Source organism: Phytohabitans kaempferiae, from assembly GCF_042433955.1.
Classification (GTDB): domain Bacteria; phylum Actinomycetota; class Actinomycetes; order Mycobacteriales; family Micromonosporaceae; genus Phytohabitans; species Phytohabitans kaempferiae.
Map to the genome: position 1 here is coordinate 1 of NZ_JBHLUH010000089.1, position 55,128 is coordinate 55,128.

Genomic DNA, 55,128 nt, shown 5'->3' on the forward strand with positions numbered 1-55,128 from the left:
ATTTTCAGCCCGGAACGGGCCGCCCGCCAGAGGCGACAGGGACTAGATCCGGCAGCTTGGTCGCAAGAATCCGTGATCGCCGTGGCGTGGGGCGCTGGCTCGCCCGCATCCGGGGCGCCGCCACACGTGGGGCGCCGGAGTATCCGCGATCGCGAACCCTGACCGCGAAAGCTCTGTAGATGATCTGTGCCAAGCGGACCCGGGGATCTGCCTCGCGGCTTTCGCCGGAAATGTCGCAAGACAGGTCGTGGCCACCGGAGGCTCTTTCAAGGAAACAGCCCTTTCGCACTGCCCGCAAGGGGCTGTTTCCCCGAAAGAGCCCTCTCTGTGCCGCGGGGTGAGGGCGGGGTTTGGTTTGTGGGACCGCGCAGGGCGCGGCCGCGGGAGCGGCGGTCTGGAGCGCGGCGGACATCGCGGTAGCCCGGGTCATCCAGGGTCTGTTCGTGAGGGCATGGGGCGGGCCGGCACCGGCGGGGGCCATCGCCGCCGGTACCGGCCCGGGTCTTTCAGCGCGCGGTCAGACCGCGCGCCAGAGGGCGGGGACGTTCGGGGGCTCCCAGCCGGCGATCGCGGTGTGCGCCTGGAGGCACTGGTACGTGCGGCCGCCGTACGTCACCCGCGCGCCGACCGCGTACGCCGTGCCGGCCGCCCACGTGCCGCCCTGCGGGGGAGGCGTGGTCGGGTTCGGCGGGGGCGTGGTGGGGTTGGGCGGCGGGGTGGTCGGGTTGGGGTTGGGGTTGCCGCCCCCACCGACCTGGAGGTCGACGCAGGCGTAGAAGGCCATCGGCGTGTCGGCGATGTTCCAGATCGCGAGCACGGTCTGGCGGCCGCTGGGGACGCCGCTGACCGTGTGCGAGAGCGTCATCGGGGGTTGCTGGTTGTTCTGGCTGAACGAGGCCAGCAGCCGGCTCCCGACCCAGTACTCCCAGGTGCTGGTGCGGTGCGCCACGGTCAGCCGCCAGTTGAAGGTGACCGTGCTCCCCGAGTTCGTGGCGGGGAAGCGGGAGCCGTCGTTGAGCACCGCGAACTGGGCCAGCCCGGCGTTGCAGTTGCGCTGCCCCTTCGGGCCTTCCACGCTCTGCGGCTCGTACTGGATCGGGCCGCAGTTGGCGACCCGTCCGGTGGCGCACATGTCCTGCCGGCTGGGCGGGGACGTGATCCAGCCGTGCGCGCTGGCCGGGCTTGACGGCAGTGCGACGAGCATCAGTGGCACGGCCGCGATGCCACCGGCGAGCGCCGCCACCTTTCGTCGTAGGTTCATCCAGCTCTCTCCTTGTGGGGGAAACAGGGGGATTCCGGCCGTGGGTAGCTGGAGGTTACATCGGTGCGACACTATCTGTAAATATTGTTAAGAGAAGATGTGCGTTCTACTCTTAATCTTCTTTACGGTTTGGAGTGTCGATGTCGCGTTGGGTTCTCCTCGGCATGGCGGCGCTGCTTCTGGCCGGCTGCTCCGGCGGCTCCGGGGGCGGGCCGGCCGCCACGCCGTCCACAGATCAGCCCGCGGCGACCGCCGCCGGCGGGCTCAACAACACCGACGTCATGTTCCTCCAGATGATCTTGCCGCACCACCGGCAGGGCGTGGAGCTGGCCGGACTCGGGCACGCCAAGGGCGGCCGCACCGAGCTGGTGCAGCTCGCCGCCGCCATCGAGGCGACCCAGGAGGACGAGGTGGAGCTGATGGCGGGCATCCTCGCCGGCTCGGGCGCCCCGGAGACCGCGCCGACGCGCGGTGGCGAAGACCCCCACGCCGCGCACGGCGGCCTCCCGGGCACGAGCGAGGAGCAGGTCGCGGCGCTGCGCGCGGCATCGGGTACGGAGTTCGAGCGCCGCTTCCTGAACACGATGATGGCCCACCAGGGTGACGCCATCCAGCTCGCCAAGATGGAGCTGGCGAGCGGTGCCGACCAGCGTCTCGTCGACCTGGCGCGGCGGATCGAGCAGTCCCGTACCGCCCAGATCGGGCAGATGCAGGCGCTGCTGGACGCCACGCCGCGGTGACCGGGCCTCCCCGTGGGCGCGCTCCCGCCCGGCCGGCTAGATTGGACCCCTTATTTCAGCGCTTGACGGAAGTGCGGGGTCGGTGGACGCGAAGCGAGCGACGGTACGGGACATGCGCCGCCGAAACCGGGCGGTGCTGCTGACCCGGCTCTACCACGACGGGCCGCTGAGCCGGCAGGAGCTGACCGGCGCGACCGGGCTGAGCGCGGCGAGCGTCAGCAACCTTGTCGGCGAGATGCTCGAACAGGGGCTGGTCGAGGAGGCGGGCGCGGTCGACTCCGACGGCGGGCGGCCGCGCACGCTGCTGCGCGTCCGCCCCGGCTACGGCTACCTGGTCGGCGTCGACGTCGGCGAGACCCGCGTGCGGGTGGAGCTCTTCGACCTGGCGATGAGCGGGCTCGCCAAGGCGGACTACCCGATCGAGTCGGCCCGGCCCGCGCCCGACACGGTCGTGCGGCACGTCCTGGCCGGCCTCGACGCGGTGACCGCCTCGGCCGGCGTACCGCACGACGCGCTGCTCGGCGTCGGCATCGGCGTCCCCGGCGTGGTCGAGCAGGGCGAGTCGGCGGTGGTGCACGCGCAGACGCTCGGCTGGGAGGCGGTGCCCCTGGAGGCGATGCTGCGCGCCGGCACCGGCGCCCGCCTGTACTTCGACAACGGCGCCAAGACGCTCGGCCGCGCGGAGATGTGGTTCGGCGCCGGACGGGGCGCCCGGCACGTGGTGATCGCGCTGGTCGGCTCGGGCGTCGGGGCCGCGGTCCTCACCGACGGCGTCAGCTACCGGGGCGTGAGCAGCAGCGCCAGCGAGTGGGGGCACACCACGATCGTGTACGGCGGCCGCCGGTGCCGCTGCGGCGCGGAGGGATGCCTGGAGGCGTACGTCGGCGCCGAGGCGGTGCTCGACCGCTGGCGGGTCGCCCGGCGCGGCCGCGCGGTCCCCGGGCCGGACGAGGAGAGCGGGATCGCCGCGCTGGTCGCCGGCGCCGAGCGCTCCGAGTCGGCCGCGCGCGTGCTGGAGGAGACCGCCGGCTACCTGGGCGCCGGCATCGCCAACCTGATCAACCTCTTCAACCCCGAGCGGATCGTGCTCGGCGGCTGGGCCGGGCTCGCGCTCGGCCACCAGCTGCTGCCCCGGATCCGCGAGGTGGCGGCGGCCCACGCGCTGCGCCATCCGTACGGCCAGGCGTCGATCGAGCTGTGCCGCCTCGGGCCGGACGCGGTCTCGGTGGGCGCGGCGACGCTGCCGGTGGCCCAGCTCCTGAGCGAGGGCGGCACGCGCTGAGCGGAGCGGCCCCGGCGGAGGCGAGGGCGGCAGCCGCCGGGTGCGGGCGCTCCTCGGCGGCCCGCGCACTTATTTCAATGCTTGTATTGACTGTTAATAGGTAAACCTTCCTAGCCTTCGTGGCATCCGCGCAGGCCGCTGTCGGCGGGCGACCCGCGACCCGGACGACTACCGAAAGGAACGTCGATGTCACGACGTGGCGGCGGCCAGTACCGCCAACGGCACGGCCATCCAGCTCTACACCTGCAACGGCACCAACGCCCAGCGGTGGACGGTGGCCGGCGACGGCACGCTCCGCGCACTCGGCAAGTGCATGGACGTCACCGCCGCGGGCACGGCCAACGGCACGCTGGTCCAGCTCTACGACTGCAACGGCACCGGCGCGCAGGTGTGGCAGGCGCAGGGGCTGACGCTGCGCAACCCGCAGTCGAACAGGTGCCTCGACGCGACGGGAAACAGCTCCGCGCGTAACAGCAAAATCAGGGACTTTGCTGCCTCATCCGCGCGGGAGGCAGCAAAGTCAGGGAAATTGTCGGGATCTTGGTACAGGCCCGGGAGGCGTGTCGGTGCGCATCCGAGAGGGAGGTGGCGGCGTGGGCGCGTTGACGCGCCCAGCTCGATAGCTTCTCCAACACCAACCTCGACGCGGCACGTGGGCGCGGGCGTGCCGGCGCGGAGCGCACGCCAGCGCGACGGTGGCGCGGCATGCGACACGGGCCGTGGCCACGGGCCGCCTGTCGCGCGGGCGGTCCGTGGCCACGGCCTTTTCGTGGGGGGAACTGCGGTCTCGGGATGGGGCGCCGGCTACGGGTAGTTGTTGAGCGTGCGGCGCTGGTTGGCCGTGTTGGCGGGCTCGCCGGCGTTGTTGACGATGCGGTTGATCGTGCCCACGCCGCCGAGCGAGACGGTCACCAGGTTGTGGAAGCGTACGCCTGGCGTGTCCGGCACCTCGAAGGAGCGCTCGTTGACCACCGCGGGATTGACGTTGAAGTAGCAGTAGCTGCCCAGGCCCCACGCCTCGTGGCTGGTGACGTTGTTCGCCACCTTGTACGCGGCGTACCCCCGCGTGCTGCCGTTCATCCAGGCAGCCTGGTTGGGCGGGTCGTACGGCTTCTCGTTCTGGAAGAAGTAGGTGCGGCCACCGTTGCCGTTCCAGATGACCTCGTACTTCTGGTAGTGCTCGACGAAGAGGCCGTACATCGTCACGTCGTTGCCGTTGACGATGAGCCCGGTGTCGGCGGTGTTGACGTTCCAGCCGATGCCGTCGCCGTGGTCGCCGCGCCACAGCCACATGTGGTCGCCGATCACGTTGTGGCTGTTGACGATCAGCGTGTTGGTGGCCTTGCCGGCGAGCGCGCCGCCGATGCGGAAGAACACGTCGTGCAGCGAGGTCGGGTTGGCGGTGTGGTTGGCGGAGGAGCCGGCGGGGCCGACCTCCATGAGGACGTTGGAGTTGGTGGTGCCCGCCTCGAACATGATGCCGGCGACCTTCACGCCGTCGACGTCCGCGATCGTCATGCCGTTGACACCGTTGTTGATCTGGAGCGTGGCGAGGCCGAGGCCGAGCACCACCGTGTCGGGGCGGGTGATCCGGATGGTCTGGTCGATCTGGTACACGCCCGGCGTGAAGAGCAGGTGCCGGCCGGCGGCGAGCGCGTTGTTGATGGTGGCCGCGGTGGTGCCGGGGCGGACCACGTAGAACTGGCTCAGCGAGATGGACGAGCCGGCCGGCGTCCGGTTGAACCACGTCGTGCCGCTGGAGTTGGCGCGCAGCGCGGGGACGAAGACGCGGTACTCGCCGGTGCCGTCGACGTACAGGAACGGCTTCTCGCGTACCACCGGGGTCTGCGCGATCACCGTGTGCGGCGGGTTGGGGTAGTTGGCCGCCGGCGCGCCCTGTACGCCCTGGAAGACCATGTTCCACACGCCGCCGTTCCAGCTGCCGAACTCGCTGCTGCGCGAGTACCACTGCTGCTGCGAGCCGGAGACCACCATGCCGTCGATCTTGGTGTCGGCCATGAAGCCGCCGCTGGACCAGCCGTCACCGCCGTTCCAGAGCTGGATCTGGTTGCCGGTGCCGCGCAGGTGCATGCGGCGGTACGGCGCGGCCTGCGACACCGCCCAACGCTCCACGATGGTGCCGGCGGGGAGCGTGACGGATAGGTTCTCCGACGCGCGCCAGAAGTTCTGCGTGGCGTTGCCGCCGAACCAGAACGCCTCGGCGCGTACGTGCCCGTTGAGGTTGGTGTCGTCCGGCGACATGCCGAGGCCGGCCACCTGCGTGAAGAAGCCGAGGTTGACGTCGGCGGTGTAGTTGCCGGGCTTGAAGAGCACCGCGTACCGGTTGGGCCCGAACTGGGCGGTCTCCTGCTGCGTGAAGATGGTGTTCAGTCGACTTTGGATGGTCGAGGTGGGCGTGGAGGGGTCGAAGACGAACGTGTTCGGCCCGAAGTTGGGGTTGTGCGGGTCGGTCGGCTCGACCGGGTCGACCGGGCCGGTGGTCGGCGGCGTGGTGGGCGGTGTGGTGGAGGAGCCGGTGCGCACCTGGAACTCCCAGAGCGAGTAGCCGTAACCGGTCGCCCGGGCGGTGCCGTTCATCCGCACGTACCGGCCGGAGCCGGTGACGTTGAGCGTCTGCGTGCCGCCGGTGGACGTGGTCGTGGAGTGGACGGTGGTCCAGGTGCTGCCGTTGGCCGAGGTCTGGATCTGGTACGCCGTCGCGTACGCGGCCTCCCACTGGAGCACCACCTGGCAGATCGACTGGCTGCTGCCGAGGTCCACCTGTATCCACTGTGGATCGCTGAACGCGGATGCCCAGCGCGTGCCGGCGTTTCCGTCGAAGGCGGCGGAGGCGGGGTAGGCGCCCGACTCGGTGGAGGAGGCGGTCGCCGGGCGGCCGGCGGCGGCGTTGGCGGTGCCGCAGACGCCTGGCTGCGTGCCGAACTCACCGATCACCTCGAACTCCCACAGGGAGTAGCCCCACGCGGTCGCGCGGGCGGTGCCGTTCATCCGCACGTACCGGCCGGAGCCGGTGACGTTGAGCGTCTGCGTGCCGCCGGTGGACGTGGTCGTGGCGTAGATGTTGGTCCAGGTGCTGCCGTTGGTCGAGGTCTGGATCTGGTACGCCGACGCGTAGGCCGCCTCCCACCGGAGCGTGACCTGGCTGATCGTGGCGGTGGTGCCGAGGTCCACCTGTATCCACTGTGGATCGCTGAACGCGGATGCCCAGCGCGTACCGGCGTTTCCGTCGACGGCCGCGGACGCGGGGTACGCGGCGGACTCGGACGAGGAGGCGGTGACCGGCTTGCCCTGTGAGATCAGCGTCGGCGCCGCGCTCGCGAAAGGGATCGAGCCGAGCGGGATCAGCGCCAGGACGGTCGCCGCCACGACGGCGACGACCAGGGGGCGACGTCTGATCCGGCGTTGGGGGGTACGGGACGGGAAACCACGAAAAATCATGACCCTGCCTGTCCGTGGGGTGGGGCCCGGACGCCGAAACCGGGACATTGCCATGGGGGATGGGCGAGAGCGCTCTCCGCCGCGCCGAGTGTTACGCCCGCGTCACATCCGCGTCAAGGTGTCAATTTATTACGACGTTATATATCCCGAATGCCGGAATGTGCGCGCCCCGGGTTCTAGATCGCGGGGGAGAGGGCCGGCGTGGCGGTGACGGGCACGCCGCCGGCCGACAGCAGCCGCGCCACCGGCAGCGTCGCGGCGCCGAGTGCGACCGCGTCGACTCCGAGCTGTCCGAGCTCGATCCGGGCCTGCTCGAACGGCTTGTGGAGCGCCTGCGCGGCGGCCGCCGCCCGGATCGCGGGGAGCAGCCGGGCGCCGAGTGCGAGCCCAGCCCAGCCGCCGAGCACGACCCGCTCGGGGTTGAAGAGGTTGATCAGGTTGGCCACGCCGGCGCCCAGGTACGCGGCCGTCTCGTCGAGCACGCGGCGGGCCGTGTCGGAGCGGTCGGCGGCCGCGATCAGCGCGTTGATCTGCGACTCCTCGTCGGCACCGGGAACCGCCCGGCCCCGCCGCGCCTCCCGGTAGCGCTCGATGATGCCCTCCGCGCCGACGTACGCCTCCAGGCAGCCGCGGGCGCCGCAGCGGCACTCCCGCCCGCCGTACACGAGCGTGGTGTGGCCCCACTCGCCGGCACTGCTCGCCACGCCCCGGTAGGTCGCGCCGTCGCTCACCACCGTGGCGCCGACACCGGAGCCGACCAGCGCGAACACCGCGTGGCGGGCACCTCTGCCGGCGCCGAACCACATCTCCGCCTGGCCCTGCGTCTTGGCGCCGTTGTCGATGTGGAGCGGGACGTCGACCTCGGCCCGGATCAGGCGTTCCAGCGGTACGCCGTCCCAGCCGAGCGTCTGCGCGTACACCACGGCCTCGGGGTCCTGGACGACGACGCCGGAGACCCCCACGCCGACGCCGAGCAGGTCGGACCGGGGCACGCCGGCCCGCTCGGTGACCGCCGCGAGCCCGGCGACCACGTGGCGCACGACGGTGGCCGGGTCCGGCCGGGCCGCGTCGATCGGGTAGTCAGCGCTGGCCAGCAGCGCCATCGAGAGGTCGAAGAGCTCGACCCGGACCCGGGTCTCGCCGACGTCGACGCCGGCCACGAGCGCGAAGCGGGGGGCGACCCGCAGGCTCATGCTCGGCCGCCCGCCGTCGGACTCCAGCGCGCCGGCGTCCACCACCAGTCCGGCCGCGACCAGGTCGGCGACCACGTTGCTCACCGCCGGCTGGCTCAGCCCGGTGTCGCGGGCGAGGTCCTGGCGGGTCAGCGGACCTTCCAGGAAGAGCTTCGACAGCAGCACCGCGCGGTTGCGCAGCCGCACCGTGCGGTTCGTCGTCCGTTCCAGAGCCATGCCTACCCCGCTCCGCCGTTCGGCGCTCGTCCGCCGTCGTGGTCGAGGCTCGTAGCCTCACGGCTCCCGCTCATGCCCACCCCGCTCCGCCGTTCGGCGCTCGTCCGCCGTCGTGGTCGAGGCTCGTAGCCTCACGGCTCTCGCTCATGCACCACCTCGATCAGCCCGCCTGCCGGCAGATAACTGTAAGGCTCGCGCGCCCGCCGGCATCGTCGTGAGAGCGATCCCTTGACGGCGAACCGCAAAGTCACTTTAATGACGTCGTAATTTAAGCCCTGATGTAACTCCCACGCCAGAAGGGCAGATCGTGTCTCGACGACTGTTAGCTATGACTGCCGCGGCTGTGATGCTGGCCGCTTCGATTACCGCGTGTGGCGACGACTCGGACGGTGGTTCCGGCGGCGGCGCCAAGACGCTGACGTACTGGGCCAGCAACCAGGGCTCCAGCCTCGAGTTCGACAAGCAGACGCTCCAGCCGGAGCTGGACAAGTTCGAGCAGCAGACCGGCATCAAGGTGAACGTCGAGGTCGTGCCCTGGTCGGACCTGCTCAACCGGCTGCTGGCGGCGGCCACCTCGGGTCAGGGCCCGGACGTGGTCAACATCGGCAACACCTGGTCGGCGTCGCTCCAGGCGACCGGCGCGTTCCTGCCCTTCGACGACGCCACGCTCGACGCGGTGGGCGGCAAGGACCGCTTCGTGCCGGCCGCGCTGGCCGCCGCGGGCGCGCCCGGCCAGCCGCCGACCGCGGTGCCGCTCTACAGCCTGGCGTACGCCCTCTACTACAACAAGAAGATGTTCGCCGACGCGGGCATCGCCGCCCCACCGACGACGTGGGAGGAGCTGGTGACCGTCGGCAAGAAGCTGACCACCGGCCAGCAGTGGGGCCTCGCGGTCGAGGGGGCCAACATCGCGGAAAATTCGCACCACGCGTTCGCCTTCGGCCAGCAGTGGGGCGGCGAGTGGTTCGACGCCTCGGGCAAGCCCACCTTCGACACGCCGCAGAACGTGGCGGCCGTCAAGCGGTACATCGACTTCATGGCGGTCGACAAGATCGTCAACCCCAGCAACGCCGAGTACGCGCAGAACCAGTCGGTCTCCGACTTCGCCAACGGCAAGGCGGCCATGCTGCTGTGGCAGGCGGCCGGCTCCGCGTTCAAGGCCCAGGGCATGGCCCCTGACACGTACGGTGTCGCGCCGGTGCCCTTCCCGGCCACGACCCCGGCCGGCGGCAAGAAGGTCAACAGCATGGTGGCCGGCATCAACATCGCGATCTTCAAGCACACCAAGGACAAGGACGCCGCGCTGGAGTTCGTGAAGTTCATGACCAGCGACGCTGAGCAGGTCCAGCTCAACAAGACGTACGGCTCGCTGCCCTCGGTCACCACCGTCGCCTCGGACGCGGCGTTCCAGGCCGAGGAGCAGAAGGTGCTTGCCAGCGTGCTCGCCACCAGCGCGGCGCCGCTGCCCCAGGTCGCCGAGGAGAGCAAGTTCGAGACGCTTGTCGGTACGGCGATGAAGGATCTGTTCGCCGACGCGGCGAGCGGCAAGCCGGTCACGGAGGCGGCGGTCAAGGAGAAGCTCAGCGACGCCCAGCAGCAGATGGGGAGCTGAGCGGCCCGACAGGTTTCTTGAGGCTGCTCGCCGCATCGCGGCCACGCGACGCGGCGGACAGGCGGGGGACACAGCGTGGCCGTGGAGGGGAACGCCGACCCCTCCACGGCCCATCCTTGAGAGGACCGCGATGGTGACCACCACGACGGCTCCGGCGGAGGCCCGGCCGTCCACCGCTCCGGCCGGACGGAAGAAGCCGACCCGGCTGCCCCGCTCGAAGCTGCCGTACCTGCTGCTGCTCCCGGCCATCCTGCTGGAGCTGCTCGTCCACGTCGTACCGATGGTGGTGGGCGTCTGGATGAGCCTGCTGGAGCTGACCCAGTTTCAGATCCGGGACTGGTCGGCAGCGCCCTTCGTCGGCCTCGACAACTACAAGGCCACATTGGACGTCAACGGGCCGGTCGGCAAGGAGCTGCTGCACTCCTTCTGGGTCACCGTGATGTACACGACGCTCTCGGTCGGCATCGCCTGGCTCTTCGGCCTCTTCGCGGGCGTCTTCCTCCAGCGGCCCTTCCCGGGGCGGTCGCTGCTGCGCACGCTCTTCCTCACCCCGTACGCGCTGCCGGTGTACGCGGCCGTCATCACCTGGACGTTCATCTTCCAGCGGGACACCGGCCTGCTCAACGAACTGCTCACCACGACCGGGCTCGCCGACGAGCGGCCGTTCTGGCTGATCGGCGGCAACAGCTTCTGGGCGCTGCTGGTCGTCTCGATCTGGCGGTCGTGGCCGTTCGCGTTCCTCTGCGTCATGGCCGGGCTGCAGAACGTCCCCTCCGAGATGTACGAGGCGGCGGCGATCGACGGGGCCGGCTTCTGGCGCCGGCTCAAGGACGTGACGCTGCCGATGCTGCGCCCGGTCAACCAGGTGCTGATCCTGGTGCTGTTCCTGTGGACGTTCAACGACTTCAACACGCCGTTCGTCCTCTTCGGAGGGTCCGCGCCCGAGCAGGCCGACCTGATCTCCATCCACATCTACCGCAGCTCCTTCATCACCTGGAACTTCGGCCAGGGCTCGGCCATGTCGGTGGCGCTGCTGCTCTTCCTGCTGGTCGTGACGGCCGCGTACCTGCTGGTCACGAACCGGAGGAGGGAACATGCGTGAGACGGCCGCCGAGCGCTGGTCGCGGCGGGTCGTGCTGACCCTGCTCACGATCTTCACGGTGACCCCGCTGTACGTGATGCTCAGCTCGGCCGTGAAGCCGCTCCGCGACGTGCAGGGCGCGTTCACCTGGCTGCCGACCCGGCCCAGCGCGCAGGCGTTCGTCGACATGTGGAGCACGGTGCCGCTCGGCCGGTACCTGCTCAACAGCCTGCTGGTCGCCAGCGTGGCCGCGCTCGTCTCGGTGGCGATCGCCGTCTTCGCCGCGTTCGCGGTCAGCCGGTACCGGTTTCGCGGCCGGCAGGTCTTCTCGGTGACGGTGCTGTCGACGCAGATGTTCCCCGGGATCCTCTTCCTGCTCCCGCTCTTCCTCATCTACGTCAACCTCGGCAACGCCACCGGGATCGCGCTCTACGCCAGCCGCACCGGCCTGATCATCACGTACCTGACGTTCTCGCTGCCCTTCTCCATCTGGATGCTGGTCGGCTACTTCGACTCGATCCCGCGCGGACTCGACGAGGCCGCGCAGGTCGACGGCGCCGGTCCGATGAGGACGCTCTTCCAGGTGATCCTGCCGACGGCGATCCCCGGCGTGGTGGCCGTCACCGTGTACGCCTTCATGACGGCCTGGGGCGAGGTGCTCTTCGCCTCGGTGATGACCGACGAGAGCAGCCGCACGCTCGCCGTCGGCCTCCAGGGGTACGCGACCCAGTACAACGTCTACTGGAACCAGGTCATGGCCGCGTCGCTGGTCGTGAGCATCCCCGTGGTCGCCGGATTCCTGATGTTGCAGCGCTACTTCGTCGCCGGCCTGACCGCCGGCGCAGTCAAATGACCCGATCAGAGGGGGAGACCACACCGTGCCGGACCTGTCGAAGCTGCCGCCCGACTTCACCTGGGGCGTCGCCACCGCGGCGTACCAGATCGAAGGTGCCGTGGGCGAAGATGGCCGGAAACCGTCCATCTGGGACACCTTCAGCCGGGTCCCCGGTGCCATCGACAACGCGGACAACGGCGACGTCGCCTGCGACCACTACCACCGGTGGCCGGAGGACATCGCGCTGATGAACAAGCTCGGCGTGCGGGCGTACCGCTTCTCCGTCGCCTGGCCGCGCGTCGTGCCGGACGGCACTGGCCAGGTCAACGCGGCCGGCCTCGCGTTCTACGACCGCCTCGTCGACGCGCTGCTCGACGCGGGCATCCAGCCGCTCGTCACGCTGTACCACTGGGACCTGCCGCAGGCGTTGCAGGACCGGGGCGGCTGGCCGGAGCGGGCCACCGCCGAGGCGTTCGCCGACTACGCGACGGTGGTCGCCGGCGCGCTCGGCGACCGGGTCACCGACTGGGTCACGGTCAACGAGCCGCTCTGCGTCTCGTGGATCGGCCACCTGGAAGGGCGGATGGCGCCGGGCGTGCGCGACCTCGGTCTCGCCGTGCGGGCCAGCCACCACACGCTGCTCGGCCACGGCCTGGCCGCGCGGGCGATCCGCGCCGCCGCGGCCCGCCCGGCCTCGGTCGGCATCGTGCTCAACCCCAGCCCGTGCGAGCCAGGCAGCGAGCGCCCCGAGGACGTCGCGGCCGCGCGGCGCGCCGACGGGCACACCAACCGCTGGTGGCTCGACCCGCTGTACGGACGCGGCTACCCCGCCGACATGGTCGAGACGTACGGCCACGAGCCGCCCGTCCACGCCGGCGACCTGGAGCTGATCGCCACGCCGACCGAGTTCCTCGGCCTCAACTACTACTTCCGCCAGCTCGTGGTCGACGACCCCGACGGTCCCGCGCCGTACGCCCGGCAGATCCCGGTGCCCGGCTCGATGGAGACCGCGATGGGGTGGGAGATGTACCCGTCGGGGCTGGAGCACCTGCTGGTGAGCGTGTCGGAGACATACGGTCCGGCGCGGATCATCGTGACCGAGAGCGGGTCGGCCTGGCGGGACGAGCTCACCCCGGATGGTGAGATCCAGGACAAGGAGCGCACCGACTACCTGGAGCAGCACATCGACGCCTGCGCCTCGGCGGCGGCGCGGGGCGTGCCGATCGACGGCTACTACGTGTGGTCGCTGCTGGACAACTTCGAGTGGTCGTACGGGTACGACAAGCGGTTCGGCCTCGTGCACGTCGACTACGACAGCCAGCGCCGGACGATCAAGGCGAGCGGCCACCGGTACGCGAACCTGATCGCCCAGCACCGCCAGGTGACGGCGGTCGGCTGATCGAGATGTCCCTCACCGGGGGATGAGGAGCGGGGCCGGGGACCGTCGCCTGCCGTGGCACCTGGGCGGCGGCCTCCCGGCCCCGTGGTTCAGGCGGCGCGGTGGAAGCGGCGCACCGCCGCGGGCACGGCGACCGCCAGGATGCCGGCCGTCCAGGCCAGCGCGGCGGCGACCGCGCCCGCGGCGGGCCGGCCCTGCATCAGGGCCCGCACGGCGTCGATCACGGCGGTCAGCGGCTGGTGGGCGGCGACGGGCCGCAGCCACGCCGGCATCGTCTCCACCGGCACCAGCGCGCTTGACGCGAACATCAACGGAAAGACCACCAGGATGCCCGCGGCCAGCGCGGCCTCCCCGCCCCTCGCACGCAGTCCGAGGTACGCGAAGAGCCAGGTCAACGCGTATCCGAACGTGACCGCGACCACGACCGCTCCGGCCGCGGCGACCGGGCCGCCGGGCACGCGGAGCCCCACCACCACGCCGGCGGCGAGCATCGCGAGGACGACGAAGAGGTTGCGCCCGGCATCGGCGAGCGTGCGCCCGGCCAGCACGGCCACCGCCGACATGGGCAGTGTGCGGAACCGCTCGATCGTGCTGCTGGCCAGGTCTTCGGCGACGCCGACCGCGGTCTTGGCGCTGTCCCAGGCGACCACCTGCACGAGTACGCCGGGCACGAGCCAGTCGACGTAGCGCATCCCGGGCGTGGCCACCGCGCCGCCGAACACCTGCGTGAACAGCAGCACCAGCACCACCGGTTGGGCGGTGGAGAGCAGCAGCAGCTCGGGCTGGCGGCGCCAGTGGCGCAGGCTCCGCCCGGCCAGTACGAGCGTGTCGACGGCGCTCCACCTTAGAGTGTCCACTGTGGTCATGAGGTCGCCCCCGAAGCGGTCAGCGCGAGGAACGCGCCGTCCAGCGACGTGCTCCCGGTGCGCCGCTTGAGCTGGTCGGCCGTGCCCTCGGCGACCACGCGCCCGCCGTCGACGACCACGACCCGGTCGGCCAGGCGGTCGGCCTCCTCCAGGTACTGCGTGGTGAGCAGCACGCTCGTGCCCGCCGCCACGAACTCGTCGACCACCGCCCACAGCTGGTCGCGCCGCAGCGGGTCGAGGCCGGTGGTGGGCTCGTCCAGGAAGAGCACCGGGGCGTGCGCGACCAGGCTGGCGGCCAGGTCGAGGCGGCGGCGCATGCCCCCCGAGTACGTGCGGGCCAGCCGGTCGGCCACGCCCGCGAGACCGAAACGCTCCAGCAGCTCGCCGGCCCGCCGGGTCGCCGCGCGGTGCGGCATCCGGTGCAACCGTCCGAAGAGGACGAGGTTTTCCCGCCCGGTGAGCCGGCCGTCGACCGCGGCGTACTGGCCGGCGACGCCGATCGCCGCCCGTACCCGCTGGGGATGCCGGACCACGTCGAAGCCCGCCACCTCCGCGCGGCCGCCGTCCGGCGCGACCAGCGTGGTCAGGATCTTGACCGTGGTGCTCTTGCCGGCCCCGTTGGGGCCGAGGAGCGCGAGCACGCTGCCCGCCGGCACCTCCAGGTCGACGCCACGCAGCGCCGGGACGCCGGAGTACCGCTTCGTGAGCCCTTCGGCGCGGATGGCCGGCCTCACGCGGCGGCCCCCTGGTGGGCGCGTCCCGGCGGGGCCAGCTCGTGCAGCAGCTCCAGCCGCTCGGGGGTGAGCGGCTCGCGGAAGAGGGCGAGGTGCTCCCGGATGACCGCCGGCGGCCAGTCCCACCAGCGCAGCTCGAGCAAGCTCCGCACCATGGGCGCGGGGAAGCGCGGGCGCAGGTGGCGGGCGGGCACCCCGACCACCACCTCGTAGTCGGCCACGTCGCGGGTCACCACCGCGCCCGCGCCGACCACCGCGCCCACGCCGATCCGCACGCCGGCCCGGATCGTGGCGCCCGCGCCGATCCACGCGTCCGCGCCGATGGTGGTGCGCCCCACCGCCGGCCACGGGTCGTCGCAGAAGCCGAACTCGTGGTTGACCGGGAACACGTGCGTCGTCGGCAACTGCGGCCAGTGCGGGCTGGCGCCGATGGTCACCTTCTCGGCGATGCCCACGTACGGCCCCACGTCGGTGTTGAAGAGCGAGGTGAACCGCCCCACGATCGAGTACGGCTGGACGCTGCTCGCCCACAGCAGCGCGTACTCCATGATCAAGGCATTGCGCTCGACGACGGTGTCCTTGAGCTTCACCTGGTTGAGGCTGACCGTCGCGCCGTTGCGCCGGGCCCGCAGCACGGTGAGGAGGTTTCCCAACGAATAGGTGCGCGGCCACGCATTGACCGTCTTCGGCATGATCTCGCCGACCGGAGCCGGCGCGGTCGACACCAGCGGACCGGTGAGCGTGGCAGGGCTGCTCGTCATTCCCGTACCCCTCGTGATTCGGAATTCACCCGTTCGCCAAGCAACGATAGGGGCGGGCGCGGCAATGCGTCGTCCGTCGCGGGACCGAATTCGCCATTCCGCCGGTCGGTGGAAAATGTGAATGGCGAATGTCGAATCGGCGCGTACTGTGGCGCTTTCCGTTCACGCGCCGCGCCCGCGGGCACGCGCGCGGCGCGTGTGGGGTCAGGGGCGGGGGAGCAGCGGGCCCAGCGGGCCGAGGTCGAGGTTGAGGTCTTCCGGGTCGAGGCCGAAGTGCTCGCGCAGCTCGGCCATCTGTTCCTCCAGCGCCATCAGGGTCACGCCGATCCGCTCGACCTGTTCGTCGGTGAGGTCGCCCTGGTCGACCCGGCGCAGCGCCTGCCGCTCCATGAGCTGGCGGAGCAGCTCGATGATCGTGAGGACCAGGCTGGCCAGGCCGCGCTCGACCCCTCCCTGGTCCACCTCGACGCGGCCGGTCCGCGCCGGCCTGATCTCGCCCTCGTTCATTCCCACGCGCCTTCCTCTGACCGCTGCGCGGGCTGGGCCCGGACCGAGGAGAGCAGCGCCCGCAGCGAGATGTACACCAGGTCGACGTCGGCGATGGACAGGGCCAGCTCGCCGCTGACCACGACGCCCCGGGCCAGTACCCGGTCGAGCAGGTCGACCAGGGCGACCGGACGGGAGGTGCCCGCGCCCGGCACAGCCGGCTCGCTCATCGCCCACCACCTCTCGACGTCGCGCCCGCGTCGCTCTCCTCGAAGGCGGTCGCGCTCGCGTCGCTTTCTTCGAGGGCCGTCGCTCCGGCGTCGCTTTCCTCGAATGCGGTGAAGGAGTAGGGCGGCCAGGGACCGGTCAACTCCAGCCGGAGCGCCGGGTACCGGTCGCGGAGCGAGTCGACCAGGCCGGCGAACTCGGCCGCCCGCTCGGCGCGGACCAGGTACGCGCCGTTGAGCGCCATCCAGGCCGGTACACCGCTCAGGTTGGAGTCCTGCGGGCGGTGGCGCCGGGCGGCGTCGCAGTGCCGGGCCAGCTCCTCGTGCACCGCCTCGGCCGCCCGCGCCGCCGCCTCCTCGGCCGCCTCGCTCGCCTCTAGCTGGGCCCGCCGCCGGCGCAGGTAGGCGGCGCCGGCGCCACCGGTGCCGGTCCCGCCGGTGCCCGCCCCGGCCCTGCCCGGCGTGCTGGACCGGCCCGGCGTGCTGGACCTGCCCGCCGCGCCCGGGTCGGCCCGCGCATCCGGCGGCCCGGCGGCGTAGCCCTTGACCCCCCACTCGGTCCGACCCGCGATTCGGTCGAGGACGGCGCCGAAGTCGTCCCGGTGCCGGGTCAGCATCGCGCGTACCGCGTCGTCACCGTGGTACACCGTGGCGAGCCGCGTGGGCACCATCGGGCCGAGGCCGGCGACGGCGTCCGCGACCCGGTGGTGCGCCCGTGCCGTCGCCTCCAGCCAGGTCAGATCGTTCAGGTTGCGCCGGAGGGCCGCCTCGCCGTACTCGTCGGGATCGATGTCGGCGACCACCGCCACGAGCCCGTCGACCTCGACCACGCGCAGCGGCGCGCCGCCCGTACCGGTGAGCCCGGCCACCTGGTCGGGCCGCAGGTCCCGGGCGACCGCGTGTAGCCACACGTCCCGACTCCCGGCCATCTCTCCCACCTCGCTCCGCTCGGTCATCGGGAATCCCGCTCCCTGCCGCCGGACCGACGCGCTGGGCTGTTTTCGCCCCGCTCCGCGTCGTCACCTCGCTCGACGGCTCGGGGTGGCTCGTCGTCCCGCTCGACTGGCCGGCGCGGCCGTGCGGTGAGGAACGGGTCGTGCTCCCACCAGTCGATGCCCATCTCCCGGGCGGTGTCGACCGAGGCGACCACCAGCCGGAGCTTGATCGTCAGCAGCTCGATGTCGAGCAGGCTGACCCGGATGTCGCCGGCGATCACGACGCCCCGGTCGAGTACCCGTTCCAGGACGTCGGCGAGGTTGCCGGCGTCGCCGCCGGCGGGCGGACGGGAACCGGCCGGGACGGCCGCGGGGACGCCGCCGGTCGGTGCGAGGCCGGACCCGGAATCGAACGCGGGCTGGGGCATGGACACGTCACACCTCCGCGTCGCCGCTGTCGCCCCGACCGCGCGGATACCGCCGGGTGCGCCGGTAGCCGACGAGCTGGCCGGCGGCGTCCAGTTCGGTGCGGTACACCGCGAGGACGTCGGCGGAGGAGGGGATCCGCCGGTCCTCGACGACCTCGACGCCGATCACCCAGCCGGTGTCCGAGCGGTCCAGCGAGGTGATGCCGATGACCGGCTTGCCGGTCAGCTCGGCGATCTGGCGCAGGCCCGCCTGGGCGACCCGCGCCGGCGACGGGCGTGGCTCCTCGTCGGCGTCCGGCTCCTCGTCGGTTACCTCGTCCGGGTCCGGCTCGTAGCCGTCGGCGTCGTATTCCTCGTCGTCGTACCGCTCGTCGTCGTACCGCTCGTCGTCGCCGTACTCTTCGTCCTCGTACCTCTCGTCGTCACCATCGCCGCGACCGGACCGTGCCGCCCGCTGACGCCGTCCGCCCCGGCTGGTGCCGGTGTCGCCGTTGGACATGTGTCAGCTCCTTTCCTGTGCTTCCCCTGGCCCGGTCTGGCCCATCAGGGGTTCGAGAATCCGTTCCTGCGCCTCGGCCAGCTCCGGACCCGAGATCTCGCCGGCCGCGGCGGACGCCTCCAGCTCCTCCAGCCGGCGCCGTACGTTGACCGGGTCGTACAGCTCGCGTTCCGCCTGGGTCCGCAGCACCCTGGCCAGGGCGGTCAGGCCGCGGACCGGGGCGAGGGGGAGGCCCAGCAGGATGCCCAACACGGGTCACCCCGCCGGCTGTGGTGTGGTGACGAAGTCCCAGGGCGCGGACGGGCCGAGCAGTCGCACCGTGACCCGGTCCCGCCACTCGTCGGCGAGGACAGCCGCCGCCTCCTCGAACTCGGCGCCCCGGCTCCGCTCGACCAGAAACGCGACCCGGGCCGCGTCCTGCTCGTGCGTGGGCGGCTGCGGGGCGTTCGCCAGGGCCGATCCGGCGAGGGCGTCGACGATCCGCGCGGTGTCGCTGGCCCGCTTCGCCTCCACCGCCTGGTGGACGAGCTCGCCGAGCCGGATGCGCAGGTTGACGTTCGCCTCGGCCGGCAGGTCGCGCAGCTGCTCGCGCAGGGCGGCGGCTTCCGGCTGCTCGGCGAGTACCTCGGCCAGCAGTGCCTGCTCCACGTACCGGGCCCGGACCAGGTACTCGACCCGGCCGGTCAGCCCTTCAAGCACCTCCCGGTACCGGTCGTGCTGGCTGGCGAGCAGCTCGGTGACGGCCTCCCGGCTGGCCAGCACGGTGCCGAACCGGACCGGCAGCACCGGAACCTCGCCGGCCACCGCGGTGGCGTCCAGCAGCTTCTGGTACGCCATGAGGTCGGCCGGGCGACCCAGCCGCACGTCGAGCGGCATCTCGCTCACCAGTGCCGCCACGTCGCCGTGCCGGATCACGGTCACCGGGCCGAGCGGGTCGCCGAGACCCTCCACCTGGTCGGTGAGCTCGACATCGCTGGGTACCAGCCCGTAGAGGAGCTGACCGGTGCCCCGCTCGGTGGTGGCGGTGGTCCCCGCCTCGGTGTTCGCTGACATCTCAGTCCTCCCGCTGGCGCTGGCGGCGCGGCGCGCGTTCCCGATCGCCGGACCCGCCGACGAGCTCGCCGAGCGCGTCCCCGGCCTTCTCCATCAGCCCACCCTTCGGACCCGCCACGAGGTCCGGCAGGCCCTTGTCCCGGGTCGCCGACAGGTCGAGCCGGTTTGTCGCCTCGGCGAACCTGAGGTACGTGTCCACGCTGGCCACCACGACCCGGGCGTCGATGCTCAGCAGCCGGATGCCGACCAGGCTGACCGTCACCTGGGCGTCGATGACCAGTCCCTTGTCGAGGATCGTGGACACCACCTCGGCCAGGTCCGAGCCGCTGCCGCCCTGTGACGCACCGCCGGATGCCGGGACCAGGTCTGTCATCGTTGCCTCCCCTTCGTCGGGCGTTCCCGGTTCTCGCCGGCTCGACCGCGGCGTGCCCGGTCGTGCGTGTCGCGGCCGGACCGGCTCGGCCGCCGGGCCTCACCGCGTTCCGGGCCGGACTCGCCGTCCTCGGCCCCGCCGTCGTCGCCGTCCGCCTGGACGACCTGCCCGTCGTGGATCTCGCCGCGCCAGCCCTCGATCTCGTCCGGGCGCAGGATGCTCTGGGTCATGACGTGCCGCGCGAAGTGCTTGAGTTCGAGCCGGGCCCGCCGGCCCTGGGCACGCCAGAGGTTGCCGGTCCGCTCGAACAGACCCTGGGGGTGGTACTCGAGCACCAGCAGGACCCGGGTCAGCTCCGGGGCGACCTCGTGGAACGTCACCGTGCCGTCCACCGATCCCTTGGCTCCGGTGGAACGCCAGACGATCCGCCGGTCGGGCACCTGTTCCACGACCGTGGCCTCCCAGGTCCGGTGCGACCAGAAGACCTGTGCCTTCCAGGTCGACTTCTCCTCCGAGGTGCGCTCGACGTTCCCGAGCTTCTTCATGAACTTGGGGAAGTCCTCGAACCGGGTCCACTGGTTGTAGGCGACCCGCACCGGAACGCCGACGTCCACCGCCTCGACGATGTTCGTCACCTTGACCTTGTTCTTCGCGCCCTTGCCTCGGCCGAGCGCCGCCTTCACCTTCGCCTTGGCGGCGGCCAGTCCGGCGCTCAGCCCGGCCTTGACCGGTGAGGAGCCCTCGGCCAGTCGGCGGGCACCGGTGGCGGCGGCCGCCAGGCCCGGACCGCCGCCCTCGGCGTACTTGGTCATCCGCTCGGTGGCGTTGCCCAACCGGCCGGCCGCGCTCGACACGGCCCGCTGCGCCGCGGCTTCCAGCAGGTCGCGTACCGCGTCACCGAGTTGGCTCGCCGAGCCTCCGCCGGCGACCTTGCTCGCTGTCTTCGCCATCGGGCTCACCTGCCCCGCCGCCGCACCGGGGCGGCGGCGCTGGCCCGTCGCGCCTGGCGGCGTGGGGCGGGAGGCTCGTCTTCGAGGTCGTCCGGGTCTTCGTCGTCGAGGTCGGCCTCGGCGTCACCGTCCTCGTCGGCCTCGGCTTCCGGCTCCTCGTAGCCGAGGTCGTCGGCGTCGTCGTCGGCCAGGTCGTCCGGTTCGGTGTCGTCGGCCTCCGCGTCGTCGGGCTCGGACGTGCGTCCGCGCCGGCCCGGGCCGCCGCGCCGGCGCGTACCGGCCCGGGTCTGGCGGCGGGGCTGCGCGGAGTCGTCCGTGGACTCGTCGGACTCGTCGCTGACGTCGTCCGGTGCGGCCCGGCTCGGCTCGCGAAGGAGGTCTGCCCGCTGGCGCAGGCCGGCGCTGACCGAGTCCACGCGCCGGGTCACCGCGTTGGTGGCGGCGGCCTTCGTGGCGGCGACGAGCGGAGCGCCGAGTCCGGCCAGCTTGCCCAGCTCACCGGATCCACCGAGCATCTTCGCGCCCTGGCGCACCAGCGTCCGTGGATCGCGGCTCAACCGCCCGGCCGCCACCGCGCTACCGAGGACGAGCGCCAGCCGCAGGTTCCGGCGGCGGCCGAGCACGTACCCGGCGCCAGCCGCCAGGGCTATCTGTGTTGTTCGATTCATTTCCACGTCTCCTTCGCCGAATGCGGCTCGTCATTCCTCGGGGGTGATGGTTCGTCATTCCTCGGGGGTGATGGTTCGTCATTCCTCGGGGGTGATCTAGCCGCCGTCGGTACCCGCGTATCGGCCATCAGAAAACGACATCTCACATGGTGTGACTTAGGACACGGCGCGCAGCTGAGCAGCCATTTCAGAGCGGCCGCGAGCGCCGGACCCCATCCCTGGGCGGCGCGTGATCCGGGCGTTGCACGCAGGGGAAACGTCAAGGTGGCGAGGCTCGCACCGGGGCACGGATCGGATGCACCTCGCGTATCGGTCAAGGAGCGGGAAACCTCCTCGCCTCTTTTCTCGTGTCCGGTGAATGGGGCGGCGAGAAATGTTCTGGGAGGTCGGAAAATGGCTACGCCGAAATCGAGCCTTCGCTTTGGTGCGGCCGGTCGGCGCGACGGTGTGGGTCGTCCCCGCGGTGACGAAATCGCTCAGCTGTCGGCGACCGCCTCGATCTCGATCAGCAGATCCGGCCGGAACAGACCCGCCACCTGGACGAGCGAGCTGGTCGGCGGGCGCTCGACGAACTCGTCTCGCACGGCCCCTACCGTCGCCAGCGCGGAGGTGTCGACGACGTAGAAGGTGAGCTTGAAGACGTCGCCCCTGGTGGCGCCCGCCGCGGCCAGGGCGGCACAGCCAGCCGCCCGGACCGACGGAGGCCACGTGGCTGTATCCGTCGGGCCGCGGACGGGCCGGCCGGCGCTGTCGGCTCGGGACGCCGCCTTCGCGGTGGCGGTGGACGGCTCGGCGTGCCTCCCGTGGCGAGTTTCCGCCCCTCCACATAGAGGCAACTTCTCGCCACGCACGGACCCGACCCCTCGGTCTGGAGGCCGAGGTCGACCGGCCCTGGGCGTCGGCGACGCTCAGGGGTCGTGACGCGTCAGCCCTCGGAACAGATCATTAGGTCAGACCGTGGTGATGGGCGAAGACGGCGAGCTGCACGCGGTCGCGCAGCTCGAGCTTGGTCAGCAGCCGGGAGACGTGGGTCTTCACCGTGGACTCGCCGAGCACCAGCTCGTGGGCGATCTCCGCGTTGGTGCGCCCGTGCGCGACGAGCCGCAGCACGCTCCGCTCCCGCTCACTCAACCGCCGCCCGCCGGCGGGCCGGGGCCGGGGCGTCGGCGCCGCGCGGTAGAGGTCGAGCAACCGCCGGGCGAACGGCGGCGACAGCCACGCCTGCCCGGCCGCGACCGCCCGGACCGCCGCGATGAGGCTCGTGCCGGCCTCGGCCGTGAGCACGTATCCGTCGATGCCCGTCCGGGCGGCCGGATCGATCGGCACGTCGTCGACAGCGCCCGCCAGCAGGACGATCCGGGGACGAGGGCGGTCAGCCGGGTCACCTCCCACGACGCCGGCGCCGGCGGCCGGACCGCGTGTCGTGACGGTTGCTGGACCACGTGTCGCGGCGGTGGCTGGACCGCGTGTCGTGACGGTTGCTGGACCGCGTGTCGCGGCGGTTGCTGGACCACGTGTCGTGACGGTTGCTGGACCGGGCGTCGCGGCGGCGGCCGGGTCCTGCCCGCGGATGAGGGCGGCGGCCGTGCTCAGGCCGGCCGCGCGGCCGTCGAGCACCACGACGTCGGGCGCCAGGCTGGCGGCCCCGGCGACGGCCGCGGAGCCGCCCGACGTCTCGCCCACGAGCGCGAAATCATCGACGCCCTGCAGCACCGCGCGCACGCCGTCGCGCAGCAGGGACGGCTCGGCCGCCAGCATGATATTGATCATTGGCATGCGTATCGTCCCCCCGGAAGCGCGCCAATTGTAGCCCGCTCCGGGAGTGCGACCGGTTAGCGCGGAAACGCATTTACGGCCGCCCGGTAAATTGCTCGTGAATTGGATCCTGATGGTGTAACTCCGGATTTATGTTTCCGGCGGATTATCTGTCGCGGTCCAGGAAATCGCTCGGGCCGCCGCGTCGGGCGAGCATATCGTCCACTCTGGACCACGTGTGTCGGACGCGGTGTCGAGAGTCCGGGAGCCTCCACTTCGGACAAGCCGGCGCGGCGGACGCCGTCGCGTTCCTCGGCCATCGGACGGACGCTTGTGCTGTCGGAGGCCGCCGGTCACCGGTGAACGTCGGTGTCGCCGCACTAGGATGCCGATCATGGTCAGGTGCCACCGCGACGAACGGGTCGCGAAGCGCCTCCCGCCCCTGTGGCCGGTGGCCGCCCAAGACGTCGAGGAGGGGTATCGCCTGGTCGGCCTGGACGGCGCCCTGACCCGCGGTGGTGGAGCACGTCCAGTGGCTCGACAACCACCCCGCCGGCCCTGACACGCACGTGATGCTCTCGTTCGACGACGGGACCAATGTGGAGTTTTCCTTCGACGTGCCGCTCACTGTGTGCTGGCACGACGAGCGGCGCCCGGTCTCCGGGAGCGAGCTGGCCGCGGCCGTGCCCGCGCGATGGGGCACGCCGGCGCCGGGCGACCCCCGACTGTCGTAGCCAAGCCGGTCGGCGTGCCCGTGCGCGGACGGCAGGCCCTGCGGACGGCAGGGACGGCGACGGTACCGGCGCTGGCGCACCGGATACGCCGTCAGCCGAGGTCGGCGTCGTCGTCCACAGGCCTGAGCTTGCGCGTGTCGCGGAGTTCGACGTACGGCTCGCTGTCCACAGGGTGGCCGGCGGCGATGGCCCGCGCGCGGTGCAGTTCGGCGTCGAACTCCGCGCCCACCAGCACGGCGAGGTTGGATGTCCACAGCCAGACGTAGAAAATGATGACGGCACCAAGTACGCCGTACGTCCTGTTGAACGGGTCGAGGTTCGCGATGTATGCGGCGAAGCCGGCCGAGGCGAGCATCCACAGCGCCACCGCGAGCAGGCCGCCCGGGCTGACCCAGCGGTAGCCGCCCTGCCGCGCGTTGGGCGAGGCCCAGTAGAGCAGCGCGAACAGCTGGCTGACGATCCCCACGAGGATCGGCCATTTGACGATTTCCCAGACGGTGACCGGTGCTGGCCCGACGCCGAACGCCTCACCGACGCGCCGCGCCAGGTCGCCGGTGAGCACCACCGTCAGCGCGCTGACCGCCAGCAGCAGGCCCACCACGACGGTCACGCCCAGCCGGATCGGCACGGTCTTCCAGGCCGGCCGCCCCTCCGGCACGTCGTAGACCGTGTTGGCGGCGCGCATGAAGGCCGCGGTGTAGCCGCTCGCCGCCCACAGCGTGCCGGCCACGCCCGCCGCCGCGAGAATCCCGGCGTACCCGTGCGCGTCGGCGAGGCTGTGGGTTCCCTCGGTGAGGAGCTCTGCGGCCGGGCCGGACGCGATCGCGTCCATGTTGTCGATGAGCGGCTGGAGCGCCGGGGCGCCGAGCAGCGCGAGCACCGAGACGAGGACGAGCAGGCCGGGAAGGACGGAGAGCATGGCGTAGTAGGTGAGTGCCGCCGCCCAGTCGGTCAGCCGGTCCTCGCCGGACTCGCGGACGGTGCGCCGGAGCACGCCCCACCAGGCGCTGGCGCCGAGCCGCGCCGTGCGGTCCGGCGGCGGGCGGGCGGACACCGCCGGTCACCGCGCCCGCTGCCACCGCCGTTCAGGCGTGTGGGCTTTCGCCCGCCAGCGGCGGACGATCATGATGGTACCCACGACCGCGAGCAGGCCGCCGGCAGCGGCGGCGACGGGAGCGGGGCGCTGGCGCACCCTCTCCCTGACCTCGCTCGCCCGCAGCGTCGCCTGTTCGGTCGCGACGGTCGCGGTGTCCTGCATCCGGCCCCGTGCCTCGCCGGCCGCGCTCTTCGCGCGCGCCTTGACGTCCGCCTTCGCGGCGATCGCGTTGACGGTGTCGCCCAGGTCGTCGCGGGTCCGCTCGATCTCGGCGCGGAGCGCGTCCGGGTCGGAAGGCGGTGCTGGCGTGGGCTCGTTCGCGCTCATCGCTGCGCCCTCTCCCGGACCTCGCCGATGTCGGCGCGCACGCTGCGGGCCGCCTCACGCGGCACCGGCGGCACGGCCCGGGCGACCTGCCGCCGCCCGACGAGCGCGAGCACGCCCGCGACGGCGAAGAGCGCCACCGTCACGATCAGGGCCGAGAGCCACGCCGGTATCGCCTCGGCGAGGGCGAGCACCACCGTGGCGACCAGCGCCGCGACGCCGTAGAGCGCGGCGACGCCACCTCCGCCCAGCAGGCCGGCACCGGCACCGGCGCGTTTGCCTTTCTGCATCATCTCCGCGCGGGCCAGGGCCAGTTCGTCGCGGACGAGCCGGGAGATCTGTTCGGCCGCCTGGCGGACAAGGTCACCTGTACCCGCGCCGTGCGTGGCGTCGGACATGGTCGCTCACTCCTCACTGCCGATGATGGCAGTGATGCCCGTCGCCCTCCGCCTGAAACGCACCCCCGGGGGTAACGCTCAGCGGCCGCTGGACGCTGTTTTCTGTGGTGCACCCGTAGCGACGAAAGGTTGATCATGGTCGACGACCTCGGCGCAGGTCCGTCCGAGCTTTCTGTGTCCGCCGTACGCAAAGGCGAGGGCATCCGGCTCGTGGTGGCTGGCGAGGTCGACGTGATCTCCGCCGGGCGGTTCCGCGCACACCTGTCCGAGTCGCTCGACGCGCGCCCCCGGACCCTCAGCGTCGACCTCGGTGGCGTCACGTTCCTGGACTCGACCGGCCTGAGCGCGCTCGTGTACGCCCACCAACGCGCCCGCGCCGAGGGCGTCACGCTCGCGGTGAGCAGCCCACAGCCGCAGGTCCGCCGGCTTCTCGATGTCACCGGCCTGCTGACGGTGTTCACCGAGGAGAGCTGACCGGGTCACCGCCACCGGCCAGCCTGTCCTCCTCCTCGCCGCTGGCTGTGGGGCGGCGATGTGGTGGCCGCGGGATCCAGACCTGCGCCAGGATTCCTCCACTGTGGACAATCATCGGCTGCTCGCAGCCCCGCAGCGGCCCCGGCCCCGGCGCGCCGATCAGCGCCCCTCCTCGTTGTGCCGCTACGGCCGGTCGCCGTAACACAGCTACAGATGCCGGCATCGTGACAGCACGTATCGGCGCCGGGTCGCGAGAGGGCGGTATCCGGACAGAAGTCGCCCGGTTGAAAGCGCGGCAGCCCTCCGCACCGGTCGGTGCCTCAGTGTCCCGTGGAGGTTGAGTGTCGGGTCTCCACCTGTGGTTGAGCGTTCGATTCCTCGGCGTGGGCCGCTCCGGCGTGGCGAACGGTCAAGTGCGGCCGGTGTCGCTGGCGGCCAGGTTGGCCAGGTCCTTGGGCAGCTGCGCGAGCGTGTCCATGAACTCCTTGTAGCCGACCACATCACGAGTCGCGTGCAGCACCGCCGCCACGCCCCGCTCAGCCGTGCCGGGGTCGACGTTGGTTGCCTCGGCCACGCGGCGGATGAACTCCTCGTACGGGAACGCCTCGGGGTACTCCTGCGCCTTGAGGATGTAGGGTCGCAGCTCGTCCGGCATCCGATTGGCCAGGTCGCCGGCCTCCCCGCCGCTGATGCGTTGGGCGAGGGTACGCAGTGTCGCTTCGGTGAGGGCCTCGGCGACGTCCGTGGTGGTGTCGGTCCACTCGGCGACCTTCTGGATGAACGCGAGCTCGGTCATGCGCCCCAACCTGCCGGTGACGGGGGTGAGGCCGTATCGCCCGGCGCGGGTGGGCGACCCCGAGCGGACCGCCGGGCCGGTCGCCGTGCCGCGCTCCGACGGGACCGGCCGTGGACCACCGGCGACCAGCTACGGGAGGGACGGCTCCACGGCCCTGGCCATCTCGGCGGCGAGCCGGCACGCGGTGGCCTCGTCGCCGCCGACCGCCGTGGTGTCCACGCGGGCCGTGGTGCCGACGCCGAGGCTCATGCCGCAGCCGCCCGCCGGGCCGGTGAAGCTTCGCGCCGGGCGGTCACCGACGGTCGTGGCGCGGATGTCGGTGGCGACCAGGTCGTCGAGGCCGAGGCGTTCGAAGATCTCCACGCCGACGGTGAAGCTGTCCGACAGGGTCGTGCCCTCATGGCGCCAGCGGCACACGCGTGCCTGGCCGAGGGTCTTGGGAGTGGCGTCGGTGAGCCCGAGCCGCGCGACGGCGGGCTCGGGGAGGAGTGCGCACGGGTCCACGTCGGACAGTTGGCCGGCGGCCTCCGACGGGGATGGCGCGGACGTAGAAGGACTCAGTGGAGCGGGCGTGTCCCTCGTGGCGACGGTCGTCGCGGGCGGTGCGGCGGACGGCGCGGACCCTCCGCAGCCGGCGAGCGCCAGCAGGGCCGCCGCGGTCAGGATGGCGGCGGCGGTCGGCGAGGGGGACAGGACGGTGCCCGTCGTGCCCGGGCGGGAGCGCACCCGACCTGGCCCGCGCCTGGCCCCGTGTCCGGCGCGAGCCCTCACACCATGACCACCGCCGCGAGTCACGCCGCGACCGCTGGCATCGCGGGCCGCGTCACGACCGCCAGCGGAGTCGTGGCCGCCAGCGGCGTCACGACCATCAGCGGCGTCACGACCATCAGCAGCGTCACGACCATCAGCGGCGCCGCGACCGCCGGCCACGCCGCCATCGTGAGCCGCGCCGCGACCGCGAGCCGCGCCGGGCGCGCCAGCGGTGATGCCACCGCCCACCGTGCCGTCAGCGTGGGCCTGGCCGAAGGCGCCGGCCGTGCCGCCACTCGGGGTCATGTCTCGACCACCGGTGGCGACGCTGCCGCTGGGAGCGTCGCCACCGCGCGGGTGAGGCCGGGAGGGAAACCGGTCGCGGTGACGGTGGGGCGTGTCGGGTCGGTTGCGGCGGCCCTTGCGGACATGCGGATGCTCCTGTGACTGCGGCGGACACGGCCGAGTCAACCAGCCGCCAGCTTCAAACCGGCTTCACGCCGCCTCACCGCGAGCGGCGAAGCCAGCCTGACCCGCGAGCGGCGAAGCCAGCCTGACCGAGAGCGGCGAGTCCGGCCTGACCGCGACCGGCGAAGCCCAGCCCATCGCGGCCGCCGAAGCTCGGTACAGCGCGAGCGGCGACGCCAAGCCTGACCGCGAGGCGGCGAAGCCGCCGCCAGGCGCGTCGCCCTCCGCCGGCATACCCCGATGGGAGGACCGCGGCGCGTACGCTGCGTGTTGTCCGGGAGCTATTCTCCCTGTTCGCTGCGGTTGTGGGCAGCTACGCTGCGCGACCAGGGGCGCTTCGTGAAAGCGAATTGAAGCAGCCTTCTGGAACACTGCCAGGGTCGGCAGGCCGCTGGTGCTAACCGGGTATAAGAGACGAAGTGGGAGCTTTTCCTGTGTCGAGGATTCGCTGCGAGGGCGTGGCGGCGGTGCGGCCCCGCGCGCTGGCCGGCTCGCCACCGCCGCGAATCGAGCGACCGCGGATCGAGCCGCGCCCAGACGGCCACCTCGGCGCGCCCACCGGGACAGGAGACGCCGAGGACCCGCGCCGCCCTGGCGCCGCCCACCAGCCCGGCGCCAAAGAGGCGCCGACGAAGGGCGCCCGCACGCATCTGTCCTATGTGGACAACACGTGCCGCGCCTGGGACACGGACTAGCCGTGTCGCTGGCGTTCGGGCTGCTCGGTCCGTTCGAGATGCGGGTGGCGGACCGGGTCGTGCCGGTCCGCTCCCCGAAGCATCGCATCCTGCTCGCCGCGCTGGTGTTGCGGGGCGGGCGGGCCGTACCGGTGCGCGAACTGGCCGAGGCCATGTGGGGCACCGGGCCGCCGGAGAACCCCCGCCGCGCGACCCAGCTCGCGGTGGTGCGGCTGCGCGCTGCTCGACGAGGCGGGCGGCGCGGGCGCGATCGTCACCAGCGCGGACGGCTACCTCATCGACGTGGCGGCCGACCAGGTCGACGTCGACCGCTTCCGGCAGGGGCTGGCGGAGGCCGACCGGGCGGCCGAGCGTTCCGACCCGGCGGGCGAGGCGGCCGCCCTCCGCACCGCGCTCTCGCACTGGCGGGGCGAGCCGCTCGCCGACGTACCCTCGGACGTGCTCCAGTAGCAGGCCGTGCCGCGCCTGCGCGAGCAGCGGCTGCACGCGCTGGAGCGACGGTTCGATGTGGACCTGCGGCTCGGGCGGCACGAGCGGGTGATCGGCGAACTGGTCCAGGCGACCGCGGACAACCCGCTGCGGGAACGGTTCTGGGTCCAGCTGATGACCGCGCTGCACCGCAGCGGGCGGCGGGCCGACGCGCTGGCCGCGTACCACGACGGGCGGCGGCACCTCGCCGAGGAGCTCGGCATCGACCCGGGCGAGGAGATGCGGCAGGTGCACGCCGCGATCCTGGGCGGATACCGCTCGCCCGCGACCGGGGCGGTGCTGTTGCCGGCCACTCCCCGGCAGTTGCCGCCCGAGGTGTCCGCGTTCATCGGGCGGGTCCGGGAGGTGGCCTTGCTGGACACACTGCTGCTCGGCCATCGGGGTGCCACGCCGATCGCGGTCGTCAGCGGCACGGCCGGCGTGGGCAAGTCGTCCCTGGCGCTGCACTGGGCGCGCCGCACCGCCGACCGCTTCCCGGATGGGCAGCTCTGGGTCAACCTGCGCGGCTACGACCACCGCCCGGCGATGACGCCCGGCCAGGCGCTCACGCTCTTCCTGCGCGCGCTGGGCGTGCCGGGCGAGGCGATCCCGCCGGACGTGGAGAGCCAAAGTGGGCTCTATCGCTCTCTTATGGACGGTCGGCGCGCGCTCGTGGTGGTGGACAACGCGAGCGCCGCCGAGCAGGTCCGCCCGCTGCTGCCCGGCGGCCCCGGCAACGCGGTTCTGGTCACCAGCCGCAACCAGCTCACCGGGCTGGTCGCCGTGGAGGGGGCGCACACGGTGGCGCTTGACCTCTTCACCGGCGCCGAGGGGCGCGAGCTGCTGGCCCGACGGCTCGGCGCGGAGCGGGTCCAGGCCGCGCCGGTCGCGGTCCGCGAGATCGTGGAACGCTGCGCCGGGCTGCCGCTCGCGCTCGCCCTCGCCGCCGCCCGGGCCGCCCAGCGTCCCGCCCTCCCGCTCGCCGCGCTCGCCGGCCAGCTCCGCGCCGCCCGGGACAGCCTGGACGAGTTCGCCTCGCCGGACACCGCGACCGACGTACGGGCGGTCTTCGACTGCTCGTACCGCACGCTGAGCGAGCCGGCCGCGCGCCTGTTCCGCCTGCTCGGCCTGCACCCCGGCCCGGACGTCTCGGCGGACGCGCTGGCCAGCCTGGCCGGCGTACCCCCGGCGAAGCTGCGCCCGGTGCTCGCCGAGCTGGCCGGCGCGCACCTGGTGACCGAGCACGTCGACGGCAGGTGGACGCTGCACGACCTGCTCCGCGCGTACGCCACCGAGCTCGTGCACGCCCACGACACCGCCGCCGACCGGGACGCCGCGCTGCGCCGCCTGCTCGACCACCTGGTACACACCGGACACGCGGCCGCGCTGCTCATCGAGCCGCTGCGCCAGCCGATCCCGCTCGCGCCGGCCGCACCGGAGGTCGCCGTCCGCGCGCCGGCCGGGCGGGAGGCGGCGCTGGCGTGGTTCGGCGCCGAGTACACCGGGCTGCTCGCGGCGATCGAGCGGGCCGGGCGCGGCATGTTCGACACGCACATCTGGCAGCTCGTGTGGACACTCGCCGACTTCCAACAGTGGCGTGGGCTGTGGCACGACCGGGCGGCCAGCCTCCAGGCGGCGCTGGAGGCGACCCGCCGGCTGGATCACCGCACCGAGCAGGCGCGCGCCCACCGCGGGCTCGGGTACGCGTACACGCGGCTGGCCCGCAACGACGACGCCCAGCTGCACCTGCGGCACGCCCTCGACCTCTACACCGAGCTGGGCGACCCGGTCGGGCAGGGGCGTGCCCACCATGGACTGTCCTATGTGCTCGAACGCCAGGACGAGCCGAGGGCGGCGCTCTGGCACGCCCAGCGTGCACTCGACCTCTTCCCGGCGGACGGCAGCCGGGCGCAGAAGGCCCGCGCGCTCGGGACTGTCGGCTGGTGCCACGGCCAGCTCGGCGACCACGGCCAGTCACTGCGCTTCAACGAGGAGGCGCTGGCGCTGCTCGCCGGCACCGGAGACCGGGTCGCCGAGGCGGCGACGTGGGACAGCATCGGGTACGCCCACCACCACCTCGGCGACCACGGGCGCGCCATCGAGGGGTACGAGACGGCGCTGCGGCTGCGGCGCGACCTCGGGCACCGGTACGGCGAGGCGAACACGCTGGTCCACCTCGGCGACACGTACGACGCGCTCGGCGACGCCGTCCGGGCCCGCCGCGCGTGGCGGGACGCGCTCGCGGTGCTGGAGCAGCTCCGCGAGCCCGACGCCGAGCGGGTACGGGCCAAGCTCACCCGCCTCGACACCGGCCTCACGCCGTCCTGGGGCGTCGAACCGCGCTGAGTGCCGGGCCGACCGACCGGTCGGTGTGCAGGCGGGGCCGGGGAGGCGGCGGATCCCCGGCCCGCCCACCGCTACAGCACGCGGCGCAGGGCGTCGACTGCGTCCCGCTCCGCCTCGTACACCGCCTCGACCCGAGCGGCGAGCGCGCCGTAGTCGGCCGCGACGGGCGGCTTGTCGTGGTACTCGGCCCGCGAGGCCCACAGCTCGCCGGCCGCCTCCGCCCGGATCGCCGCGCCCGCGTCACCGGCCGCGACCCCGGCCGCGAGGTCGGCGGTCAGCTCGCGCAGCCGCTCGTACTCCGGCACGTCCGCCGGAAGCGCCGCCTCGGCCACGTCGTGCCAGCGCCGCCCCGCCTCCCGGAACGCCTCCGCCGCCGCGCCCGTCTCGCCAACCAGCGGGGCCGCCTCGTCGAGGAAGTCCGCGTACAGGTCGCGCAGGTGTCCGCCGAACGCACCGACCGGCTCGACACCCTCCCATATGGACAGCAGCGCGTCGGTCAGCCCGGCGCCGCCGGCGAAGACCTTGGGCCACCCCTTGGCGTTGCGTGTGTCGGTCATCAAGCGGCCCCACTTGCGCCAGGCGGGCAGCGCGAAGGACGCCGACTCCGCGCCCAGGTGCGCCACGCAGTCGGCGATCCCCGAGCGCACGAGCGCGGCCAGGTCCGCGGGGGCGGTCGCGGCGTCGACCACCACCAGATTGTTCCGGTACGAGGAGACGCGCGCCCGGGCCCGGTCGAGCGCGGCCCGCTCCACCGTCAGGGGCGCGACGTTGCGGTCGTCCACGCGCACCGCGTCGCCGGCCGCCGCGTACACGACCACGGGGTGCCCGCCGAACCCGTCGACGTGCGGAGGCAGGTGCCAGTATCCGACCAGTTGCCGGTCGGGCCAGACGATCGCCGGCTGCCCCGCGTCGAGCCGCTCGCTGAGCGCGGCGGCGGCGCCCTTCCCGCCGGCGGTGGCGTGCACGCGGGTCGTCGCGCCGAGCCGGTCGAGCGTGCGCGCGGTCCAGTCGATGTAGTTCCACCGGTACCGGTAGCCGAGCGTCAGGTGCGTGTACCGGTGCTCCTTGAACTCCCACAGGATGTAGCCGGCGCCCAGCCCGCCGCCGATGCCGAGGACCATCGCCTCGGAGAGCCCCGGCACGCCGAGGTGGGCCAGGAGGTTGGCGAGGTTGGCCGAGTCGGGGTGCGTGCCGCCGCGCAGTGCCCAGCCGTGGTCGGTCGGTGCCGGCTCGCTCGCGCCGGTGACGTGCCGCCGCGCGGTGCTGTAGCGCTCCCCGGTCTTGGCCATCCGCGCGCGGATCCGTGCCTTGAGGTGCTTGCCGCTGGTCATCGTGTGTCCTTCACCTGGCCGCGTGCCACCGCGGACCCACGCTCGCGCGGTCGCTGCGACCAAGCGGTGCGACAGACGACGGACCGATCGGATCCCGAGGCCGGACACCCCTTTGCCTCCGCGGTGCCGGGCCGCGTGGGAGCCCGGTCAGGAGGTTGGGCGTGGGAACACGCCATGCGCAGCGTACCGCGTGCGCCCGGTCCCTTCCAGGCCGGCGCCCGGCCGCGGGCAGGGCTCAGGTCGCGGGCGGGCGGGGGAGCGCGGGGTGCAGGTGGGCGGTGGCACCGCGGCGGTAAAGCTCGGCCCAGCCCCGCCCGGTCGCCAGCTTCTCGCCGGTCGGCTCGACGAAGCCGGGCGTGGAGAGCACCTTGCGGCGGAAGTTGGCCGCGTGCAGCGGGACGCCCCACACGGTCTCGTACACGCGGCGCAGGTCACTGATCGTGAATGGTTCGTCGAGGAAGGTCGTGGCCAGTCCGGTGTACTCCAGCTTGGCCCGGGCCCGCTCGATCCCGTCGGCGAGGATGCGGTCGTGGTCGAAGGCGAGCGCCGGTGCCGCGCCGCCGGCGAGGTCGGCCACCGGGCGGTAGCGCGCCTCGCTCGCGTCGGTGCCGGCGACCGGGGTCGGCAGGTCGGGTACCAGCGCCAGGTAGGCCACCGAGACCACGCGCATGCGCGGGTCGCGGGCGGGATCGCCGTACGTGGCGAGCTGCTCCATGTGGGCGCCGGTGACCAGCCCGGTCTCCTCGGCCAGCTCGCGGCGGGCCGCCTCGTCGAGGGTCTCGCGCGGACCGACGAACCCGCCCGGCAGTGCCCAGCTGCCCCGGTGGGGCGGCGCGCCGCGGCGGATCAGCAGCACGCAGAGCTGGCCGTCACGGACGGTCAGGATCACCAGGTCGACCGTCACCGCGACGGGCGGGAAGGCGTGGGGGTCGTAGCTGGCGAGGAAGTCGCGGTCCTCGCCGGTGAGGCGGTCGTCCACGGTCACGCAGAGCATGATACTCACAATGAGTTGTGTCGCGACTCAATTTGAGTCATGATGTTCGGCATGGTGCGGGACACGTCGCGCACCACGGCCGGGGAGGTCCCCGGCCGAGTGAAGAGTTCGTCCACATCGCACTGCGGCAACAGTCCGATGAGGACGCCGCCCTCCGGCGGGGTGCCGCCCCGCCGGAGGCGGTGTGGGGTGCCGCCGCCCGCACCGGCTCCCTCCAGAGAGGAACGTCATGACACCGAAGGAGCGGCTCACCGCGCTGCGTGACGCGGAGCTGGACGGCAAGCCGATGAAGATCACGCCGTTCTGGGGGCACAAGCCCACCGCGAGCGGGGCGGTCGGGTCGGGTTGCCTGAGCCAGTGGTGGCCGGCGGAGTTCACTGTGGACGGCGAGGACTACCGGACCGCGGAGCACTGGATGATGGCGGAGAAAGCGCGCCTCTTCGCGGACGAGGAAGGGCTCGCCGCCGTGCTCGCGGCCGTGAGCCCGGGCGCCGCGAAGGCCGCCGGCCGCAAGGTGCGCGGCTTCGACGAGCAGCGCTGGACCGACGCCCGGTACGACATCGTGGTGGCCGGCAATCTCGCCAAGTTCGGGCAGCACGCCGCCCTGCGCGACTTCCTGCTCGCGACCGGCGACCGCGTGCTGGTGGAGGCGAGCCCGCTCGACCGGGTCTGGGGCATCGGCATGGCGCCCGGCCATCCCGACGTGCCGCATCCGCTCCGGTGGCGCGGGCTCAACCTGCTCGGCTTCGCGCTCATGGACGTACGGGAGAAGCTGTGAACAACCAGGATCTGCGGTCGGTCGCCGTCCAGACGATCGCCATCTACCGGGCCGGCCGCTACCGGACGCCCTCCGGCGGCTGGGTCCACATCGACGAGGCGGTCGAGGCGGCGATGGAGGGGACCCGGCTGCACCTGCCCGACCAGGAGCTGCCGGCCGGCGCCCCCGCCGCCGGCCCGCCCCGGATCGAGGTCACCACCGAGTCGACGCTCTCCGCCGCCCGGCGCCTCGGCGAGGGCACCGCCGCGCTGGTCTTCGCCTCCGCCCGCAACCCCGGCGGCGGCTTCCTCAAGGGCGCGGTGGCGCAGGAGGAGGACGTCGCCCGCGCCTCCGCGCTGCACGCCTGCCTGGAGACCCAGCCCGCGTTCTACCAGCACCACCGCTCCGACCCCGACCTGCGCTACAGCGACCGGGTCATCTACTCGCCCGGTGTGCCGGTGTTCCGCGACGACACGCTGGCGCTGCTGGAGGTGCCGTACCGCACCGCGATGGTCACTGCGGCCGCGCCCAACCTGGGCGCGCTCCGCGCCAACCGGCCTGACCTCGTGCCCACGGTCCCCGAGGTGATCGAGCGGCGGGCGGTACGCGTGCTGCGGGTCGCCGCCGCGCACGGGCACCGGCGCCTCGTGCTGGGCGCGTGGGGCTGCGGCGTCTTCGGCAACGACCCGGCGGTGGTGGCGTCCGCGTTCGCCGAGGCGCTGTGCCGGGTCGACGCGTTCGACCACGTGACGTTCGCGGTGCTCGACCCGAGCGGCACCGGCCGGACCTACCGCACGTTCGCCGCGACGCTGGGCGAGGCGGATCGCCCCACGACCTCGGCGGCCGGCGGCGGGAAGCGCGGCCGCTGACCGGCGCCGCTCAGGCGGTGGCCCGGGGCAGGGCGTGACCGCGGGCCAGGCTGTCGACGCGGCGGAGGGCGTCCGGCAGGCGGTGCGGGCCGGCCATGCCGGCGACCAGGGCCGCGACCACCACCGCCGCGTGGGCGCCACCGGACGCCGGGTAGTGCACGTCGACGGCGGCGTAGCGGTGTGCGACGCTCGGCCCGGCCGCGACCAGCGCGGGTGGCTCGGTCGGCCCCGGCGTCATCAGCCGATCACCGGGGCGAGGTAGCCGCGCAGCACCTTCTTCAGCTCGGCCACCGTGGCCGCCCGCTCGTCGCCGCGCGCCGCGACCACCATCGGCACCATCGCCTGGAAGATCTGGATCGCCACGCGGGCGGTGCGCGCCCGCTCGTCCTCGGGCAGCCCGGCGGCCCGCGCGGCGATGATGCCCTCCACGCGACCGAGCAGCGCGCCCTGGATCGCCTGGGCCGCGCCGGCCAGCCCGGCCGGCATGTCCGGGCGGGCGAAGAGAGCCTTGAACCCCGGGTTGGCCAGGTTGAACGCGACGATCGGGTCGACCACGCGGTCGAGTACCGCGTCGAGGTCGATGGCGGCGAAGTCGGTGGCGTCGAAGGCGATCGCGTGGGCGTCGCGCATCTGGGCCGCGAACCGGTCGGCGAGGGCCTGCGCGACCGCCTCCTTGTTGCCGAAGAACTGGTACAGCGAGCCGGGCGAGATGCCGGCCCGCGCGGCGATCGCGTTCGTCGTCGCGGCCTCGTAGCCGGCGTCGGCGAAGACCTCGGCCGCCGCGTCCAGGATCTCGCCGATCCGCCGCTCGCCCCGGGCCTGCCGGCGGCGCGTGCCGGCGGGCCGATCCGGGCCGCTGTCCGGGGTCACACCACGTGGGGCCATGCCGCTCCTTGCAAAACACGAGTGATCGCTCGTATTGTGGCGAGCGAAACGCGACTGATTGCTCGTAAACGAGGATAGCGGGGGAGCGGCATGCTTGGTCGTCTGGTCACCGGAAGGCCCTGGTGGGTGATCGCGGTGGGGCTGGTCGTGTTCGCGGTCGCGGCCGTCGTCGGGGCCGGCACGATCGGCGCGCTCTCGCTCAACCGTTTCGAGGCGCCCGGCTCCGAGTCGATGCGGGCCCGGGCGGTGCTCGCCGACGGGTTCGGCACCGGCAGCCCCAACGTCGCCCTGCTGGTCACCGCCGAGCACGGCACGGTGGACGACCCGGCGGTCGCCGAGGCGGGCCGGGCGCTCACCGCCGAGCTGGCCGCGTACCCCGGCGTGGGCGACGCCTGGTCGTACTGGACCCGCGGTGCCCCCGACACGCTGCGCGGGGCGGACGCGCGCCAGGCGATGGTGCTCGCCTGGGTCCCCGGCGACGCCAACGAGGTGCGCCGCGATGTCCTGCCCGGCCTGGCCGAGCGCTTCGACCGGGCCGGGGGCGGCGTCACGGTGCGGGTCGGCGGCGGCGACGAGGTGTTTCGCGGCGTGATGGAGCAGGCCCGCACGGACTTCCTGCGCGCCGAGCTGATCGTGCTGCCGATGGTCCTGCTCCTGCTCTGGCTGGTGTACCGGCGGATCTCGGCCGCGCTCGTCACACTCGGCGTGGGGCTCTTCGCGGTGTTCGGGTCGCTCGCGCTGCTGCGCGGTGTGCTCGCCGCCGTCGACGTCTCCACCTTCGCCGCGAACATCGCCCTCGTCATGGGCATCGGCCTCGGCGTCGACTACGGCCTGTTCGTCATCTTCCGGTACCGCGAGGAGCTGCGGGCCGGCGCCGACGTACCGGCCGCGGTCCGGGCGACCGTCCACAGTGCCGGTCGGACGGTCGTCTTCAGCGGACTGACGGTCGCCGCGTCGCTGGCGGTGCTGCTGGCGTTCCCGTTTCCGTTCCTGCGCTCGTTCGCGTACGCGGGCATCGCGGTGGTGGTCGCCGCCGTCGCCGGCGCCACGGTGCTGCTGCCCGCGGCGCTCGCGGTGCTCGGCCGCCGCCTGGTCCGTCCCGGCCCGGAACGACCGGCGCGCTTCTGGTGGGGTACGGCCGAGCGCGTCATGCGCCGCCCGATCCTGCTCGGTGGTGCCGCGCTGGCGGTCGTGCTGCTGCTCGGCTCGCCCTTCCTCGGCGTGCGCTTCGGACTGCCCGACGACCGCGTGCTGCCCGAGTCGGCGCCGGTGCGGCAGATGTACGACCAGATCCGCGCCAACTTCCCGGCCGAGGAGGCGGACGCGCTCCAGGTGGTCGCGCCGGCGGGCGACCCGGCGGCGGCCGGGCCGTACGCCGCGCGGCTGTCCCAGTTGGACGGTGTGCTGCGCGTGGACACCGCGACCGGCTCCTACGTGGACGGCGTGGCGGCCGGCGAGCCCAAACCGTTCCACGCCAACGGCTCCGGCACCTGGCTGTCGGTGGTCGTCGCCACGGAGCGGCTGGAGGCGGACGCGGTCGGCCTCGTGACGGAGGTGCGCGCCGAGCCGGCGCCGTTTCCGGTGCTCGTCGGCGGCTACCCGGCCGAGCTGGCCGACTACCGGGACGGGGTGACCGACCGCCTTCCGCTGGTCGCCGGACTCATCGTCGCGGTCACGTTCGTCATCCTCTTCCTGCTCACCGGCAGCGTGGTCGCACCCCTGAAAGCCTCCGTGCTGAACATGCTCAGCCTGTCGGTGATGTTCGGCGCGCTGGTCTTCGTCTTCCAGGAGGGGCACCTGTCCGGGCTGCTCGGCTTCACGCCCACCGGCTCGATCGAGCCGAGCATCCCGATCCTGATGTTCTGTGTCGCGTACGGCCTCTCCATGGACTACGAGGTCTTCCTGCTCGTCCGCATCAAGGAGGAGTACGACCGCACCGGCGACGCGCGCCGCTCGGTGGCGGCCGGGATCGCCCGCAGCGCCCCGCTGGTGACCGCGGCGGCGGTGATCCTGGCCGCCTCCTTCGCCACGTACGCCACCGGACAGGTGGTCTTCCTCAAGCAGCTCGGCATCGGCATGGCGCTGGCGGTGCTCGTCGACGCCACGCTGATCCGGGGCGTGCTGCTGCCCGCGCTGATGCGGCTGGCCGGCCCGGCGAACTGGTGGGCGCCCGGCCCGCTGCGCCGCCTCCACCGCCGGATCGGGCTGGCCGAGCCGCCGCCGGCGCCCGTACCCCATGGTGTGCCCGCACCACCGGCGGAGGCCGTGCCCTCGGCCACAGGCGGCACGCGGTAGCGGCCGGGCATGCCGCACACGGCGAATGAGTCGACGGGCGGCGCGGCAGCGGGTCACGGCGGGGAACGACAGCAGGGCGGCGAACGCGCTACCTGCCCATTTCCCCGCAACACAGTGGACACTCGGTCACGGATTGGTCTCCGCCTCCGGCTGCCACCGCCAGTCGGCGATATCCGGCGCGTCCTCGCCGTGCCGCCGCGTGTAGTCACGGCAGCGCTCCCGCTCGTCCACCATCGTCTGGCGCAGGTGCGCGGCTCGGGTCCGCAGTCCGGGCACGCGGTCGATGACGTCGATGACCAGGTGGAAACGGTCGAGGTCGTTGAGCATCACCATGTCGAACGGGGTCGTCGTGGTGCCCTCCTCCTTGTACCCCCGCACGTGCAGGTTGCCGTGGTTGGTGCGCCGGTACGTGAGCCGGTGGATCAGCATCGGGTAGCCGTGGTAGGCGAAGACGATCGGCTTGTCGGTGGTGAAGACGGTGTCGAACTGGCGGTCCGAGAGGCCGTGGGGGTGCTCGCTCTCCGGCTGGAGCCGCATCAGGTCGACGACGTTGACCACGCGGACCCTGAGGTCGGGCAGGTGGCGGCGGAGCAGGTCGGCGGCGGCCAGTGTCTCCATCGTGGGCACGTCGCCGGCGCACGCCAGCACCACGTCGGGTACGACGCCCTCGTCGTTGCTCGCCCACTGCCAGATGCCGAGCCCGCGGCGGCAGTGCAGCGCCGCCTCCTCCACGCCGAGCCAGCTCGGCCCCGGCTGCTTGCCGGCGATGACGACGTTGATGTAGTGCCGGCTGCGCAGGCAGTGGTCCATCGTGCACAGCAACGTGTTGGCGTCCGGTGGGAGGTAGACGCGGACGACCTCGGCCTTCTTGTTGACGACGTGGTCGATGAAGCCGGGGTCCTGGTGGGAGAAGCCGTTGTGGTCCTGCCGCCACACGTGCGAGGAGAGCAGGTAGTTGAGCGAGGCGATCGGGCGGCGCCACGGGATGCCGCGGGTCACCTTCAGCCACTTCGCGTGCTGGTTCACCATCGAGTCGACGATGTGGATGAACGCCTCGTAGCTGGTGAAGATGCCGTGCCGCCCGGTCAGCAGGTAGCCCTCCAGCCAGCCCTGGCACAGGTGCTCGGAGAGCACCTCCACGACCCGCCCGTCCACGCCGAGGTGCTCGTCGTCCTCCCGCCGCGCCGCCAGGAAGGCCCGGTCGGTCGCCTCGAACGTGGCGTTCAGCCGGTTCGACTCCACCTCGTCCGGGCCGAAGAGCCGGAACCGGTCGGGGTTGGCGCGGATCACGTCGCGCAGCCAGCGGCCGAGCACGCGGGTCGCCTCGGAGTGCGGGTCGCCCGGCCGGAGGACGTCGACGCCGTACCCCCGGTAGTCCGGCAGGACCAGGTCGCGCAGGACGGAGCCGCCGTTGGCGTGCGGGTTCGCGCTCATCCGGCGCTCGCCCTCGGGCGGCAGCGCGGCCACATCGGCGACCGGCGCGCCCGTCGCGTCGAAGAGCTCCTCCGGCTGGTACGAGCGCAGCCACGCCTCGAGCTGCCGCAGGTGCTCGCTGTTGCGCCGGACGTTGTGCAGCGGCACCTGGTGCGCGTGGAACGTACCCTCCACCGGCACGCCGTCCACCTTCTTCGGGCCGGTCCAGCCCTTGGGGGTACGCATGACGATCACCGGCCAGCGGGGGCGGCTCACGTCGCCGGTCGTACGGGCGTGCCGCTGGATCGCCGCGATCTCGTCCAGTGCGCGTTCGAAGGCGCCGGCCAGCCCTTGGTGCACCGGCCCGATCTCGTCCCCCTCGACCAGGTACGGGCGGTAGCCGTACCCCCGCAGGAGGGTGAGGAGGTCGTCGCGGGGGATGCGGTCGAGCACGGTGGGATTGGCAATCTTGTATCCGTTGAGGTGCAGGATCGGCAGCACCGCACCGTCGCGAGCCGGATTGTTGAACACGTTCGACTGCCAGCTGCCCTGCAACGGCCCGGTCTCCGCCTCGCCGTCGCCGATGACGCAGGCGACGAGCAGGTCGGGGTTGTCGAAGGCGGCGCCGTAGGCGTGCATGAGCGAGTAGCCCAGCTCGCCGCCCTCGTGGATCGAGCCGGGCACCTCGGGGGCGACGTGGCTGGGGATGCCGCCGGGGAAGGAGAACTGGCGGAACAGCCGGGCCATGCCGGCCTCGTCGCGGGAGACGGAGGGGTGAAGCTCGCTGTAGGTGCCTTCGAGCCAGGTGTTGGCGACGATCGCCGGGCCGCCGTGGCCGGGGCCGGTGATGTAGATGGCGTTGAGGTCGCGGGCTTTGACGACGCGGTTGAGGTGCGCGTAGATCAGGTTGAGGCCGGGGCTGGTGCCCCAGTGCCCGAGGAGGCGGGGCTTGACGTGCTCGGGGCGGAGCGGCTCGCGCAGCAGCGGGTTGTCGAGCAGGTAGATCTGGCCGACGGTGAGGTAGTTCGCCGCCCGCCAGTACGCGTCCAGCCGCGCGAGCTCGGTGTCGGTGAGCGGGGCGGCCGGCTCCAGCGTGGTGTCCATGCCCGCACGGCTACCCCACCGAAGCTCCCTCATGCGCGGTGCCGCCCGGAAAGTGCCGCGGCGGCGGGTTGGGAGGTTTTGGCACCTGGTGGTGGATCCTCGTGGGGCGCGGTGGCCGGGACGGCGGCCTCGGCGTGGTGCGCGAGCGGGGGGTGCTGGCGTCGGTCCAGGTCTGCCGGCATTGGCGGGCCGTGGATAGAGTGTGGCGCATGCCGCCTATAGCCCGACTTGTCCCCGCAGCCGCGGCGGTGGTGCTCCTCGCCGCCGGCTGCGGTGGGGACGCGGACGAGCCGCCCGCCGCGGCTCCCGCCACCTCCGGTGCCGCCCCCGCCGCCTCGCCCAGCCCGTCCCTGCCGGCCGCCTCGACGCCGGCCGCCCGGCGGCCGCACATCCTTGTGTTCACGGTGACCGGCACCGCGCCGGTCACGTCGCTCACGTACGTGCTGGACGGAAAGTCGACAAAGGTCGGTGCGGTGAAGCTGCCCTGGCGGCTGCCGGTCGACGTGCCCGCCGACGGGCTCACACACGAGTGGAGCCTCACCGTCGACCACGGCAAGGGGAGTGTCGAGGCGCTCGCCATCTTCAACGGCGCGGTCACGGCCCGCACACAGGGCCAGACGAGCGGCACCGGCACGGCGAGCACCGGCGGCTCGGTCCAGGGCTGACCGCCAGCTCAGGCCGCCGTGCGGCGCCTGATCGGCGGCTCAGGTCAGAGTGGACCGGCGTCGTGGCGCCACCAGTCGATCATCGCCGCCGGGTCGCCGCCCTGGAAGGCGAAGGCCCGGATGGCCAGGTGGTCGGTGGTCCACTCCAGCCACCGGTTGCCCTCGACCTGGCCGCAGCCCAGCCGGCCGGTGGCGCCGCCGCGGCGGTACGGGGCCTCGCCGTTGAAGCCGGACGGCAGCGTCGTGCAGTCGCTGCCCTGGCGGCCGCTGCCGTAGCTCCGCCGCATCGCGTCGCGGCTGGCGAACTGGTAGTAGAAGACGACCCTCGCCCCGCTCGTCGGACCGCACACGACCGCGGCGACGGTGGGCGCCTCGCCGACGTTGCGGCGCTTCTGCTCCGGGGAGGGGCGCAGGCAGTCGTGGCGCGAGCGTTCCGGGACGCGGTCGAGCAGCTCCCGCTCCTCCGCGGTGGGGAAGGCCGGCGACGACGTCGCGTTGACCGCGGCCACGATGCGGTCGGTCGGCGGTCCGAAGTAGACGCGCCACCATCCGGCCAGGCTGGTGGCCTCGGTGCCGGTGGCGCGTCCGGCCACGAGCAGCGCCTCGACGCTCCACTCCAGCACGAGCGTGCTTCGCGGACCGGGATGGCAGGAGAGTACCCCGATGTCGGCGCTGCGCAGGTCGAAGCGGCGCGTGCCGCGGAAGTCCTCGGCCTCGCCCTCGGCGCAGTCGACCCCGGCCGGCACCTCGTTGGCGGCCCCGCGCGCGTCCATCGTGGCCCGGAGCGCGTCGAGCGAGGCGAAGCGGTAGTAGGAGACGGCGGTCGCGCCGACCCCCTGCGGTCTACATTGGACACCGGCGGTCGCGCCGGCGAAGTCGTCGAGGTCGGCGACGCCCGCACGACGGCAGTCGGCCAGCCCCACGAGTTCGGTGAGCGACTGCTCCGCCTCGGTGGGGAAGGCGGGCGACCCGGTCCACGACCGCCACGCGGTGCGGAGCCTCGGCAGGTCGGCGGCAGGCGCCTCGACCCGGGCGAGCGTACGGGCGCCGTCGTCGGTCCACACGAGCGTGGCCGTCCCGCCGCTCTCGTAGCAGACCACGCGGCCCCGGGCCGGGCCGGTGTCCGGATAGCGGTGCTCACCTCGGGCGTCCACTGTGCAGTCACCTTCGCCGCTCGGCACGCCGGCACCGCTCACCGCCTGGTCGTAGGCGGCCTCGACGGCGCCCGGGTCGGCGAAGAGGTCGACCACCGCGTCGCCGGCCGGGCCGGTGCAGCGCAGGGAGGCGGTCGCCCCGGGCAGGGCGGGCGCGTCGCCGGGGCGGCAGTCGGCGCGCATCGACTCCGGGAGCCGCCCGAGGTCGCCGGGAGGTGGCTGGCGGCGCTGGTGCAGCAGGACCGCGGCGCTCGTCGCCAGCAGCGCCAGGGCCAGCCCGACGGCGGCCAGCACGCGGGGGGAGAGGCGCCGGGCGGGCTCGACCGGCTCGGGCGGGGCGGGCGGCTCGTCCGGCCAGTCCGGGGAGCCGCCACCGGCCGGTCCCGCGCCGGCCCGCGCCGCGACCGGGCGGGCGTGCAGGCTGCCCTCCGCCACGACCAGCTCGGGCTGCTCGACGACCGTCGGCGCCACGCCCAGGTGGCGGTGGAGCAGGACGCCCGCCAGCGGCATGCGGCTCGACCCGCCGACGAGGAAGAGCCCGGCCAGCTCCCCGGGCGCCACACCGGCGGCCGCCAGCACGCGCTCACTCAGCGCGACCGTGCGTGCGAGGACGGGGTGGGCGAGCTCCTCCACCTGCTCCCGGCCGATCGGCGCGTCGTCGTCGAAGACCGGTACGTGCACGGTCGTCCGCGCGACCCGCGACAGCATCTCCTTGCCGCCGCGCACGTCGTCCCAGAGCGCCCGCGCGGCCCGCTGGTCGGCGCGTTCGACCGGCTCGGCGAGGCGTGCCCAGGCGGCCGGGTCGCGCTCGCCGTACGCGGCGCCGAGCGAGGCGAAGATGGCCGCGTCGATGTCCAGGCCGCCCACGTCCGGCAGCCCTTCGGCGGCCAGCAGGTCGAACCCGTCCACCGTGCGGCGTACCACCGAGGCGTCGAAGGTGCCGGCGCCCAGGTCGTACACCATCACGCAGGAGCCGATCGGCACGCGCCCGCCGGCGACGGTGACGAAGTAGGTGGCGGCGGCCACCGGCTCGGTCACCAGCGTCACCTCGCCGAACTCCGCCCGCGCCGCCTCCAGCAGCACCTCCCGGCGCCTGGGCCCCCAGCCGACGGGGCAGGTCAGGACCGCGCGGGACACCGGGCCGCCGGCGACGCGGGCCGCCTCCGCGGCGACCCGGCGCAGGACCGCGCGGACCAGATCGGTCACGGGCACCTCCCGCGGGCCGAGCAGCACGGTGCCCTGGTCGACGCAGCGCTTGGGGTGCGGCTCGAAGCAGTCGGGACGGGTCCGCGCCGCGTGCGTCGCATCCCGGCCCACGAGCAGTCCGGCCGGAGCGCCCCCCGCGTCACCGGCCACGCCGGCCGCCGGGCCGCCGGGAGCCGGCGGCCCGTCTTGGTCGCCGGAACGGGGTGAGCCGGCCGCCGGGTCGGCGTACACCGCGGAGGGGAGCAGCGGCGAGCCGTCGAAGAGGAGGGGGCGGACCCGCCCGTCGGGGAAGGCCAGCACGGCGGCGGTGTTGGAGGTGCCGAAGTCGATGCCGACCCGGTATCCCTCGCCCCCCACACGGCCACCCTACGACCTCCCGCACAGTGCCAGGGAAGCCGGCGGCGCGGCGGGCGGCCGGACAGCGTGCCGGCTCACGCGGCGTACGGTGCGCCTGGTGCTCGCCGACCGCGGCCGGGGCCCTCCCGGTGACGGACGGTAACCTGACCGCCATGTCTACCGAGACGTGCGGCGACGAGGAGCTGCCGCGCACCGGGCGCCGGCTTGGCCTGCTCCGCGTCGCCCTGGGCCAGGCGCTCGACGCCGTGCTCGCGCAGGTCGGCCCGGCCCATCCCGACCTGCGCCGGGCCCACCTGCTGATCTTCCGGTTCGACGGCATCGAGGGATCGACCACGGCGGAGCTGGCCGTCCACGCGGGCATGACCAAGCAGTCCATGCACGAGCTGGTCATCCACCTGGAGCGGCACGGATACGTCAGCCGCGGCCCGGACCCCGGCGACACGCGCGCCCGCCTGCTGCACCTCACGCCGTCGGGGCGCGCGCTGGAGCGCGACGTCCACCACGCGATCGCCGCGGTGCTGGAGTCGTGGCGCGAGCAGGTCGGCGCGGCGCGGTTCGACGCGCTGTGGGTGACCCTTCAGGACATCACCGGGGAACGGGCGCCACTGGCCGACCTCGCCGAGCTGCGCGCCCGCCGGCGCCGCTGAAGCGAGCCGCGGGGGCCGGTGGCCGGCCCTCGCGACCCGGACGGATCAGGTCTCGTCCGTCGCGTCGTAGTCGGCCGGCACCTTGTACGGGGCCGACCGGCCGAACAGGCTCGCGGCCGCGGCGGTCGGGTCCGGTGGACGCCGCAGGTGGTGGTCGGTCACCGCCTGGTACGCGGCGACCACCGCCAGCAGCCGCTCCTCGCCGAAGGGCGGCGCGCCCAGCGTCGTGCCCCGCGGCACCGGCAGGCCGGTGGTGGTGTCGACGCCCATGCCGTACGGGAACGCGATCAGCGGCAGCCCGATCCCGTCGAACACGGTGCCGGTGAGGAACACGTCGCACCTGTCGAAGACCTGGTCGAGTACCAGCCGCAGGAACTGGTACCGCGCCTGGAGCATCTTCATGTAGTTGTCCGAGCTGCGGAACATGCCGTTGAGGAAGCCGGGCAGCCGGTCGGCGAAGAGGCTCACGTCCTTGCGCAGGAACGGCAGGAACATGTTCGTCGCCTCGCCGGCGGTGCTGGAGAGGCCGGAGAGCAGCTCCCAGTCGGCGGGGTACGCGACCTCCCTGACCCGGCATCCTACCTCCGCCAGCTTGTCCAGAAGCGACTGTCGCATGGGGAGGGTCTCGGCGTTGGCGCCGCTCAGGAAGTCCGGCGGATAGCCGACCGTGGTGGCCCACCGCACCTTCGGCTTTCCCCGTACGGTGTGGACGGTCGCCGCCCGCACCAGGTTGGGCACCGGCGGCATGCCGAGCGTGCGCGGGTCGTTCCGGTCCGGTCCGGCGAACGCCTGGAGCATGATGGCGGCGTCCATCGCGTCCCGGGCGAGCGGGCCGGGATGGTCGCGGGTGAACGTGAGCGGCACGATGCCGTAGAGCGAGGCCCGCCCGAAGGTCGGCTTGAGCCCGGTCAGATTCTGCGCCTGTGAAGGGCTGGTGATCGAGCCGCCGGTCTGCGTGCCGGTGCCCGATGTGGAGAGCCGGCCGGCGACCGCGGTGGCGGTGCCGCCGCTGGAGCCGCTCGGGCTGTAGCGGATGTCGTCCGGCGTCCACGCGTTGACGGTGGTGGCGGTGCCGTCGGGGAGGCGGGCGCGGCCGGAGGCGAGCGGGCCCATCGCGGCCTTTCCCATCATGATGGCGCCGGCCGCCTTCAGTCGCGCGTGGACGGTCGAGTCGTACTCGGGCACGAAGTCGGCGTACACCGGGGACATCGCCGTGGTCGGGATGCCCTTGGTGTAGAAGTTGTCCTTCTCCGCGGTCACGATGCCGGCGAGCGGCGTGGAACGCGAGTCGATGCGCACGCGGCGGGCGGCGGCGAGCAGTTGCGCGTCCGTGGGGCGCCACAGGAACGCCTGGTAGACGCCGTCGTACGCGGCGAGCCGCTCCAGGTACGCCTCCATGAGGTCGACCGGGCGCAGCTTGCCGCGTTTGAAGGCGGCGGCCGCCTCGCTGATGGTCAGCTCGGTGGGGTCGTCGAGGGCCGCGCGGCGGATCGTCCTGGCGTAGGCGCCGGACCAGACGCCGCTCCCGCCGGAGCCACCGCCCGCGGCGGCCGGCGCGGTGAGCACGCCGGCGCCGAGGACGGTGCCGGCCCCGGCCGCCGCCCACACGGCCGCCATCCGGGACATGAACCAGCGCCGGTCGACGGCGAGATCCTGAGGTACGTCGAGCGTCATGGCCGGTACTCTCCCGTCCACACCGAGAGCGGGGCGGGGTAGAGGACGGCCGCGTGCGCCTGCTGGTCCGGCACGTAGTCGGAGTACTGGACCTCCTGGCGGATGGTGCTGCGCGCGTTGGCGAGCACGCGCGCCTGGTCCATGGGGGCGGTGGGGTCGTTCTCGGGCAGGGTGGAGAGGTCTATGCCGACGAGGGCATAGCGGGTCCGGATGTACGTGTCGAGTTCGGCGTCGGTGGGCGGCGTGGGAACTGCCATGCCATTCCTTCCTCGCGATGCGCGCGACCGTCCGGATCGCGCGACCGTGTGGAGTGAATGGCCGCGGTGTTACCGCCGATGATCATCAATTGTTACGGCGGCGTGGCTGATTGTTACGACCGTGCTGGTCGTTATGAGAGATCGGACTTGCTGCCCTGGGTCGGCACCGCCACCGTCGCCTCCTCGAGCGCGGCCTGCGGCGACGTCTCCGCCTCCAACTCCTCGAAGCCCTCGAAGCCCTCGAAGCCGTCGATCGCCTCGGTGTCGACCCGTGGCTCGTCGACCCAGAGCGCGCGGAGCTGGTGCTGCATGAACGAGGTGAGCCGGGCCCGGTAGTCGTGGTCGAACTGCTCCAGTGACTCGATCTGCCGCTGGAGGGCCTCGCGCTTGGCGGCGAGGGTGCCGACCACGTCCTCGTACCGCTGGTGGGCCTGGTGCTTGAGCTCGTCGGCGCTGGCCCGCGCGGCCTTCACCAGCTCGTCGGCGCGCGTGCGGGCGTCGCCGAGGAGGTCTTCGGCGCTGCGCTGCGCGGCGTCGGAGTGCGCCTGGGCCGCCTCGGTGATCTGCGCGGCCGAGGCGTGCGCGTCGGCGAGCGCCTTCTCCGCCTCCTTCTGGAGCACCTGGGCGTGCGACTGGGCGTCCCGCATCACCTGCTCCGCCTGGGCCCGCGCCTCCGCGATGATCCGGTCGGACTCGCGCCGCGCGCTGGCGATGTGCTCCTCACCCGTGCGCTGGGCGAGCGTGAGCACCTGAAGGGCGTGGTGCTGGGCATTGGCATCGTTGGGGGACACGTCCATGGGCTCCAGGGTGTCGTTGACGAAGGGCGTCGGCCCGCCGAGTAGTCCTTTCACACGACCTCTCATCCCACTGTCAGTCACGAGACGACCTCCTGGATCCCGGCCGTGAGAGCGGCAGACTACCAAGCCCGGAGGCCGCCTGGGAGGGGGATCGCGAAGTGTAGCCGAGGCGCCACGGCCCGTCCGAGCTACCGTCCACTTTGGTGCTCTTTCCGAGAGTTATCCGTATCTCCGCGATGCCGCCCCGGTGAGCCAGATGACCGAGACGGCATAATTCGGACCGGTGCCGCGCCTTATCCGTTCGGCGGGGCGAATGGCGGCGCCGGCCGAGGGGGCACCGGCCGCGGCGGCGGTGGGGCCGTCCCGGGCGGCGGGACCATCCCGGGCACCGGTGGAGCCGCCCCGGGCGGTGGCGCGAACGCGGACCGCTCCCGGCCGATCCGCACCGTGAGCCGGTCGAGGTAGCCGACCTGCAACGCGACGAACGCGGCCGCGAACAGCAGCAGCAACGGCAGCGGGAGCACCAGCGCCAGCGCGGCCTCGGTGCCACCGAACGCGGCCAGCCCTTGGGAAAGCGTCACCGCCGTGAGCGGCGCCGGACGGTTGGTCGGCGACTGCGCGACCAGGTACGGCCAGAGCACCTCCTGCGCGCTCAGCAGCCACACCAGCAGCAGCGTGAACGCGGCGAGCGGCAGCGCCGAGACCACTGTGGAGCGTCGCGCCCGGAAGAAGAGCGTGAAGAGCACGAGCGCCGGGATGGAGAGCCAGGTGGGCGGGATGAGGCCGAGGAACGTGTCGATCTGGCTGAAGTCGCGGGTCCGCTGGTAGCCGGCGATCGCGAGCGGGCCGGTGCCGACGAAGAGCCACGGCGCGAACGGCAGCAGGAGCAGCTCGCTCCACCGGCCGAGCGGGCGGAGCGCGCCGATCGCGTACCCGCCGAGCGCCGCGAGACCGACCCCGACGACCGCGGAGACCAGCGGCGGCAGCCACGTGTTGAGGATGATCCGCCCGGTCGAGAAGCCGCGCGGGAGGTCGCCGCCGAGGCTGGTCGTGTGGCGCAGCCAGGGGAAGAGCGCGTACCCGAGGATCGCGAGCAGTGCCACGCCGCCGACGGCGACCGCCACGACCGCCGCGGGATGGGCGGGACGCACCGGCTCGGCGGGCGCGACCTCGATCCGGGTACGCGTCGCCAGCAGCAGCGCCACCGTGCCGAGCCCCAGCACGCCGAGCATGACGAGCAGGACGACCGAGGCGGCCGCGCCCGGCCCGAAGTCGGCGACCGCGAGGCTGCGCAGCACCGCCGCGGAGACCGGCGGCGGCGACCTGGTGGGCAGCAGCAGGGGCACGGTGATCGTCTGAAGCACCGTGGCGAGGATGCCCAGCCCGAGCACCGCGCCGACCACCAGGAGCGCGGGGCCTGGCCGCCGTCCCGGGGAGCGGTCGCGGAGCACCGCGAGGAAGGCCGTCGCCGCGATGGCCACGACCAGCCCGGCCGAGAGCCAGGCGAAGACCCACACCGAGGTCGACCGCGCGCCGAACTCCCACGAGCCGTCCCGCAGCCGGCCCGTGTACCAGCCGATGACCACGGCCGTGGGGGCGTAGAGGGCGATCGGCAGCGCCAGCAGCACGCGGGTCACCACGCGCGCGACCCGCCCCGCGCGGTCGGCGGCGAGCGCGAGCAGCGGCGCGACCACCAGCGCGGCGAGGAGCGGTACGAGCGCCATCAGCACCACCGTGCCGAGCCCGCCGAAGAAGTTGCCGTTCAGCGCCCGCTCGTAGTTTTCGAAGCCGGCGCCCTCGTCGGCGATGGGCGGTGCCGGTCTCCGTTGCCCCAGAAGGGAGCCGCGCTGGAAGCTCTCCACCACTGTGGACAGTGACGGCAGCACGTACGACCACAGCAGCGCCAGCGTCGCGGGCAGCAGCAGGAGGGCGCCGAGCAGGCGGTTCGCGGGCGCGGTGCGAGGTGGGAGTGGCGCGGTGCGAGGTGGGAGTACGGTCACGGGGCGCAGACTAGCCCGGCCCGTCAAACCCCCACGGTTCGGGCGCATGCTGAGGTAAGGGCCGATAGTCTACGGCTGTGGACGCGAGAGAGGTGCTGACCGAGGCGTTCGAGCGCCTCCCCGAGCTGGTCCGGGCCGCCGTCGACGGGCTGACCCCGGAGGAGCTGCACTGGGCGCCGGGGCCGGGCGCCAACACGGTGGGCTGGCTGGTCTGGCATCTCACCCGGATGCAGGACGGCCACGTCGCCGAGTTGATGGACGCCGAGCAGGTGTACGTCCGCGACGGTTGGGCGGCCCGCTTCGGGCTCGATCCCGACCCCGCCGACACCGGATACGCGCACAGCGCCGAGCAGGTCGCCCGGGTCCGGCCGGAGAGCGCGGAGGTGTTGGTCGGCTACTTCGACGCGGTCTTCGCCCGTACCCGCGACTACCTGGGCGGGCTGAGCGCGAAAGACCTCGACCGGGTCGTCGACGAGAGCTGGGACCCGCCGGTGACGCTCGGCGTGCGGCTGGTCAGCGTGCTCAACGACGACGACCAGCACGTGGGCCAGGCCGCCTACGTGCGCGGCCTGGTCAGGTCCGGCTAACCGCCGGCAGGTGGCGCGCTCCACACGCGGCGGCCGCCGCCGGCTCCAGCGGGCCTCGCCACGGCGGGGTGAGGGCGACTTCCACGCGCGATCTTCTTCGTACGCCGTTCGGACGACCAGGCCCTCGCGGCGCATCGCCGGCGGCGACTCGGCGAGCGTCTTGGGCGGCACTCCTCGGTGGGCGCGGCGTCGCCGCGCGGCACCGGGGCATCGCCGGCCTGGTGATCGACGGCGGCTGCCGGGACACGGCGGCGCCATCCGCGGACGAACAGGTGATCTTCGCCGCGAGCACATGACGATCTTCCGGGGGAGGCTCATAATCCTATGGACGGAGAGACGGGTACCTCATGATCGATCATGTCACCATGTCCAAGGCATGGAAGCTCCCGCCGGATAACCGGGCGGACGCCACCGGCCCGCCCCGGCGACCTGGCCACCGTCCCAGGTGTCGGCGGCTTCGCGCTGGGAAAGAACTACACGTAGGACCGCTCGGTAACTACCGAGCACTGCCCACAGTGGAGGGAGATCAGCGATGAGCGTCGACGAGAAAGGGCTTGTCGCCTCCGTACCCGATGGGCTTTTCATCGGGGGTGAGTGGCGGCCGGCAGCGGGCGGCGAGTGGCTCGACGTGGTCGACCCCGCGACCACGCGGCCGCTGGCGCGTGTGGCCGACGCCACAGCGGACGACGCGGTGGCCGCGCTCGACGCCGCCGCCGCGGCACAGGCGTCCTGGGCCGCCACGCCGGCCCGCCAGCGCGGCGAGATCCTGCGCCGCTGCTTCGAGCTGATGAACGAGCGGGTCGACGAGCTGGCCCTCATGGTGACGCTCGAGATGGGCAAGCCGATCGCCGAGTCGGCCGCCGAGGTGAAGTACGCGGCCGAGTTCTTCCGGTGGTTCGCCGAGGAGGCGGTGCGGGTCAGCGGCCGCTGGTCCGACGAGCCCAACGGCGCCGGCCGCCTGTTGACGATGAAGCAGCCGGTCGGGCCGTGCCTGCTGATCACGCCGTGGAACTTCCCGCTCGCGATGGGCGCCCGGAAGATCGGGCCGGCCATCGCCGCCGGCTGCACGATGGTGGTCAAGCCCGCCCAGCTCACCCCGCTCTCCAACAACCTGATGGTCAACCTGCTGGCCGAGGCGGGCCTCCCGCCCGGCGTGGTCAACGTGATCACCGCCTCCTCGGCCAGCCGCGTGATCAAGCCGATCATCGGCGACCGCCGGCTGCGCAAGCTCTCCTTCACCGGCTCGACGGAGGTGGGGCAGATGCTGGTCGCGCAGTCCGCCGGCAACCTGCTGCGCCTCTCCATGGAGCTGGGCGGCAACGCGCCGTTCCTGGTCTTCGACGACGCCGACCTGGAGCTGGCGGTCGAGCATGCGGTCATCGCCAAGATGCGCAACATGGGCGAGTCGTGCGTCGCGGCAAACCGCTTCTACGCGCACGAGTCGGTGGCCGACGAGTTCGCCGAGCGGCTCGCCGCGGCCCTCGCCGACATGCGGGTCGGCCGTGGCACCGAGCCGGGCGTCAAGGTCGGCCCGCTGATCGACGAGAAGCAGCGGGGCAAGGTGACCGAGCTGGTCGGCGACGCGGTCGACCGGGGCGCCAAGGTGCTCACCGGCGGCGGGGCGCCCGACCGCGAGGGCTACTTCTTCACGCCCACCGTGCTCACCGGCGTGCCGACCGGCGCCAGGATGCACACCGAGGAGATCTTCGGCCCGGTCGCGCCGGTCTACCGGTTCCGCACCGACGAGGAGGCCGTCCGGCTGGCCAACGACACCGAGTACGGCCTGGTCGCCTACGCCTTCTGCCGCGACCTCAACCGCGCGATCCGGGTCATCGAAGGGCTGGAGACCGGCATGGTCGGCCTCAACAAAGGGCTCGTCTCCAACCCGGCCGCGCCGTTCGGCGGGGTCAAGTGGTCCGGCATGGGCCGCGAGGGCGGGCCGGAGGGCATCGAGGAGTACCTCAGCACCAAGTACGCCGGCATCGCGGCTTGACCCGCGAGGACGCCGTCGGGGCGACCCTGAGGTCCCTCGGCTGGCCGGTCTACGTACCAGCCATGCTGTGGGGCCTCGGGCAGGGGGCCATCCTGCCGGTCGTGGTCACCTCGGCGGTGGACCTCGGCGCCTCGCTGGCCGTCGCCGGCCTGGTGCTGGCCGGGCTCGGTGTCGGGCAGATCGCCGGCGACCTGCCCGGCGGCTGGCTGGTCGGGCGGGTCGGGGAGCGGCGGGCGATGCTGCTCGCCGCCGCCGGCGCCGTACCCGCGCTGCTCGCCTGCCTGCTCGCGCCCACGCTGTGGCTCTTCGCGGCCGGCGTCTTCGTCACCGGGCTCTGCGGCGCGGTGTGGAACCTGGCCCGCCAGACGTACGTGACCGAGGCCGTGCCGTACGCGATGCGCGCCCGGGCACTCTCCACATTGGCCGGTGTGCACCGGATCGGCCGCTTCGTCGGGCCGTTCGCCGCCGTGGGGGCGATGGCCGCGCTCGGCACCGAGGGCGCGTACTGGGTGCACCTCGCCGCCGCCGTGCTCGCCGCCGGCACGCTGGTGCTCGCGGCGGACCTGCGCCCGATCGACCGCTTGGCGGGGAGCGACGACCACGTCGCCACGCTCGCGATGCTCCGGCGGCACGCGCCACTGCTGCGCACGCTCGGGCTCTCGGTCGCCTCGGTCGGTGTATTGCGCGCCTCGCGGCAGGCCATCATCCCGCTCTGGGGCATCCACATCGGACTCGACGCGACCGCGGTCAGCCTCGTCTTCGGCCTCTCCGCCGCGCTCGACATGGCGCTCTTCTACCCCGGCGGCAAGATCATGGACCGGTACGGGCGGCGCTGGGTCGCCGTACCGTCCACTCTGCTCCTCGGCGTCGCGCACCTGCTGCTGCCGTTCACCACCGGCGCGGTGGGGCTGGCGTTCGTCGCCGCGCTGATGGGGCTCGGCAACGGGATCAGCAGCGGCATCATCATGACGCTCGGCGCCGACTTCGCGCCGGCCACCGGGCGCCCGCAGTTCCTGGGCACGTGGCGGCTCTTCGCCGACTTCGGCAACGGCGCCGGGCCGCTCGCCACCAGCGCGCTGATCGCCGTCTTCTCGCCGGCCGCCGCGGTGGTGGTCGTGGGCGCGCTCGGCCTGTGGACCGCGTGGAGCATGAACCGCTGGATCCCGCGGCCCCGCGCCGTGACCGAGCCCCGGCCGGCCGACGCCGGATAGGACGGCCCGACCCGGGAACCACCGCCCGCGCCGCCACATCCAAGCTCCATGCGCGCCCGGCGAACACCGACGACCAGGACCTTCCTCCTCGGCCTCACGGCCGTGCTGATCGCGACCTGCGCGGCCGCCGCGGGGCCGGCCAGCGCCGCGCGGCACGGCCTGGTCACCGCCGGGGTACCGAGGCAGGCGCCGCCCGCCGGCGCCCCGACCGGTGCCGTCGTGGCGGGGCTCACCGCCGTGGGCTACGAGGTGAGCCGCACGGCCGAGCCGGGCCGCAACTGGGTCATGTCCCCGCTCAGCGTCGCGTATGCCTTCGCGATGGCCCGCGCCGGCGCCAGCGGCGAGACGGCCGCGCAGCTCGACCGGCTGTTCGGCTTCCCCGAGCGCGGCACGCACGAGGCGTTCAACGCGCTCGACAGCCAGGTCGCGGCCGAGGGCGGCCCGCTGCGTGCGGCCAACGCGCTGTGGGCCCAGCCGGGGTTCCCGATCGGCGAGGAGTTCCTGCGCACGCTCGCGACGCAGTACGGCACCGGCGTGCGCACCGTCGACTTCGGGTCGCCCGACGCCCTGCCCGCGATCGACGCCTGGGTACGCGAGCGGACCAGGGGCCGGATCCCCAAGCTCTTCGACCGGCTCGACCCGGCCACGAGGGTCGTGCTCGCCAACGCGATCCACTTCGAGGCGGACTGGGGGGAGCCGTTCCGCGGTGGCGAGTCGGCGGCGTTCACGCGGCCGGACGGGAGCACCGTGCTGGCGCCGATGATGCACCGGGTCGCCTCGGCGGGGTACGCCCGGTCGGACGACTGGCAGGCCGTCGAGCTGCCGTACGGGGAGACCGGCTTCGCCATGTGGGTCCTGCTGCCGGCCCCGTCCGGCCCGGCACCGGTCGAGCTGCTCGCGCCGGAGACGCTGGCGGCGGTGGCGGACGGTCTCCGCCCCGCGGTCGCGGACGTGACCCTGCCGAAGTGGGAGAGCGAGTCCCGCGTCGACCTGCTCGCGGCGGTGCGCGGGCTCGGCGTCACCGACCTGACCGGCTTCTCCGGCATCCATCCGGCGGTCAGCCTCGGCCAGGCGACGCACCGCGCCGCCATCACCGTCGACGAGAAGGGTACCGAGGCGGCCGCCGCCACCGGCCTCGAGCTTCCGGTCTCGGCGGGACCGCTGCCCGTTGTGACGTTCCGCGCCGACCGGCCGTTCGCGTACGCGATCGTGCACACCGCGACCCGCACGCCCGCCTTCGTCGGCACGGTCGCCGACCCGACGGCGTAGCGTCGGGGTCTTCGCCAAGGACCGACTCCGCGCGTGCGAGGTCTCGGTGCCGCGGCGAGGGGCGAGGTTGTGGATCGCGGAGGGTGCGGCCGCGGGAGCGGCGGTCTGGAGCGCGGCGGACAGAGCGGTAGCCCACCTCTGTCCTTGGAATGGCTCGTCCAGTGGGCCGGGATGCGGACACCGCGTGCGACGCGATGGCGGCCGGCGCGCGGACCCTGCCGGGATGAACAACTACCCGGTTTCCGGTCACACCGGCGACCACCGGCTCTCGCTCGACCTGGTGACCGAGGTGCGCGCGGTA

At 73.1% G+C, this 55,128-nt stretch carries 54 protein-coding genes and 2 pseudogenes; 21 read left to right on the top strand and 35 right to left on the bottom strand.

What is annotated here, in order from left to right:
- Window positions 1-517 precede the first annotated feature (517 nt).
- The gene (locus tag ACFFIA_RS39175; RefSeq protein ID WP_377261535.1) at window positions 518-1,261 is read right to left on the bottom strand and encodes a lytic polysaccharide monooxygenase; all 744 of its coding nucleotides are present in this window, start codon (window positions 1,259-1,261) and stop codon (window positions 518-520) included.
- A gap of 140 nt (window positions 1,262-1,401) precedes the next feature.
- Here ACFFIA_RS39175 and ACFFIA_RS39180 point away from each other — a divergent pair, with 140 nt between their 5' ends.
- The 3 genes from ACFFIA_RS39180 to ACFFIA_RS39190 all read left to right on the top strand — a co-directional run bounded on the left by ACFFIA_RS39180 (window position 1,402) and on the right by ACFFIA_RS39190 (window position 4,097).
- Entirely contained in the window at window positions 1,402-2,001 is a 600-nt protein-coding gene (locus tag ACFFIA_RS39180; protein ID WP_377261538.1) for a DUF305 domain-containing protein, read from the top strand.
- Window positions 2,002-2,113: 112 nt separating this feature from the next.
- Window positions 2,114-3,283, top strand: coding sequence for an ROK family transcriptional regulator (locus ACFFIA_RS39185; protein ID WP_377261540.1), 1,170 nt, complete (start codon window positions 2,114-2,116; stop codon window positions 3,281-3,283).
- A 124-nt stretch (window positions 3,284-3,407) separates the two neighbouring features.
- The gene (locus tag ACFFIA_RS39190; protein ID WP_377261847.1) at window positions 3,408-4,097 is read left to right on the top strand and encodes a ricin-type beta-trefoil lectin domain protein; all 690 of its coding nucleotides are present in this window, start codon (window positions 3,408-3,410) and stop codon (window positions 4,095-4,097) included.
- Here the strand turns inward: ACFFIA_RS39190 and ACFFIA_RS39195 are convergent.
- Entirely contained in the window at window positions 4,088-6,742 is a 2,655-nt protein-coding gene (locus tag ACFFIA_RS39195; RefSeq protein WP_377261542.1) for a pectate lyase-like domain-containing protein, read from the bottom strand. The two genes, ACFFIA_RS39190 and ACFFIA_RS39195, sit on opposite strands and share 10 nt — an antisense overlap.
- A 176-nt stretch (window positions 6,743-6,918) precedes the next feature.
- Entirely contained in the window at window positions 6,919-8,151 is a 1,233-nt protein-coding gene (locus ACFFIA_RS39200) for an ROK family transcriptional regulator (RefSeq protein ID WP_377261544.1), read from the bottom strand.
- 328 nt (window positions 8,152-8,479) lie between these two features.
- Here ACFFIA_RS39200 and ACFFIA_RS39205 point away from each other — a divergent pair, with 328 nt between their 5' ends.
- From ACFFIA_RS39205 to ACFFIA_RS39220, 4 genes are all read left to right on the top strand, one after another.
- Window positions 8,480-9,763, top strand: coding sequence for an ABC transporter substrate-binding protein (locus ACFFIA_RS39205; protein WP_377261546.1), 1,284 nt, complete (start codon window positions 8,480-8,482; stop codon window positions 9,761-9,763).
- A gap of 133 nt (window positions 9,764-9,896) precedes the next feature.
- On the top strand, window positions 9,897-10,865 hold the full coding sequence (locus ACFFIA_RS39210) for a carbohydrate ABC transporter permease (RefSeq protein WP_377261548.1): 969 nt from the start codon (window positions 9,897-9,899) through the stop codon (window positions 10,863-10,865).
- Complete coding sequence (locus tag ACFFIA_RS39215; RefSeq protein ID WP_377261551.1) at window positions 10,858-11,697, top strand: carbohydrate ABC transporter permease; 840 nt, start codon at window positions 10,858-10,860, stop codon at window positions 11,695-11,697. Before ACFFIA_RS39210 ends, ACFFIA_RS39215 begins: the two co-directional genes overlap by 8 nt.
- A gap of 25 nt (window positions 11,698-11,722) precedes the next feature.
- The gene (locus ACFFIA_RS39220; protein WP_377261553.1) at window positions 11,723-13,078 is read left to right on the top strand and encodes a GH1 family beta-glucosidase; all 1,356 of its coding nucleotides are present in this window, start codon (window positions 11,723-11,725) and stop codon (window positions 13,076-13,078) included.
- Between the two features lie 89 nt (window positions 13,079-13,167).
- On the opposite strand, the gene ACFFIA_RS39225 is transcribed toward ACFFIA_RS39220, so the two are convergent.
- The 15 genes and pseudogenes from ACFFIA_RS39225 to ACFFIA_RS39295 form a co-directional block, all read right to left on the bottom strand.
- The gene (locus ACFFIA_RS39225) at window positions 13,168-13,944 is read right to left on the bottom strand and encodes an ABC transporter permease (RefSeq protein WP_377261555.1); all 777 of its coding nucleotides are present in this window, start codon (window positions 13,942-13,944) and stop codon (window positions 13,168-13,170) included.
- Window positions 13,945-13,985: 41 nt separating this feature from the next.
- Window positions 13,986-14,678, bottom strand: a pseudogene (locus ACFFIA_RS39230) (ABC transporter ATP-binding protein); the annotation flags it as partial.
- Window positions 14,675-15,439 carry a DapH/DapD/GlmU-related protein gene (locus tag ACFFIA_RS39235; RefSeq protein ID WP_377261558.1) on the bottom strand — a complete coding sequence of 255 codons (765 nt, stop codon included), beginning with the start codon at window positions 15,437-15,439 and terminating at the stop codon, window positions 14,675-14,677. The pseudogene ACFFIA_RS39230 and the gene ACFFIA_RS39235, both read right to left, overlap by 4 nt.
- Before the next feature lie 204 nt (window positions 15,440-15,643).
- Complete coding sequence (locus ACFFIA_RS39240) at window positions 15,644-15,946, bottom strand: gas vesicle protein K (protein WP_377261849.1); 303 nt, start codon at window positions 15,944-15,946, stop codon at window positions 15,644-15,646.
- Window positions 15,943-16,155 (bottom strand): gas vesicle protein, encoded by a 213-nt coding sequence (locus tag ACFFIA_RS39245; protein WP_377261560.1) that lies wholly within the window; start codon window positions 16,153-16,155, stop codon window positions 15,943-15,945. Before ACFFIA_RS39245 ends, ACFFIA_RS39240 begins: the two co-directional genes overlap by 4 nt.
- A complete protein-coding gene (locus ACFFIA_RS39250; protein ID WP_377261563.1) occupies window positions 16,152-17,108 on the bottom strand; it encodes a GvpL/GvpF family gas vesicle protein in 957 nt (318 codons plus the stop codon). The genes ACFFIA_RS39245 and ACFFIA_RS39250 overlap by 4 nt, the downstream gene beginning before the upstream one ends.
- Window positions 17,105-17,515 carry a gas vesicle protein gene (locus ACFFIA_RS42560; protein ID WP_446686996.1) on the bottom strand — a complete coding sequence of 137 codons (411 nt, stop codon included), beginning with the start codon at window positions 17,513-17,515 and terminating at the stop codon, window positions 17,105-17,107. Before ACFFIA_RS42560 ends, ACFFIA_RS39250 begins: the two co-directional genes overlap by 4 nt.
- Window positions 17,516-17,522: 7 nt before the next feature.
- Window positions 17,523-18,014, bottom strand: coding sequence for a gas vesicle protein GvpO (gene gvpO, locus ACFFIA_RS39260; protein ID WP_377261565.1), 492 nt, complete (start codon window positions 18,012-18,014; stop codon window positions 17,523-17,525).
- 3 nt (window positions 18,015-18,017) lie between these two features.
- Complete coding sequence (locus ACFFIA_RS39265) at window positions 18,018-18,266, bottom strand: gas vesicle protein GvpG (RefSeq protein ID WP_377261568.1); 249 nt, start codon at window positions 18,264-18,266, stop codon at window positions 18,018-18,020.
- Between the two features lie 3 nt (window positions 18,267-18,269).
- A complete protein-coding gene (locus ACFFIA_RS39270; RefSeq protein WP_377261571.1) occupies window positions 18,270-19,067 on the bottom strand; it encodes a GvpL/GvpF family gas vesicle protein in 798 nt (265 codons plus the stop codon).
- A gap of 1 nt (window position 19,068) precedes the next feature.
- The gene (gene gvpJ, locus ACFFIA_RS42565; RefSeq protein WP_446686997.1) at window positions 19,069-19,440 is read right to left on the bottom strand and encodes a gas vesicle protein GvpJ; all 372 of its coding nucleotides are present in this window, start codon (window positions 19,438-19,440) and stop codon (window positions 19,069-19,071) included.
- Window positions 19,437-20,390 carry an SRPBCC family protein gene (locus ACFFIA_RS39280; RefSeq protein ID WP_377261573.1) on the bottom strand — a complete coding sequence of 318 codons (954 nt, stop codon included), beginning with the start codon at window positions 20,388-20,390 and terminating at the stop codon, window positions 19,437-19,439. The genes gvpJ and ACFFIA_RS39280 overlap by 4 nt, the downstream gene beginning before the upstream one ends.
- A 5-nt stretch (window positions 20,391-20,395) precedes the next feature.
- Window positions 20,396-21,058: a hypothetical protein gene (locus ACFFIA_RS39285; protein ID WP_377261576.1), complete on the bottom strand. Its 663-nt coding sequence runs from the start codon at window positions 21,056-21,058 to the stop codon at window positions 20,396-20,398.
- A 476-nt stretch (window positions 21,059-21,534) separates the two neighbouring features.
- A complete protein-coding gene (locus ACFFIA_RS39290) occupies window positions 21,535-21,909 on the bottom strand; it encodes a RidA family protein (RefSeq protein WP_377261579.1) in 375 nt (124 codons plus the stop codon).
- 94 nt (window positions 21,910-22,003) lie between these two features.
- A complete protein-coding gene (locus ACFFIA_RS39295; protein WP_377261582.1) occupies window positions 22,004-22,834 on the bottom strand; it encodes a response regulator transcription factor in 831 nt (276 codons plus the stop codon).
- Between the two features lie 494 nt (window positions 22,835-23,328).
- Here ACFFIA_RS39295 and ACFFIA_RS39300 point away from each other — a divergent pair, with 494 nt between their 5' ends.
- The gene (locus tag ACFFIA_RS39300) at window positions 23,329-23,547 is read left to right on the top strand and encodes a hypothetical protein (RefSeq protein ID WP_377261584.1); all 219 of its coding nucleotides are present in this window, start codon (window positions 23,329-23,331) and stop codon (window positions 23,545-23,547) included.
- Window positions 23,548-23,638: 91 nt separating this feature from the next.
- Here the strand turns inward: ACFFIA_RS39300 and ACFFIA_RS39305 are convergent, their stop codons facing one another.
- The 3 genes from ACFFIA_RS39305 to ACFFIA_RS39315 are packed head-to-tail and all read right to left on the bottom strand — an operon-like array spanning window position 23,639 to window position 25,365.
- Entirely contained in the window at window positions 23,639-24,601 is a 963-nt protein-coding gene (locus ACFFIA_RS39305) for a YihY/virulence factor BrkB family protein (RefSeq protein WP_377261587.1), read from the bottom strand.
- 6 nt (window positions 24,602-24,607) lie between these two features.
- A complete protein-coding gene (locus tag ACFFIA_RS39310) occupies window positions 24,608-24,970 on the bottom strand; it encodes a DUF3618 domain-containing protein (RefSeq protein WP_377261590.1) in 363 nt (120 codons plus the stop codon).
- Complete coding sequence (locus tag ACFFIA_RS39315) at window positions 24,967-25,365, bottom strand: phage holin family protein (protein WP_377261592.1); 399 nt, start codon at window positions 25,363-25,365, stop codon at window positions 24,967-24,969. Before ACFFIA_RS39315 ends, ACFFIA_RS39310 begins: the two co-directional genes overlap by 4 nt.
- A gap of 135 nt (window positions 25,366-25,500) precedes the next feature.
- On the opposite strand from ACFFIA_RS39315, the gene ACFFIA_RS39320 reads away from it, so the two are divergent.
- Window positions 25,501-25,839: an STAS domain-containing protein gene (locus ACFFIA_RS39320; RefSeq protein ID WP_377261594.1), complete on the top strand. Its 339-nt coding sequence runs from the start codon at window positions 25,501-25,503 to the stop codon at window positions 25,837-25,839.
- Window positions 25,840-26,248: 409 nt separating this feature from the next.
- Here the strand turns inward: ACFFIA_RS39320 and ACFFIA_RS39325 are convergent, their stop codons facing one another.
- From ACFFIA_RS39325 to ACFFIA_RS39335, 3 genes are all read right to left on the bottom strand, one after another.
- Window positions 26,249-26,635: a DUF2267 domain-containing protein gene (locus ACFFIA_RS39325; RefSeq protein ID WP_377261597.1), complete on the bottom strand. Its 387-nt coding sequence runs from the start codon at window positions 26,633-26,635 to the stop codon at window positions 26,249-26,251.
- Window positions 26,636-26,764: 129 nt separating this feature from the next.
- Window positions 26,765-27,361 carry a DUF3558 family protein gene (locus ACFFIA_RS39330; protein WP_377261599.1) on the bottom strand — a complete coding sequence of 199 codons (597 nt, stop codon included), beginning with the start codon at window positions 27,359-27,361 and terminating at the stop codon, window positions 26,765-26,767.
- 65 nt (window positions 27,362-27,426) lie between these two features.
- Complete coding sequence (locus ACFFIA_RS39335) at window positions 27,427-27,627, bottom strand: hypothetical protein (RefSeq protein WP_377261601.1); 201 nt, start codon at window positions 27,625-27,627, stop codon at window positions 27,427-27,429.
- Between the two features lie 660 nt (window positions 27,628-28,287).
- Between ACFFIA_RS39335 and ACFFIA_RS39340 the strand changes: the two genes are divergently transcribed.
- On the top strand, window positions 28,288-28,548 hold the full coding sequence (locus ACFFIA_RS39340) for a hypothetical protein (RefSeq protein ID WP_377261604.1): 261 nt from the start codon (window positions 28,288-28,290) through the stop codon (window positions 28,546-28,548).
- Here ACFFIA_RS39340 and ACFFIA_RS39345 read toward each other — a convergent pair.
- A complete protein-coding gene (locus ACFFIA_RS39345) occupies window positions 28,545-28,805 on the bottom strand; it encodes a hypothetical protein (protein ID WP_377261606.1) in 261 nt (86 codons plus the stop codon). The genes ACFFIA_RS39340 and ACFFIA_RS39345 overlap by 4 nt on opposite strands.
- 25 nt (window positions 28,806-28,830) lie before the next feature.
- Here ACFFIA_RS39345 and ACFFIA_RS42645 point away from each other — a divergent pair.
- Window positions 28,831-29,271: pseudogene (locus ACFFIA_RS42645) on the top strand (AfsR/SARP family transcriptional regulator); the annotation flags it as partial.
- A gap of 291 nt (window positions 29,272-29,562) precedes the next feature.
- Window positions 29,563-31,362, top strand: a complete 1,800-nt coding sequence (locus ACFFIA_RS42650) for a tetratricopeptide repeat protein (protein ID WP_512700739.1) — start codon at window positions 29,563-29,565, stop codon at window positions 31,360-31,362.
- Window positions 31,363-31,433: 71 nt separating this feature from the next.
- Here the strand turns inward: ACFFIA_RS42650 and ACFFIA_RS39360 are convergent, their stop codons facing one another.
- A complete protein-coding gene (locus tag ACFFIA_RS39360) occupies window positions 31,434-32,693 on the bottom strand; it encodes a BtrH N-terminal domain-containing protein (protein WP_377261608.1) in 1,260 nt (419 codons plus the stop codon).
- 235 nt (window positions 32,694-32,928) lie between these two features.
- Window positions 32,929-33,678, bottom strand: a complete 750-nt coding sequence (locus ACFFIA_RS39365; protein ID WP_377261610.1) for an NUDIX hydrolase — start codon at window positions 33,676-33,678, stop codon at window positions 32,929-32,931.
- A gap of 238 nt (window positions 33,679-33,916) precedes the next feature.
- On the opposite strand from ACFFIA_RS39365, the gene ybiA reads away from it, so the two are divergent.
- Together ybiA and ACFFIA_RS39375 are read left to right on the top strand one after the other, a co-directional pair.
- Window positions 33,917-34,465: a riboflavin biosynthesis intermediates N-glycosidase gene (gene ybiA, locus ACFFIA_RS39370; RefSeq protein WP_377261612.1), complete on the top strand. Its 549-nt coding sequence runs from the start codon at window positions 33,917-33,919 to the stop codon at window positions 34,463-34,465.
- The gene (locus ACFFIA_RS39375) at window positions 34,462-35,313 is read left to right on the top strand and encodes a TIGR02452 family protein (RefSeq protein ID WP_377261615.1); all 852 of its coding nucleotides are present in this window, start codon (window positions 34,462-34,464) and stop codon (window positions 35,311-35,313) included. The genes ybiA and ACFFIA_RS39375 overlap by 4 nt, the downstream gene beginning before the upstream one ends.
- 10 nt (window positions 35,314-35,323) lie before the next feature.
- On the opposite strand, the gene ACFFIA_RS39380 is transcribed toward ACFFIA_RS39375, so the two are convergent.
- Both ACFFIA_RS39380 and ACFFIA_RS39385 read right to left on the bottom strand, forming a co-directional pair.
- Window positions 35,324-35,551: a hypothetical protein gene (locus ACFFIA_RS39380; RefSeq protein WP_377261618.1), complete on the bottom strand. Its 228-nt coding sequence runs from the start codon at window positions 35,549-35,551 to the stop codon at window positions 35,324-35,326.
- Complete coding sequence (locus ACFFIA_RS39385) at window positions 35,551-36,198, bottom strand: TetR/AcrR family transcriptional regulator (protein ID WP_377261621.1); 648 nt, start codon at window positions 36,196-36,198, stop codon at window positions 35,551-35,553. Before ACFFIA_RS39385 ends, ACFFIA_RS39380 begins: the two co-directional genes overlap by 1 nt.
- Window positions 36,199-36,288: 90 nt before the next feature.
- Between ACFFIA_RS39385 and ACFFIA_RS39390 the strand changes: the two genes are divergently transcribed.
- A complete protein-coding gene (locus ACFFIA_RS39390) occupies window positions 36,289-38,493 on the top strand; it encodes an MMPL family transporter (protein ID WP_377261623.1) in 2,205 nt (734 codons plus the stop codon).
- A 126-nt stretch (window positions 38,494-38,619) separates the two neighbouring features.
- Here ACFFIA_RS39390 and ACFFIA_RS39395 read toward each other — a convergent pair whose 3' ends face one another.
- Window positions 38,620-41,010: a phosphoketolase family protein gene (locus tag ACFFIA_RS39395; protein ID WP_377261625.1), complete on the bottom strand. Its 2,391-nt coding sequence runs from the start codon at window positions 41,008-41,010 to the stop codon at window positions 38,620-38,622.
- Window positions 41,011-41,219: 209 nt separating this feature from the next.
- Here ACFFIA_RS39395 and ACFFIA_RS39400 point away from each other — a divergent pair, with 209 nt between their 5' ends.
- Window positions 41,220-41,675, top strand: coding sequence for a hypothetical protein (locus tag ACFFIA_RS39400; protein ID WP_377261627.1), 456 nt, complete (start codon window positions 41,220-41,222; stop codon window positions 41,673-41,675).
- 44 nt (window positions 41,676-41,719) lie between these two features.
- Here ACFFIA_RS39400 and ACFFIA_RS39405 read toward each other — a convergent pair whose 3' ends face one another.
- Window positions 41,720-44,392, bottom strand: coding sequence for an Hsp70 family protein (locus tag ACFFIA_RS39405; RefSeq protein WP_377261628.1), 2,673 nt, complete (start codon window positions 44,390-44,392; stop codon window positions 41,720-41,722).
- Between the two features lie 152 nt (window positions 44,393-44,544).
- On the opposite strand from ACFFIA_RS39405, the gene ACFFIA_RS39410 reads away from it, so the two are divergent.
- On the top strand, window positions 44,545-45,039 hold the full coding sequence (locus tag ACFFIA_RS39410; RefSeq protein ID WP_377261630.1) for a MarR family winged helix-turn-helix transcriptional regulator: 495 nt from the start codon (window positions 44,545-44,547) through the stop codon (window positions 45,037-45,039).
- Between the two features lie 45 nt (window positions 45,040-45,084).
- Here the strand turns inward: ACFFIA_RS39410 and ACFFIA_RS39415 are convergent, their stop codons facing one another.
- From ACFFIA_RS39415 to ACFFIA_RS39430, 4 genes are all read right to left on the bottom strand, one after another.
- A complete protein-coding gene (locus tag ACFFIA_RS39415) occupies window positions 45,085-46,713 on the bottom strand; it encodes an amidase (RefSeq protein ID WP_377261632.1) in 1,629 nt (542 codons plus the stop codon).
- The gene (locus ACFFIA_RS39420; protein WP_377261634.1) at window positions 46,710-46,970 is read right to left on the bottom strand and encodes a hypothetical protein; all 261 of its coding nucleotides are present in this window, start codon (window positions 46,968-46,970) and stop codon (window positions 46,710-46,712) included. The genes ACFFIA_RS39415 and ACFFIA_RS39420 overlap by 4 nt, the downstream gene beginning before the upstream one ends.
- A gap of 131 nt (window positions 46,971-47,101) precedes the next feature.
- A complete protein-coding gene (locus ACFFIA_RS39425) occupies window positions 47,102-47,821 on the bottom strand; it encodes a DivIVA domain-containing protein (protein WP_377261636.1) in 720 nt (239 codons plus the stop codon).
- 239 nt (window positions 47,822-48,060) lie between these two features.
- Window positions 48,061-49,767, bottom strand: coding sequence for a sugar ABC transporter permease (locus tag ACFFIA_RS39430; RefSeq protein WP_377261639.1), 1,707 nt, complete (start codon window positions 49,765-49,767; stop codon window positions 48,061-48,063).
- A gap of 77 nt (window positions 49,768-49,844) precedes the next feature.
- On the opposite strand from ACFFIA_RS39430, the gene ACFFIA_RS39435 reads away from it, so the two are divergent.
- The 4 genes from ACFFIA_RS39435 to ACFFIA_RS39450 all read left to right on the top strand — a co-directional run bounded on the left by ACFFIA_RS39435 (window position 49,845) and on the right by ACFFIA_RS39450 (window position 54,827).
- Window positions 49,845-50,354: a mycothiol transferase gene (locus ACFFIA_RS39435; RefSeq protein WP_377261641.1), complete on the top strand. Its 510-nt coding sequence runs from the start codon at window positions 49,845-49,847 to the stop codon at window positions 50,352-50,354.
- Between the two features lie 532 nt (window positions 50,355-50,886).
- On the top strand, window positions 50,887-52,347 hold the full coding sequence (locus ACFFIA_RS39440; protein ID WP_377261643.1) for an NAD-dependent succinate-semialdehyde dehydrogenase: 1,461 nt from the start codon (window positions 50,887-50,889) through the stop codon (window positions 52,345-52,347).
- On the top strand, window positions 52,344-53,558 hold the full coding sequence (locus ACFFIA_RS39445) for an MFS transporter (RefSeq protein ID WP_377261645.1): 1,215 nt from the start codon (window positions 52,344-52,346) through the stop codon (window positions 53,556-53,558). The genes ACFFIA_RS39440 and ACFFIA_RS39445 overlap by 4 nt, the downstream gene beginning before the upstream one ends.
- Window positions 53,559-53,606: 48 nt before the next feature.
- Complete coding sequence (locus tag ACFFIA_RS39450) at window positions 53,607-54,827, top strand: serpin family protein (protein ID WP_377261648.1); 1,221 nt, start codon at window positions 53,607-53,609, stop codon at window positions 54,825-54,827.
- Window positions 54,828-55,128 lie beyond the last annotated feature (301 nt).

Excerpts from the sequence above, each read along its gene's own strand:
- ACFFIA_RS39310 (WP_377261590.1), bottom strand. The coding sequence starts at position 24,970 with ATGAGCGCGAACGAGCCCACGCCAGCACCGCCTTCCGACCCGGACGCG.
- ACFFIA_RS39400 (WP_377261627.1), top strand. The coding sequence starts at position 41,220 with ATGCCGCCTATAGCCCGACTTGTCCCCGCAGCCGCGGCGGTGGTGCTC.
- ACFFIA_RS39380 (WP_377261618.1), bottom strand. The coding sequence starts at position 35,551 with ATGACGCCGGGGCCGACCGAGCCACCCGCGCTGGTCGCGGCCGGGCCG.
- ACFFIA_RS39270 (WP_377261571.1), bottom strand. The coding sequence starts at position 19,067 with ATGTCAGCGAACACCGAGGCGGGGACCACCGCCACCACCGAGCGGGGC.
- ACFFIA_RS39295 (WP_377261582.1), bottom strand. The coding sequence starts at position 22,834 with ATGCCAATGATCAATATCATGCTGGCGGCCGAGCCGTCCCTGCTGCGC.
- ACFFIA_RS39420 (WP_377261634.1), bottom strand. The coding sequence starts at position 46,970 with ATGGCAGTTCCCACGCCGCCCACCGACGCCGAACTCGACACGTACATC.
- ACFFIA_RS39280 (WP_377261573.1), bottom strand. The coding sequence starts at position 20,390 with ATGGCGAAGACAGCGAGCAAGGTCGCCGGCGGAGGCTCGGCGAGCCAA.
- ACFFIA_RS39245 (WP_377261560.1), bottom strand. The coding sequence starts at position 16,155 with ATGAGCGAGCCGGCTGTGCCGGGCGCGGGCACCTCCCGTCCGGTCGCC.
- ACFFIA_RS39320 (WP_377261594.1), top strand. The coding sequence starts at position 25,501 with ATGGTCGACGACCTCGGCGCAGGTCCGTCCGAGCTTTCTGTGTCCGCC.
- ACFFIA_RS39185 (WP_377261540.1), top strand. The coding sequence starts at position 2,114 with ATGCGCCGCCGAAACCGGGCGGTGCTGCTGACCCGGCTCTACCACGAC.
- ACFFIA_RS39240 (WP_377261849.1), bottom strand. The coding sequence starts at position 15,946 with ATGAACGAGGGCGAGATCAGGCCGGCGCGGACCGGCCGCGTCGAGGTG.
- ACFFIA_RS39180 (WP_377261538.1), top strand. The coding sequence starts at position 1,402 with ATGTCGCGTTGGGTTCTCCTCGGCATGGCGGCGCTGCTTCTGGCCGGC.
- ACFFIA_RS39325 (WP_377261597.1), bottom strand. The coding sequence starts at position 26,635 with ATGACCGAGCTCGCGTTCATCCAGAAGGTCGCCGAGTGGACCGACACC.
- ACFFIA_RS39395 (WP_377261625.1), bottom strand. The coding sequence starts at position 41,010 with ATGGACACCACGCTGGAGCCGGCCGCCCCGCTCACCGACACCGAGCTC.
- ACFFIA_RS39215 (WP_377261551.1), top strand. The coding sequence starts at position 10,858 with ATGCGTGAGACGGCCGCCGAGCGCTGGTCGCGGCGGGTCGTGCTGACC.
- ACFFIA_RS39205 (WP_377261546.1), top strand. The coding sequence starts at position 8,480 with ATGACTGCCGCGGCTGTGATGCTGGCCGCTTCGATTACCGCGTGTGGC.
- ACFFIA_RS39175 (WP_377261535.1), bottom strand. The coding sequence starts at position 1,261 with ATGAACCTACGACGAAAGGTGGCGGCGCTCGCCGGTGGCATCGCGGCC.
- ACFFIA_RS39415 (WP_377261632.1), bottom strand. The coding sequence starts at position 46,713 with ATGACGCTCGACGTACCTCAGGATCTCGCCGTCGACCGGCGCTGGTTC.
- ACFFIA_RS39390 (WP_377261623.1), top strand. The coding sequence starts at position 36,289 with ATGCTTGGTCGTCTGGTCACCGGAAGGCCCTGGTGGGTGATCGCGGTG.
- ACFFIA_RS39440 (WP_377261643.1), top strand. The coding sequence starts at position 50,887 with ATGAGCGTCGACGAGAAAGGGCTTGTCGCCTCCGTACCCGATGGGCTT.
- gvpO (WP_377261565.1), bottom strand. The coding sequence starts at position 18,014 with ATGTCCAACGGCGACACCGGCACCAGCCGGGGCGGACGGCGTCAGCGG.
- gvpJ (WP_446686997.1), bottom strand. The coding sequence starts at position 19,440 with ATGACAGACCTGGTCCCGGCATCCGGCGGTGCGTCACAGGGCGGCAGC.
- ACFFIA_RS39250 (WP_377261563.1), bottom strand. The coding sequence starts at position 17,108 with ATGACCGAGCGGAGCGAGGTGGGAGAGATGGCCGGGAGTCGGGACGTG.
- ACFFIA_RS39385 (WP_377261621.1), bottom strand. The coding sequence starts at position 36,198 with ATGGCCCCACGTGGTGTGACCCCGGACAGCGGCCCGGATCGGCCCGCC.
- ACFFIA_RS39285 (WP_377261576.1), bottom strand. The coding sequence starts at position 21,058 with ATGAATCGAACAACACAGATAGCCCTGGCGGCTGGCGCCGGGTACGTG.
- ACFFIA_RS42560 (WP_446686996.1), bottom strand. The coding sequence starts at position 17,515 with ATGCCCCAGCCCGCGTTCGATTCCGGGTCCGGCCTCGCACCGACCGGC.
- ACFFIA_RS39450 (WP_377261648.1), top strand. The coding sequence starts at position 53,607 with ATGCGCGCCCGGCGAACACCGACGACCAGGACCTTCCTCCTCGGCCTC.
- ACFFIA_RS42650 (WP_512700739.1), top strand. The coding sequence starts at position 29,563 with ATGACGCCCGGCCAGGCGCTCACGCTCTTCCTGCGCGCGCTGGGCGTG.
- ACFFIA_RS39315 (WP_377261592.1), bottom strand. The coding sequence starts at position 25,365 with ATGTCCGACGCCACGCACGGCGCGGGTACAGGTGACCTTGTCCGCCAG.
- ACFFIA_RS39360 (WP_377261608.1), bottom strand. The coding sequence starts at position 32,693 with ATGACCAGCGGCAAGCACCTCAAGGCACGGATCCGCGCGCGGATGGCC.
- ybiA (WP_377261612.1), top strand. The coding sequence starts at position 33,917 with ATGACACCGAAGGAGCGGCTCACCGCGCTGCGTGACGCGGAGCTGGAC.
- ACFFIA_RS39225 (WP_377261555.1), bottom strand. The coding sequence starts at position 13,944 with ATGACCACAGTGGACACTCTAAGGTGGAGCGCCGTCGACACGCTCGTA.
- ACFFIA_RS39410 (WP_377261630.1), top strand. The coding sequence starts at position 44,545 with ATGTCTACCGAGACGTGCGGCGACGAGGAGCTGCCGCGCACCGGGCGC.
- ACFFIA_RS39195 (WP_377261542.1), bottom strand. The coding sequence starts at position 6,742 with ATGATTTTTCGTGGTTTCCCGTCCCGTACCCCCCAACGCCGGATCAGA.
- ACFFIA_RS39235 (WP_377261558.1), bottom strand. The coding sequence starts at position 15,439 with ATGACGAGCAGCCCTGCCACGCTCACCGGTCCGCTGGTGTCGACCGCG.
- ACFFIA_RS39200 (WP_377261544.1), bottom strand. The coding sequence starts at position 8,151 with ATGGCTCTGGAACGGACGACGAACCGCACGGTGCGGCTGCGCAACCGC.